Here is a 57,671-nt window from a genome sequence, read left to right on the forward strand (position 1 = left end):
ACCCTGTTGCACGGCCGGGGAAAGCGCTGGCAGCCGCACGCCCGCTACCTCGACGTGGTGCTGCAGGACCCGCTGGGCTGGCTGGAGAGCGAGCACCCGAACCTCTGCGCGGCCGTGGTCCAGGCCGCCGACGCGGGCCTGGACGAGCTCTGCTGGGACCTGGCGATGACGCTGGTGACGTTGTTCGAGACGCGCAGCTGCTTCGACGACTGGCAGCACACCCACGAACGCGCTCTGGAGGCCGTGCGCGAGGCGGGCAACAAGCGCGGCACCGCGGCCCTGCTGTGCTCGCTCGGTTCGCTGCACCACAGCCAACGGCGCATGGACGCCTCGCGCGCCGCGCTGGAACCCGCACTGGACCTCTTCACCGAGCTCGACGACACCCAGGGACTCGCGCTGACGCGCCGCAACCTCGGACTGCTGGAGTACAACGAGGGACGCCCCGAGGTCGCGCTGCCGATCTTCGAGCAGTCGTTGGTCGAGTTCGGACGCGTGGGCGACGTCGTCGGCCAGGCCCACGTCATGTCCCAGCTCGCCCAGCTGTCGATCGACCGCGGCGAGCACGAACTGGCGATCGCTCAGCTCAGCGACGCCCTCGGCATGTGCCGGGAGATCTCCAGCCCGCGCGTGGAGGCCCAGGTGCTGCACCGCCTCGGCGGCGCAATGCTGGTGCAGGGGCGGTACGAGCAGGCGCAGCAGCTCATCACGTCGGTGCTCGCGATGGTGCAGCGCGCCGGTGACACGGTCGGCGAGAGTTACGCCCTGCACTCGCTCGGCCTGATACACGGCCGCATGCGCATGTTCTCCGAAGCCGGAAGACTGCTGCGGCGCGCGATCCGGCTGTGCGAGGAGAACCTCGACCGGGTCGGTGCCGCGCGGATCCAGCTCGACCTCGCCCAGCTCGTGTCGCGGCGCGGCGACACGTTCCACGCGATCGCCATAGTGGAGCAGGCGATGATGACGTTCCAGGCGCTGCGGCTCACGTTCTGGGAGAGCAAGGCGCTGGCCGTGATGGAGAAGATCACGGCCGACAACTGGCTCTCGGCCGCGGGCACGTCGAACGGCGGCGCGGGGTAGCTCTGCCCGCACGAGGTGGCCGGAGGCGGGGCGCCGCCGGCCGGACACGCCGAGGACCACCTCCAATCCTTCCGCGACACCCGCCGTCCAGGAATTCGCAGCACACTCCTGCGATTACCGGACAGTGGGCGTGAAGTGGGGTTTCGTGAAATACCCTGTTTCGCAATAGTCGTTCGGGAGGGGTTGTTCCGATGTCGGCAAAATTGTTCGCCCCGGATGTCACTTTCACTTTTGAGGAGCTCGAGCAGCGCGCCCTTTGCGCCGCTGACGTGCTGCGTGACCTGGGGCTCGGCCTCGGCGACCGCGTGCTGCTGAAGGTCGACAATTCCGTTTCCTACCTCAGCACGCTTTTCGCGCTGATGCACGTGGGCGCATCGGTGGTGCTGGTCGACCACCAGCAGAAGGCCGACGACACGGCACAGGCCTGCGCTCTTTCTTCGGTGAAAATGGTCATCGTCGACGACGACGCCCCCATTTCGAAGGAACAGGAGACCGTTCACTGCTACGAGCTGGCGGTCGGCGCGTGCGGCCGTGAGCCGGCCGACCCGGCGCTCGACTTCTCGGCGTGGTGCGAGCTGCCGGACAGCATCATCATGTGGTCCTCCGGCTCGACCGGCGAACCGAAGGGCGTGGTCAAGAACGGCGGCCGGTTCCTGAAGAACCTGCGGCGCAACGCGGACCTCGTCGGGCACCGGTCCGACGACGTCCTGCTCCCGTTGCTGCCGTTCAACCACCAGTACGGGATCTCGATGATCCTCATCGCGTGGCTCGTGCGGTGCTCGCTGGTCATCGCCCCGTACCGCAGGCTGGACCGCGCGCTGCAGCTCGCCGGGATGGCGGGGACGACCGTGGTCGACGCGACGCCCGCCACCTACAAGAGCATCCTGAACATCGTGGACAGGCGCAGGGCGGCCGTCGGCCTCTTCGGCGAGGTCCGCATGCTGTGCAGTGGCGCCGCACCGCTCGACCCGGCTCTGTCCAGGCGGGCGGTCGAGGTGTACGGCCTGCCGCTGCTCGACTCCTACGGCAGCACCGAGATGGGCAACGTCGCGTTCGCGACGCCGGACAACCCGGTCGGCACCGGACGCCCGGTCGAGGGCATCTCGGTGCGCATCCGCGGGGAAGACGGCGAGGAGCTCCCCGCGGGTGAGATCGGGGAGATCGAGGTGCTCGACCCGGACCTCATGGAGGGCTACCTCGGCCCGGACGGCACGGTGACGCCGGTCGACCGGGACTGGTACGCCACCAACGACTTCGGCCACCTCGACGCCGACGGCAACCTGTTCATCGCCGGCCGCAAGACGGCCGTGCACCGCAACGGGTACACGCTGCACCCGGAGATCATCGAACGCACGCTCGCCGAACACGGCTGCACCACCATGATCGTGGCGTTGCCGTGCGACCGGCGCGGTTCGACGCTGGTGTTCTACGTCGAGGACGAGCAGAACGGCGACCCGGCCCGCTGGCGCGAGCTCATCAACGGCGTCCTGCCGAAGTACGAGCAGCCCAACCGGGTGAGCGTGGTCGACCGGTTCCCGTTGAACCGCAACGGCAAGCCGGACCGCAAGGAGCTGGAACGGCGGGCGCTGTCGGAAGGTGCGTAGGGCTGCGGCCGCAGTCCGCGGGCCGGCCGGTGGAAGCTCGTTCGCCGAGCGAATCGGAAATGCGCGCCCGCACCGCACCGGTGTGCCAGAAAAAGGTGGACGGCTCCACTCAACACGGGACCGGAAGTGCGCAGGGGCATCGAGGTGAAGCCATCCCCGTGCCCCGTCATCTGAAGCGGGCCCGCTTTCCGTTCAGAACTTTACGACCAATCGAGGAATTGCCCGAAGAACGCCGAGGCCGCGGTTCCCACCGCCTGGCCTCGGCGTGTTCCGTCGCAGGTAGCAGAGAATTCTCCCTCGACGACGCATGGTGCTGCCCGAAGTGCGCACGTGCCGGATCCCCTCGAAACGGACAGCGATGTGCTGTGCCGCGCCCTGCCCGTTTCGGCCGAAACCAAAGTTGCATGTGGCCCGTTCGGGCGTGCGCCGAAGCCGGTTTGCCCTCGCCAGGATGCTCCTTCCGGAGCAGAGCGGGCGTCATGAGCCAGGAACCGGGCGCGACTCGGGCAGGATCCGGCGAGGCCGGGGTTCCGGTTGTCACGTTTCACGGGTGTTTCATCAGAAGGTGAGCGAGAACCGGCGATCTCCGCCGTGAGAAGCCCGCACGGCCCAGGCGGTTGCGCCGCGACCACCGGTCTGAATTGAACGCGGCCTCGTTTCCCTGCGAGCCGCGGAACGCCGCCGGCGCCCATCAGATCGGCGTCCTCGAAACCACCCTGCCACGGAACTCGGGAGATTCGAACATGATCAGTCGTCAGGTCCGGGACGCGGAGACCGGAATCGAACCCGCGAAAGCAAGGCTCGAAGACCTGCGCAGCGCGTGCGGGTTCGTACCGGCGGCCGTTGGCCTGATGGTGGACTCCCCCGCGCTGATCAACACGTTCCTGTCCGCGTTCGGCCACTTCCAGGACGAGGGGACCTTCACCGCGGACGAGCGCCAGGTCCTGCTGCTGTCCAACGCGGTCGCGAACCGCAGCGAGTGGGCGGTCGCCTTCTACACCCTGCAGGCTCTCACCGAAGGTGTCGAGCCGTCCGTGGTGGAGGCGATCCGCCAGGGCATGCTGCCGAGGAACCACCGGCTGGCCGCGCTGTCGGCGTTCACGCAGTCGGTGATCGAGCTCCGCGGACAGGTGGACGAGGTGGAGCTCGCGGCCTTCCAGGCGGCGGGCTTCACGAGCGAGCAGGTGCTCGAGGTCATCACCGGGGTGGCCATCTCGGCGATGACGAACTACATCGCCAACATCGCGCGTCCGCCGCTGGAGGACGCGGCGCTGCCGCACTCGTGGAACGCACGGGAGCTGGTCGGCCTCTGAGGCCGCGCGTCCCGGACGAGAACACGGGACGTTCAGCGGCAGGCCGGTCGTGCCCGCGTCGGTGACGGCACCTCGCGTGGTGCGCACGCCGTCACCGACGGGACCTCAGGCCGGCGCGGCCCGTGGCGCCGGGCGACGACCGGCGATCCGCTTCATTCGGCGACGCGGGTACGTCCGGTCCAGTGGAACACCAGCTCGGCGGACCCGTCGAGCGCGGATCCGTCCCGTTCGAAGTGCTCGTGCCCGCCGTAGTGCGGGATCTTGAGCTTGCGCTCCTCGCGGTGCACCCGCTGTGCCCTGGTCTCCGCGGGCAGGTCGGCGGGGCCGCCCTGCAGCACGGCGTCGACCAGGAGGCCGACACCGCTGCCGTTCACGCTGGTGGTCTGCACGCCTTCGGTCATGGTGGATCCCTTCGCTACGGGTCGTGATCGGTGTCTGGCACGTTCCTCACTGCTGCTTGCCGGAACCGGAGGTCTCGATCGGCCGGGCGACGTCGTCGGCGCACGCGACAGCGACCGAGTCCTCGGCGGAGGTGGAACTGGGCTGGGGGAACCGGGCCGGCGGTTCAGCCGGCCATCCTCCGGCGGACGACCTGCATCATCTCCGCCACGCGGTCTTCCAGGTAGAAGTGGCCACCGGGATAGGTGACCAGCGCCGAATCCGTGGAGAGCTCCTGCCACGCGGCCAGTTCGACCGGGTCGGCACGGGGGTCGTCGACCCCGCCGAACACCGTCAGGGGGATCGGCAGCGGCGGTCCGGGGACGTGCCGGTAGGTCTCGTTCACCGCCAGGTCCGCGCGGAGCAGGGGCAGGAACGACTCCAGCAGGGAGCGCTCCCGCAGCAGGAGGTCCGGCAGGCCACCGAGCGCGCGCAGTTCTTCGACGAGGTCGTCGGTGGGCAGTGCGCGCAGTTCCCTGCGCGTGTTCGGCAGTTGCGGTGCTGCCCTGCCGGACACGAACAGGTGCCGGGGCGGCGGCCCGCCGCGCTCGACGATCCGCCGGGCGACCAGGTACGCGGTGAGGGCCCCGACGCTGTGCCCGAACAGGGCGTAGTCGCCGGTGAACTCACGACCCAGGCCGTCGAGCACGTCGTCGGCCAGCGCTTCCGGGTCGTGGTGCGGGACCTCCCTCCCCCGCGCCGCGCGGCCGGGGAGCTGCACCGGGCAGATCACCGGGTCGTCGCCGCCGACGGCACGCCAGCCGGCGTACACCGCGGCGCTCGCTCCCGCGTGCGGGAAGCAGAACAGCCGGGTGCCGGTGCTCGTGACCCCGTACGGCAGCCAGGGGTGGGTGGTGCTCGCGGTGGTCATTCGACGTTCACCTCCAGGTACGCGGGAGGCGGCTGGATCTGCTCGAGGGCCGACTCCAGCACCAGGCGGTTGTCGTCGCGCTCGATCTCGCTGAAGCCCGCGAACGCGTAGGTCACGTACATGACCCGGTTCCGCCCGGTCTCGACGAAGTCGGCCCGCAACCGGGCACCGTCCTCCTTGGCCAGCCGCATCACGTGGTTGAGCAGCACCGTCCCGACGCCACGGGCCATGACCCGGCACGACATCAGCATCATCCGGAGGTGCCAGGCGGGCTGCCCGCGCTCCACGAGCGCGAGCCCGATCTTGCCGTAGCCGCCGTACTTGTCGGTCAGCGACGCGACCAGCAGCAGGTGGTCGGGCGAGGAGCGCAGCGCGTCGAGCTCGTCGTAGGAGTACGTGCGGCCCGTCGAGTTCAGCTGGTTGGTGCGGACGGTCAGCTCCTCCGCGCGCTGCAGGTCCTCCTGCTTGGCGCGGCTGATCGTGAACACCATGTCCAATGTGGACAGGAACGCCTCGTTGGTGCCCGTGTAGTCGAGCTCGGCCTGGTCGCGCACCGCGGCCGCGCGGTAGAGGTCGCGGCGCACGCGGGACTCGTCGGTGACGAACCTCGGCTGGAACTCCTCGGAGGCGAGCTCCTCGGCGATCCGCGCGGTGTCGACGGTCTTCACCGCCGGCAGCGCGTGTGCCACCTCCTCCAGCTCGAACGGCTGGTCGTCGACGAACGCGATCGCGTCCAGCCCGATGTTGATCTCCTTGGCGATCCGCTCGACCGACTGGGACTTGGGGTTCCAGTTGATCTGCGGGTACAGGAAGTACTCGTCGAGTCCTTCCGCCTTCAGCCGCGCCATGGCGGCGTCGTGGTCGTTGCGGCTGGCCACCGAGTGCAGGACGCCGAGGGCGTCGAGGCGCTTGATCTCCTCCACCACCTCGGGGCGCACGCGCACCGAGGCGTCCTCGAGGAGCGTGCCGTCCCACAGGGTGTTGTCCAGGTCCCACACCACGCACTTGATGCGGCCGCGCTTCGGCTTGACCGAAGCGACGACGTCCGTCTGCGTCACTGCGCCACCTCTCGATATGCCTCGGCCGCGATCGTCAGCTCCTGCACCTGGGTGCTGCCCTCGATGACCTCCATGACCTTGCTGTCCCGGTACAGCCGCGCGACCTGGTGGTCGGGGCTGAAACCGTTGGCACCGTGGATCTGCACCGCGTCGCTCGCGGCCTGCGCGGCCGCTTTCGAGGCGTGGTACTTCGCCACCCACGTCGCCATGATCGTCGCCGGGTCGCCCTCGTCGCTGAGCGCGCCCGCCCTCTGGCACAACAGCCTCGCCGCGTCGCGGGCCGTCACCATGCCGCTCATCATCTGGCGCACGTGCGGGAGGTCCCGCAGCGGAACGCCGGCGGCCGTCCGGACCGACGTGTACGCCGCGCACGCCTCGAGCGCGGCCCGGATGATGCCGAGCGAACCGCAGGCCACGCTGTAGCGGCCGAGGTTCAGGGCGTTGGTCATCACCGTGCCCGCTGCCCAGCCCGGCGGGCCGAGCAGGGCGGACGGTTCCAGGCGCACGCCGGTGAACTCGATCTCGGCGAGCATGCTCGCCGTCGTGCCCATGACGTGCGGCAGTGGGGTGACCCGCACGCCCGGCCGGTCGGCCTCGACCAGGAAGGTGCTCATGCCGCTGTCCGTCGTCGCGAACACCATGAGGACGTCCGCGACCTGGCCGCCGGTGATCCACTTCTTGCGGCCGTCGAGGATCCACCCGTCCTGGTCGCGCACCGCCGTGGTGCCCTCCGCGGTGGAGTCGCTGCCGCTGTGGTCGGGTTCGGTGAGGCAAAACGCGCCGAGCTTCTCGCCGGCGGCGAACGCCCGCAGCCACTTCTCCTGCTGCGCCTGATCTCCCCAGCGGTGCACCGACGCGCTCACCATCGAGTGCACGGTCAGGAGGCTGCGCAGGGAGGAACAGCCCCGCCCGACCTCCTCGTGCACGCGGCCGAGCGAGACCATGTCCATGTCCGCGCCACCGGACTCCGAGGGCAGGAACGGCGCCCACAGGCCGAGTTCGGCGACCCGCGACAGGACCTCCCGCGGGATCCGCTCCGCCTTCTCGAAGGCGTTGGCGTGCGGCGCGATCTCCTGGTCGACGAACCGGACGACCTCGGCGAGGTCCGCCGGCGCGCGCCGCGTCTGCGCTGTCATCGCCATCGCGGTCAGCCGACGGTCGCGGCCGACTGGCGCCGCACCAGGTCGGCCATCAGCTCCACGGAACGGAAGTTGCCCAGGTGGAGCTCCTCGTTCGGGATGCGCGTGCCGAACGCCTTCTCGATGAACATCACCAGCTCCATCGCGAACAGCGAGTTCACAAAGCCGAGCGCGAAGATGTCCTCCTCGTCGGAGAACGTCACGTCCGGGAACTTGGTCGTGATGAAGGAACGGATCTCAGTGCGGGCGTCATTCGACATTTCTGGACCTTTCTCGGCTGGAACTTCGTGAACGGGGGCGAGATCAGCCCATGCTCTGGTAGGCGTAGAAACCCTTGCCGCTCTTGCGTCCGTGCAGGCCGGCGTCGGTCATCTTCTTGAGCAGCGGGCAGGGGCGGTACTTGCTGTCGTTGAACTGCTCGTAGAGCACCTCGACGCTGTGCAGGATGGTGTCGACGCCGATGAGGTCGGCCGTCTCCAGCGGTCCCATCGGGTGGCCGAAGCAGCTGCGGAACACCTCGTCGACGGTCTTCGCGTCGGCGACGCCCTCGTGCACCAGGAAGGCCGCCTCGTTGACGGTCAGCATGAGCACGCGGTTGGACACGAACCCCGGGGCGTCGTTGACCGGGATCGACTTCTTGCCGATCGAGTCGAGCAGCGTGCGCACGACGTCCTTGGTCTGGTCACTGGTGTGGTAGCCGGGGATGAACTCGCACGCGGCCTTCATCGGCACCGGGTTCATGAAGTGCACGCCCATCACCTTGTCCGGGCGCGAGGTCAGGGCGGCGAGCTTGGTGATCGGGATCGCCGACGTGTTCGCCACGAAGACGGTGTCCGCCTTGCAGACGACGTCGAGCTGCGCGTACAGCGCGCTCTTGAGGTCCCAGTTCTCGGTGATGTTCTCGATCACCACCTCGGTCTCGGCGAGCAGCTCGAGCGAGGTGGTGGCGGTGATCAGCGCCAGCACCGCCTCGGCGTCGATCGCGGGGCCGCCGAGCATCCGGCTCATCCGGCACTCCAGCTCGATCCGGGCGAGCGCCTCGTCCAGCGCGTCCGGGTTGTTGTCCACCAGGACCACGGTGTGCCCGTGGTGGGCCAGGTCCTGTGCGACACCGGTGCCCATCACTCCGGCGCCGACAACTCCAACGTTCGTCATCGCTACTCCTCGGCTGCACTGCTCATGGGGAAAGGGAAATCGGGTCGGCCGCGGCCGGCTCCGCGCGCAGGAGGGCGCGGAGCCGGTTCGGCTGTGCGGCGTGCGGTCAGCGCGCTCGCGTGCCCCTCGGAACCTCGGTTCCGGACCCCGGGGCGGTCGGCTCGATCCAGTGGCGCTCGCGCTGGAAGGCGTACCCGGGCAGGGTCGTCTTCCTCGCTCCGCGCCCGGACTGGTAGGCGCTCCAGTCGACGTCCACACCGGACAGCCAGAGCCTGCCGAGCGCGTCGGTCACCGACTCGGTGTCCTGCCGGGGATCCGCCTCACCGGGGAGGGTGGACACGAGGAGGGACCACGACTTCTGGGGGAAGTCCGGGTGCCCGCGGAACATCGCGCCCATCGACTGCCCCGCACCGAGTTCGACGAACGCGGTGTCCGGCCGTTCCGCGGCCAGGTGGGCGATCATGGTGGCGAACTGCACCGGGCGGCACATGTGCTCGGCCCAGTAGCCGGGGTCCTTCAGCTGCTTCTCGGTGATCGGCAGCCCGGTGACGTTGGACAGGTACGGCGTCTCGGGAGCGCGGGGACTGAGGTTCAGCCGCGCCCACGCGGTGAGCTCCGCCGCCACGGGCCGCAGCGAACGCGAGTGGAACGCGTGCGTGGTCCGCAGCGACCGGGCGGGCACCCCCTCGGCGGCGAGCTTCTCGGTGAGCTGGACGACGCCCTCGGGCGCACCCGACACGACGATCATGCGGGGACCGTTCACGGCGGCGACGTCGAGGCCGAAGACCCCGAGGTCACCGACCAGCGCGGTCAGTTCGCTCTCCGACAGCGGCACGGCGGCCATCGACCCGGCCGGCAGCCGCGAGATCAGCTTCGCCCTCGTGGCGACCAGGGCGGTGGCCTCCTGCAGCGTCAGAGCGCCCGCGAGCGCCGCCGTGGCGAACTCGCCGACGCTGTACCCGGCGAGGACCGAGGGCTCGACGCCCCAGGCGGTCATGAGCCTGCCCAGCGCGTAGTCGACCGCGAAGACGCCGGGCTGGACGACGACCGTGTCCGCGGGCCCGCCACCGGCGGCGTCGGCCTCCGGAGCGCGACCGAGCAGGGCGGCCAGACCGCCTCCACCGGCCGTCCTGGCGCCGACGAGGCGGGCGACCGGGTCGAAGCCGAGGTGCTCGCGGAACAGCGCGGCGCACTCGTCGATCGCCGCGCGGAACACCGGTTCGGAGGCGTACAGGCCGCCGGCCATGCCGTCGTACTGCTCCCCCACCCCGGCGAGCAGGAAACCCGCTCGTCGGGTGCCCACACCGGTTTCGGCGAGGACGCGGGCCGGGGAGGTCAGCGCCTGCACGGCGTCGGCGCTCGACGAGACGACGGTCATCCGCCTGTCCCCGAACGCCTTGCGGCCGCACTGCAGCGTGTAGGCGGCGTCCGCGGGGTTCGTCCACCGAGCGGCGTCCTCGGCCAGCCTCGTGGTCGCGGCGTCCGCGGCCTCGGCCGTGAGAGCCGACCAGACCAGCAGCTGGTGCGGACGCGCGGGCGGGCGTTCGGCGTCCTCGGCCGGTGCCTCCTCGATGATCACGTGCACGTCCGCGCCGCCGTAGCCGTGCGCGTTGACGCCGGCCAGGCGCGGGCGTTCGCCCCGCGGCCAGTCGGTCAGCTCCGTGACGACCTGGAGCCTGTCGCCGGCGGAGGACAGCCGCGAGTTCGGTTCGGTGAAGTGCACGGCGGGCGGCAGCTTCTCGTGGTGCAGCGCGAGAGCCGCCTTGATCAGGCGGGCGATCCCACCGGCCTGGTTGATGTGGCCGAGGTTGCCGTCGGTCGAGCCGAGCGTGACCCGCTCGACGCCGTCGACGCCGAAGACCTCCTGCAGCGCCATGACCTCCACGGCGTCACCGAAGGGCGTGCCCATCGCGGTCACCTCGACGTGGTCGATCTCGGCGGGGTCGACGCCCGCGACGGCCATCGCCTCGGCCATCACGGCGGTCTGGCCCGGCACACCGGGCACGCCGAACCCCTGGCGGCCGTGGCGGCCCTCGTGCAGCGTCGCCCAGCCGCGGATGACCGCGTAGATCCGGTCGCCGTCGGCCTGCGCGTCCTCGAGCCTGCGCAGCACGACCACGCCGAGGCCGTCACCGGGGATCTTGCCGTTGGCGTCGGCGGCGAGGACGCGGCTGACGCCGTCCGGGGAGAACTCGCCGCCCTCGTGGTAGAGGTAGCCGGGGTGCTGCGGGACGATCACCGACACCGCCCCCGCGACGACCACGTCCGACTCGCCGGCGAGCAGGCTGCCGCACCCGGCGGCGACCGCGGCGAGCGCGGTCGAGCTGCAGCTCTGCACGCTCACCGACGGACCGGTGAGGTCGAGCGCGTAGGACACCCGTGACGGCAGCAGGTCCTTCTCGTTCTGCAGGACTAGGTGGTCGGGCCCGTGGGTGAGCACGGCCTCGTCGTTCTGCAGCAGGTTGGACAGCAGGTAGGTGCTCGGCGCGCCGCCCGCGAACACCCCGACCAGGCCGTCGAAGCGGCCGGGGTCGATGCCCGCGTCCTCGAGTGCGTGCCAGGAGCACTCCAGGAACAGGCGGTGCTGCGGGTCGGCCACCGCGGCGTCACGCGCGCTGAGGCCGAAGAGCTCCGCGTCGAAGCGGTCCACATCGGACAGCAGGCCCGACGCGGCGACGAACGCGGGATCGTCCACCAGCTCCTGCGGCACGCCGGCCGCGAGCAGCTCGGCCGGGCTCATCCTCGTGATCCCGTCCCGCCCCGCGCACAGGTCGGCCCAGAACGTGCCGATGTCAGGAGCGCCGGGGAAGTTCCCGGCCATGCCCACGATCGCGATGTCGTGGCTCGTGTCGCGTTCTCGCGTGGTCACTGGGTCCTCACCTTCGGGTTCCGGTCTGGCGCCTGCGCAGGTTCCCGGCGCGGGCACGGCGGCGCTCACCGCGGGCGGAGGCGTCCCCCGCCACGTCCGCGAGGTCCGGCGACACCGCCTCCGGCTGGGCGAGCAGGGTCGCGAACTCGGCGATGGTCGGCTTCTCGAACAGCGTCGCCGGGGCCAGCTCGACGCCGAGTTCCTTGGCGATGCGGCCGATCACGACCAGGCCGATCAGCGAGGTGCCGCCGAGGTCGAAGAACTTGTCGTGCACGCCCGCCTGCTCGAGCCCCAGGCAGGCCTGCCAGATCTCGGCCACCTGCCGCTCCGCCGGCGTGCTCGGAGCGACGTAGGGGGTGCGCAGCTCCGGACGCGGGTAGCGCTTGCCGTCGGTCAGGTCGACGCCCGCGCCGCCCACCAGGGCTTCGAGGGAGTCGAGCTGGGCCAGCGCCGCCATGGCCTCGGAGACCTCCAGCGGCAGCACCGCCACGTTGGTCTCGCCCGAGGCCACGATGCGGGACAGCAGTTCGGTCCCCTCCTCGGTGGGGATGCCGAACTCCTCGCGGAACCGCTTGGAGCTGTCCTGCATCTCCGCCGATCCAGCAAGGCCGGCCGTCGTCCACGGGTCGAGCTGCCACGGGCCCCACGCCACCGAGACGACGCGCTTGGCGACCCCGCCGGTGTTGGCCTCCACGACCGCGAAGGAGTCGAGGAACGCGTTGGCCGCCGCGTAGTCGGTGGCGCCGACGCCGACGGTCAGGCTCGCCACGGACGAGTAGAGCACCAGCAGTTCCACCGGGTCGGAGCGCAACGCCTCGGCCAGGGCCAGCGTGCCCGCCACCTTCGGCGCGAGCACCGCGGCCGCCTGCTCCTCGGTCTTGGTCTGCAACAGGCCTCCGCCCGCGACACCGGCCGCGTGCACGACGCCGTGCAGCTCACCGAAGTGCGCGCGGACGTCCCGCACCAGCGAGGCGACCTGGTCGGGAACGCTGACGTCGGCCTGGGCGACGAACACCTCGGCGCCCAGGGCGCGCAGTTCCCGCACGGCCATCAGCACGCCGCTGGTCTTGTCGTTGACGCCCTTCTCCGCGATCCAGGCGTCCCAGGTGTCCTCGGGCGGCAGGCCCTTGCGGCCGGCCAGCGCGAGCCTGGTGCCGAGCGGGGCCAGGCGTCGTGCCAGTGCCAGGCCGAGCTCGCCCAGACCGCCGGTGATGAGGTAGACGCCGCCCGGCCGCCACGCCTGCGCGTCGTCGACCTCCGGCAGCGCGACCACCTCGAAGGCGCGGATCCAGCGGCGGCCGTGCCGCCACGCGCCCACCGCGACGCCGTCCGCGGTGTCCGAAGTGGACGCCGCGAGCCCGTCGAGCTCGCGCAGCGCCTGGCGGGCGTGGTCACCGTCGGGTCCGAGGTCGGCGTACTGCGACCGGACCAGCGGGTACTCCGCGGCGATGGCGCTGGTGATGGCCGCGATGGTCGCGGCGTGCGGGTTCTTCGCGTCACCGTCGAGGACTTCGAACCCGGTGGCGGCCAGCGTGATCAGCTCGACGCGGCGGTTTGCGCACTCCGTGCCGATGGCCTTGCCGAGTCGCATCAGGTCGTAGAAGCCGCTCTCCTGACCGGTCTCGGTCAGGCCGCGGGCGTGCACGATCCGCACCGGCTCGCCGGCGGTGCCCGCCAGCAGGGCGCGGTAGGCCTCCTGGTCCAGCGGCCCGGTGGACGCGAGGACGACGTCGTGCCCTGCTTCCGTTGCCAGCGCGGTGAACCTGTCGGCGAACTCGCCGGGAGCGGCGATGAGCACCAGAGGTCCCGCGGTGGCGGGCGCCGGACGGCTGTTGTCACGCCGCCACGTGGGCACGTTGGCCTTCAGGCCGTCGTACGACGGCATCTCGGGGGTCGCCGGACCGGTGGCCGCGATGGGAGCGGCGGACTCCGGCCAGTAGCGGGTGCGCTGGAACCGGTATGCGGGCAGCGTCACGAACACGCGTTCCGCGGCGGCACCGCTCGCCCAGTCGACCGGCACGCCCTGCTCCCACAGCGCACCGAGCGCGGCGAGCCACGACCGGCGGTTCGGTTCCAGCGAGGTCCGGGGTCCGCCCGCGGCGTTCGGGCCCAGCTCGACGAGCACCTCCGCGTGCCGGCCCAGGACCAGCAGACCGTCCTCGGTCCGGTCGGACCCGTCCGCCCAGTGGGCGGCGTCCGTCACCTCGGCCGCGGTCAGCACGGCTCCGGTGCGCGAGGACACGACGGTGACCGCGGGCTCGGTGGCCGTGGCCGGGACGGTCCCGTCCAGGGCCAGCGCGAGACCGTCGGCCGGGGAGAGCATCCCGCTGACGACCGCGGCGACGCACTCGCCGACCCCGGAGCCCAGCACCACGGCGGGAACGAGGTTCCACGCCTCGAGCAACCGGGTCAGGCCGTACTCGACCGCGAACACGACGGACCGCTCGTCGGCCTCCGCCTCGCCGTGCAGCGCGCCCAGCAGGTCCGCCCGCCCGTGGAGCAGCCCGGCGCACTCGTCGATCGCGGTGCTGAACGCCGGTTCGGTGCGGTAGAGCTCCTCCGCGGTGCCGCGCAGGTCGCCGAGGGTCGCGGGGAGGACGAGACCGAAGCGGCGCTTGTCCTCGACCACCGCACCGGTGACCCCGGCCCGCAGCGACGCGATGGCGTCGGCGATGTCGCGCACCGGCAGAGCGGACCGCACCGGAAGCGCGCTGCGGCCGGACTGCGTGGTGTGCGCGACGTCGGCCAGTTCCAGTTCCGGGTGTGCCTCCAGGTGGTCGGCCAGCGCCGCCGCGTTCGCGCGCAGGCTGGACTCGCTGTGCCCGGACAGCGTGAGCAGTTGCCAGGGCGCCCCCGCACGGGACACCGGGCCCTGCGGCGCCTGCTCCAGTACGAAGTGGACGTTCGACCCGGACCAGCCGAACGAGCTGACACCCGCCCGCAGCACGCCGTCGGCATCCGCGGGGAACGGCCGCACGGCCTGCACGGGCCGGACGGGCCCGTCCAGGGTGACGACCGAGTTGGGGTTCGTCATGTTCAGGTTGGCCGGCAGCTCGCCGTGTTCCAGGGCGAGCACGGTCTTGACCAGGCCGGCCATGCCGGCGGCGGCCAGCGTGTGGCCGACGTTGGACTTGACCGCGCCCACGTACAGCGGTTCCGGCGCGGAACGCTCGCCGAAGACCTCCTGCAGCGCGGTGAACTCGATGGCGTCGCCGAGCTGCGTGCCGGAGCCGTGCGCCTCGACGTAGCCGATGTCGTCCGTCCGCACGCCCGCGTCGGCGTGGGCGGCGCGGATGACCGCGATCTGCGCGGCCCGGTTGGGCGCGGTGAGGCCGTTGCTGCGACCGTCCTGGTTGGTCGCCGTGCCGCGGATCAGCGCGCGGACGCGCTGCCCCGGTGCGACGTCCTGGACGCGGCGCAGGACGACCACGCCGCCGCCCTCACCGATGACGTAGCCGTCGGCGGACTCGTCGAAGGTCTTCGTGCGGCCGTCGGCGGCGAGCATGCTCATTTTGCAGGACTGGACGAACACCTCCGGGTTGATCATCGTGGAGGAGGCGCCGACGATCGCGATGTCGCACTCGCCGCGGCGCAGGCTCTGCACGGCCAGGTGCATGGCGCTGAGCGCGGAGGAGCACGCGGTGTCGATGGTGATGCACGGGCCGCGCAGGTCGAGCTGGTGCGCGATCCGGCCGGCGGCCGCGGACAGCGAGCTGCCCAGGCCGAAGTACGGGTCGTCCCCGGCCTCGGCGCCGTCGACCTCCAGCTGCCTCATGCTGTACTGGATGGTGTCGATCAGGCCGGCGAACACTCCGGTGCGGCTGCCGCGCAGTTCCTCTGCCGTCAGCGAGGAGTCCTCGAGCGCCTCCCAGACCAGTTCCATCAGCAGCCGGAAGCTGGGGTCGGTGCGGCGCGCCTCCTGCGGCGAGAGCCCGAAGAACGCGGCGTCCCAGCCCGCGATGTCGGTGACGAAGGCGCCGTGCTGCGTGTAGGCCTTGCCCGGCGCGGTGCGGTCGAGGTCGAGGTAGTCGGCGGCGATCCACCGGTTCTCCGGCGCGAGGCTGACGAGGTCCTTGCCCTCCAGCAGGTTCTGCCAGTACTCGTCGACCGTGTCGCTGCCGCCCGCGAAGCGGCAGGACATGCCGGTCACGGCGATCTCCTGGCCCTGCGGGGTGTTCGCGCGCACGACGGCCTTCGCCGTCGACGGCTGCTCCTGCGGGCCGAGCTCGGCGAGCAGGTGCGCGACGAGGGCGGCCGGGCTCGGGTGGTCGAAGACGACGGTGGGCGGCAGCGCGAGGCCGGTCTCGGCGTTGAGGCGGCCGCGCAGCTCGACCGCGGTGAGCGAGTCGATGCCCAGCTTGGTGAACAGCTGCTGGGCGCTGACCTCGTCCTCGTGGCCCAGCACGGCGGAGGTGTGGGAGACCACGAGGTGCTGCAGCACGCGTTCGCGCTCGGCCTGGGGCATGCCCGCGAGCCGGGTCCGCCACGCGGTGGTGACCTCGGCGCCCTCCTCGGCACGCCGCGCGTCGGCCTCGGCGATCGCCAGGACCTCGGGCAGGTCGGCGAGCAGGGGGCTCGGGCGCAGTGCCGCGAACGGGGGCGCGAACTTCGCCCACTCGAACGCCGCCACCGTGAGCGAGACCTCCTCGCGGCCGAGCGCGCGCCGCAGCGCGGCCACCCCCAGCTCCGGTGCCATGGTCGGCACGCCGAGGTCGCCGAGCAGCTCGTCGGCCTGTCCGGTGACGCCCATGCCGACCTCACCCCAGCGGCCCCAGGCCACCGAGGTGGCGGGCAGGCCGCGGGACCGGCGCTGCTGGGCGACGGCCTCCAGGTGGGCGTTCGCGGCGCCGTACACGCTCTGCGCGGGGTTGCCGACGGAGGCGGCGATCGACGAGAACAGCACGAAGGCGTCCAGGTCGAGCCCGGCGGTGAGCTCCTCGAGGTTCCGCGTTCCGGCGACCTTGGGACGCAGCGCGCCGGTGTAGGACGCCCGGTCGACCGTCTCGATCTGCCCGATCTCGAGGACGCCGGCGAGGTGGAACACGGCGCGCAGGTCGTCGCGGACCGCGTCGACGACCTCCTGGAACGCGGCGCGGTCGGCGACGTCGCAGGCGGCGATGGTCACCTTGGTGCCCAGTTCCTCGCGCAGGGACTGCGCGCCGGGAGCGTTCTCACCGGAGCGGGAGACCAGGACCACGTGGTCCGCGCCCGCCTCGACGAGCCAGCGGGCGACGACCCCGCCGAGGCCGCCGGTACCGCCGGTCACGAGAACGGTGCCGCGCGGCTTCCAGGGGCGCGCCGGTTCGGCGTTGCCCGCGTGGGTGAGGCGACGGCCGAACGCGCCCGCCGCGCGGATCGCGACCTGGTCCTCGCCGCGAGGTCCCGTGACCACGGCGCCGAGAAGCGCGCTGACGCGGTCGGACGGCTCGGCCGGGACGTCGACCAGTCCACCCCACAGGCGCGGGTGTTCCAGTGCGGCGGCCCTGCCGAAGCCCCAGAGCTGGGACTGGACCGCGGAGGCGGGTGCCTCGTGCGGGCCGGTGGCCACCGCCTGCCGGGTCAGCGTCCACAACGGAGCGGTGACCTCGCGGGCCGCCAGCTCCTGCACCAGCGACAGGGTCGCTTCGGCACCGAAGGACAGCCCGTCGTCCTCGTGCTCGTCCAGTGCGACAAGGGAAAGCACACCGTCGAACGCCTGGACACCGTCCAACGCGGCGGCCACGGAGGCCCGGTCGGGTGCGGTGAGCACCACGCGTTCGACGTCGGCTCCGCGCAGTGCCGCCGTGGCGGCCTCGGTCCAGTCGGCGGACCGCGGCGAGGACACCAGCAGCCAGCGTCCGGACGCCACCGCGTTGTTCGGCGTGAACGGCTTCCACTCCACGCGGTACCCCAGAGCGTCCACTTCGGACTCGCTCGCCCGGGAGGCGTGCCAGCGCGCCAGAGCCGGGAGGACGTCTCCGAGGGGCACCTGTGCGTTCGGCAGCTCCAGCTCGGCGGCCAGCTCCTCGGCGTCGCCGCCCGCCACGACCGACCAGAACCGCGCGTCCTCGCCACCGGTGCCGGCCGTGCCGTCGGCGGCGTCCTCGAGCCAGTAGTGCTTGCGCTGGAACGGGTACGTGGGCAGGGAGACGGTGCGGGCACCGGTGCCGCCGAGGTAGGCGGCCCAGTCGACGCTGATCCCGTTGACGTGCAACGAGGCGAGCGCGCGGACGAGCACCTCGACCGGGTCGCGGTCCTTGCGCTGGGCGGCGGCGAACACGGGGCCGTCCCCGAGCGCGGCGCCGCCCATGGCGGTCAGCGGGGCGTCCGGTCCCAGTTCGAGGAACGCGGTCGCGCCGCGCTGGTGCAGGGTGTCGAGGGCGTCGGCGAACCGGACCGCCTCGCGGGCGTGCTCGACCCAGTAGCCGGGGTCGGTCAGCCGGTCGGCGAGCCGCCCGGTGAGCGTGGAGACGACCGGGATGGCGGGCTCGGCGTAGGTGATCGCGCGGGCGATCTCCGCGAACTCCGCGAGCATCGGGTCCATCAGGCTGGAGTGGAAGGCGTGCGAGACCTTCAGCTGCGTGGTGCGGCGGTCGGCGAACCGCTCGGCCACCGCGAGAACGGCCTTCTCGGCGCCGGACAGGACGACCGCGCGGGGTCCGTTGACCGCGGCCAGGCACACGTCGTCGCCGAGGTGGGGACGGACCTCGTCCTCGGTCGCCTCGACGGCCACCATCGCGCCACCGGCCGGCAGCGCCTGCATCAGCCGGCCGCGGGCCAGCACCAGCCGTGCCGCGTCCTGCAGGGACAGCACACCGGCGACGTGGGCGGCGGCGAACTCGCCGATCGAGTGGCCGGCGAGGAGGTCGGGGACGACGCCCCACGAGGTGATCAGGCGGAACAGCGCCACCTCGAAGGCGAACAGCGCGGGCTGGGCGAACTCGGTGCGGTTCAGCCGCTCGGCGTCGGCGCCGAACACGACGTCGCGCACACCCGGCAGGTGCTCGCAGGCCTCGTCGAACGCGGTGGCGAAGACGGGGAAGGCGCCGTGCAGCTCGCGGCCCATGCCGAGGCGCTGCGACCCCTGGCCGCTGAACAGCACGGCCAGCTTCCCGGTGGTGGCGAACCCCGTGATCGTCCCGGCGCCGCCGTCGGCCACCGCGCGCAGTCCGGCGGCCAGCTCCCCGGGGCCGGCGCCGACGACGACCGCGCGGTGGTCCATCGCAGCACGGGTGGTGGCCAGGGACAGGGCGACGTCCACGGGTTCGTGGGCGATCCCGGTCAGCAGCGCGGCGGCCTGGGCGCGGACGGCGGCCGGAGACGCTCCCGACAGGACGTAGGGCACCGCGGCCGGGGCCTGGACCTCCCGCGGCGGCAACAGCTCTTCCGGCGCCTGCTCCAGGATGACGTGGGCGTTGGTGCCGCTGATGCCGAACGACGAGACGCCCGCGCGGCGCGGCCTGTCCGTCTCCGGCCACGGCCGCTGCTCGGCGAGCAGCGAGACGGCTCCGGCCTCCCAGTCGACGTGGTCGGACGGCCGGTCGACGTGCAGGCTCGCCGGCAGGACGCCGTGCCTCATCGCCTCGACCATCTTGATGACGCCGGCGACGCCCGCGGCGCACTGCGTGTGCCCGATGTTGGACTTGACCGACCCGATCCACAGCGGCTCGGTGCGGTTCTGGCCGTAGGTGGCCAGCAGCGCCTGCGCCTCGATGGGGTCGCCGAGCTTGGTGCCGGTGCCGTGCGCCTCGACCGCGTCCACGTCCGAAGTGGACAGCCGCGCGGCGGCCAGCGCCTGGCGGATCACCCGCTGCTGCGACGGGCCGTTCGGGGCGGTCAGGCCGTGGGACGCGCCGTCGGAGTTGACCGCGCTGCCGCGGATGACCGCGAGCACCGGGTGGCCGTGGCGGCGGGCGTCGGACAACCGCTCCAGCACCAGCACGCCGACGCCCTCGGCCCAGTTCGTGCCGTCGGCGCCGTCGGCGAACGGCTTGCAGCGGCCGTTCGCGGCGAGCCCGCGCTGGCGGGAGAACTCGACGAACGGGCCGGGGCCCGACATGACCGTCACACCGCCCGCCAGGGCGAGGGTGGACTCCCCCGTCCGCAGCGAGTGGGCGGCCAGGTGCATCGCCACCAGCGACGACGAGCAGGCCGTGTCGATCGAGACCGACGGCCCCTGCAGGCCCAGCGCGTAGGAGATCCGGCCGGACACCACGCTGCCCAGGGTTCCGGTGGCGAGGTAGCCCTCGTACTCGTCCGGCACCGCGTTCAGCCGCGAGGCGTAGTCGGTGTACGTGACGCCCGCGAAGACACCGGTCGCGCTGCCCACGAGCGAGGTCGGGTCGATGCCCGCGCTCTCGACGGCCTCCCACGCGGTCTCCAGCAGCAGCCGCTGCTGCGGGTCGGTCGCCTCGGCCTCGCGCGGCGAGATGCCGAACAGCTCGGCGTCGAACTCCCCCGCGTCGTGCAGGAACCCGCCCTCGCGGACGTAGCTCGTGCCCGGCCGATCCGGGTCCGGGTCGTAGAGGCCCTCGAGGTCCCAGCCGCGGTTGGTGGGGAACGGCGAGACGGCGTCTCCCCCGCTGCTGACGAGGTCCCACAGCTGTTGCGGGGAGCGGATCTCGCCGGGGTAGCGGCAGCTCATCGCGACGATCGCGATCGGCTCGGCCTGGCGTTCCTCGGACTCCCGCAGCAGCCGACGGCTTTCCCGCAGGTCAGTCGCCATTCGCTTGAGGTAGTCGACGTACTGCTCTTCGGTGGGCATCGGTCATGGCTCCTATGACGGCCGGGCTGGTCAGCGCGTGCCGAACTCGTGGTCGATCAGCGCGAGGATGGTGTCCGGGGTCGCGATGTCGAGATCGGTTCCCGTCGTGTCCGAGCGCTTGGCGGTCCAGTCGGACAGCAGGCGCTGCAGACGCCGGTCGACCTCGGTGTCGTCCGGATCGCTGCCGGCGAGCATCGCCTCCAGCCGGTTGATCTGCTCGATCAGCGCGGTGCCGGGGGGTTCGGCGTCACCGGCCAGTTCGGTGTGCAGGAACGCGGCCAGCGCGGCCGGGCTCGGGTAGTCGAAGACGAGCGTGGAGGGCAGCCGGACGCCGGTGGCGGCGCTCAGGCGGTTGCGGAACTCGACCGACGTCAGCGAGTCGAAGCCGAGGTCGCTGAAACCGCGGGCGGGGTCGACGCTGTCAGCGCCCGTCCTGCCGAGCACCAGCGCGGCCTCCCGCCGGACCAGGTCGAGCAGGAACTCACCCCGCTGGGCCGCGGTCATCCCGGCGATCCTGCGCAGCAGCTCGCCGTCCTGCTGCGCGGACGCCGCCCTGGCCCTGGCGCGGCCGGTGGCGCCGACCAGACCGCGCAGCAACGGCGACATCGACGTCTCCGAGGCGTGGGCGCGGACGGTGGCGCGGTCGACCTTCAGCGCGAGCAGGACCGGGTGGTCGGTGCCGACGGCGATGTCGAACATCTTCATGCCCTCGGCAGAGGTGATGGGCGGGAAACCGCTGCGGCGCAGGCGTTCCTCGCCGTCCTCACCGAGCCGGCCGCCCATGCCGCCCGACCACAGGCCCCACGCGATCGAGTGCGCGGCCAGGCCGTCGGCGCGACGGCGGGCGGCCAGCGCGTCGAGGAAGCTGTTGGCCGCGGCGTAGTTGGCCTGTCCCGCGTTGCCGAGCACGCCGGCGGCCGAGGAGAACAGGACGAACCAGCGCAGCGGCAGGTGCCGGGTCAGCTCGTGCAGGTGCCAGGCGGCGGCGACCTTGGGGCCGAAGACGCGGTCCACCCGCTGCGGGGTGAGCGCGTCGACCAGACCGTCGTCCAGAACGCCCGCCGCGTGCACGACACCGGTCAGCGGGTGCTCCGCCGGGACGGCGGCGAGCAGGTCCGCCACGGCGTCGCGGGAGGCGGCGTCGCAGGCGACGACCGTGACGTCGGCGCCCAGGCCGGTCAGGTCCGCGACCAGCTCGGCCGCACCCGGTGCGTCCGGGCCGCGCCTGCTGGTCAGCAGCAGGTGGCGGACGCCGTGCTCGGTCACCAGGTGCCGGGCGAGCGCCTCGCCGAGGTCACCGGTGCCACCGGTGATCAGCACGGTGCCGTCCGGCTCGGGGCCGGCGGGGATCGTGAGCACCAGCTTGCCGATGTGCTTGGCCTGGCTGAAGAAGCGGAACGCCTCGGGGGCGCGCCGCACGTCCCAGACGCGGGTCGGCAGAGGGGTGAGGACGCCGCTGTCGAACAGCTCGACGACCTCGGCCCACATCCGGGTGACGAGCTCCAGCTCGGCCTCGACCAGGTCGAAGGGCTGGTAGACGACTCCCTCGTGGCGCGCGGCGACCTCCCGCGGGTCGCGCAGGCCCGCCTTGCCCATCTCCATGAACCGCCCGCCGCGCGGGAGCAGCCGCAGCGAGGCGTCGACGAAGTCGCCGGTCAGCGCGTCCAGCACGACGTCGACACCCCGACCGCCGGTGGTGGCCGTGAAGTGCTGCTCGAAGTCGAGCGTGCGGGAGTCGGCGATGTGGTCGTCGTCGAGCCCCGCGTCCCGCAGGACGTGCTGCTTGCCGGTGCTCGCGGTGGCGTAGACCTCCGCGCCGAGGTGCTTCGCGATCTGCAGGGCGGCCATGCCGACGCCACCGGCACCGGCGTGGACCAGCACCGACTCGCCCGCGCGGAGCCCGGCCAGTTCCTTGAGCCCGTAGTAGGCGGTCAGGAACACGAGCGGGACCGAGGCCGCGGTCTCGAACGACCAGCCGTCGGGAATCCGCGTCACGTAGGCGCGGGGCGCGGTGGCGATCGTGCCCAGGCCGCCGTCCACCACGCCCATCACGGCCTCGCCGACGGCCAGGTCCGTCACCCCGGACCCGACCTCGAGCACCACGCCCGCCACCTCCTTGCCGAGGTGGCCGGGCTCGCCCTCGAACATGCCGAGCACGTTCAGCACGTCGCGGAAGTTGAGGCCCGCCGCCGCGACGGCGATCCGGACGTCGTGCGGTGCCAACGGTTCCAGCACCTGCGGGTACGGCTCCAGGCACAGGTTGTCCAGGGTGCCGCGACCGGTCATGCCCAGTCCCCAGGCCGCCGCGGCCGGCGGCACGAGCTCGTCGGTGCCCGGCAGCGAGGCCAGGCGCGGCACGGCGAACCCGCCGCCGCGGGAGAGCAGCTGCGGCTCCCCGGTCGCGAGGGCGGCCCCGAGCTCAGCGGAGGTCGGTGCGCCGGCGTCGGTGTCGATCAGCACGTACCGGCCGGGGTGCTCGGACTGGGCCGAGCGCACGAGGCCCCAGACGGCGGCGGCCGCCGGGTCGATCCGGTCCGTGCCGGCCGCGTCCCGGGTCAGCACGACCAGTGTGGTGCCGTCCAGGCGCTCGTCCGTGCCCCACCGCTGGAGCACGGAGAGGACCCGGTTGGTCTCCGCCAGTGCGGTGCCCGCCACGTCCGCGGCTCCGGTGCGCACCGGGAGCACGACGACCGGCGGGGGCGGGACGTCGTCGGCCAGGTCGTCGAGGAAGATCCACTCGACCTCGTTCCCGTCAGCGGCGGTAAGCGCTTTCCACTCGATGCGGTACAGGGAGTCCGGGCCCTCGGATTCGGCCGTCCTGAACTGGTCGGCGCTGATCTGGCGCAGCAGGAGCGCGCCGATGGTGGCCACCGGAGCGCCGACGCCGTCCGCGACCCGGAGCGTGACGGCGTCCGACTGGCCGGGGCTCAGCCGCAACCGCAGCGTGGTGGCGCCGACGGCGTGCAGGGCGACGTCCTGCCACAGGTAGGGGATCCGGGGACCGGAGTCCTCGTCGGCGGTGAGACCCATGGCGTGCAGGCAGGAGTCGAGCAGTGCCGGGTGCAGGCCGAACCTCTCCGCGTCCTTCTGCGCGTCGCCCTCCTCGGGCAGGCGCAGTTCCGCGTAGACCTCGTCGCCGAGGCGCCAGGCCGCTCGCAGGCCGCGGAACACCGTCCCGTACTCCAGGCCGTTGCGGGCGAAGGCTTCGTAGACGTCGCCGAGGTCGACCGCTTCGGCACCGCGCGGGGGCCACTCGGCGAGGTCGAAGTCGGGTGCCTCGACGGAGGGGGTCAGCGTGCCGGAGGCGTGCTGGGTCCAGGCGCCCTCGCCGGTGCGGGAGTGTAGGGACACCGGCCGGCGGCCCGCCTCGTCCGGCGCGGCCAGCACGACCTGGAGGTCACGCGGACCGTCCAGGAACACCGGTTCGAACAGGGTGAGCTCTTCCAGGTGAGGGCAGCCGGCCTCGTCGCCCGCGCGCAGCGCCAGCTCGACCAGCGCCGTGCCCGGCAGGAGCGCGGTGCCCGCGACGACGTGGTCCGCGAGCCACGGGTGCGTCGACAGCGAGACCTTGCCGGTGAGGACGAGCCCGGAGTCGTCGGCCAGTGCCACCGAGGCACCGAGCAGCGGGTGGCGGGCGTCGGTCAGGCCCAGCCCGGCCGGGTCTCCCGCGCCGCCCGCGGACTGCAGCCAGTAGCTGTCGTGCTGGAACGCGTAGGTGGGCAGCTCCGCCGCGCGGGCCCCGGTGCCCTCGTAGAACCTCCGCCAGTCCACGCGGCCGCCGCGCACGTGTAGTGCGGCGAGGGCGGTCGTCGCGGTCACCGGTTCCGGACGGCCGGCGCGCAGCATCGGCACGGCGAGCACGTCCTCGTCGGGCAGGACGCGCGCGACCAGGGCGGTCAGCACCGAGTCGGGTCCCAGCTCGACGAACCGCGAGACGCCCTCGGAGCGCAGCCAGGTGATCGCGTCGGAGAACCGGACGGCCTGGCGGACGTGCCGCGGCCAGTACCCCGGCGCGGTGACCTCGTCGGTGCCGGCCAGTTTGCCGGACACGTTCGACACCACCGGAATGGTCGCGGCGCCGTAGGAGACGCTCTCCGCGACCGCGGCGAACTCGGCGAGCATGCCGTCCATCCGCGCCGAGTGGCACGCGTGCGTCATGCGCAGCCGCTTGGTCTTGCGGCCCCGCGCGGCGAACGACTCCGCCACCGCGAGGACCGCGTCCTCGTCGCCGGACAGCACCACGGCGTCCGGGCCGTTGACGGCACCGATCTCGACGCCGCGGGTGAGCACGGCGCGCACCTCGTCCTCGGCGGCCTGGACGCTGACCATCGCGCCGCCTGCGGGCAGCGACTCCATGAGCCTGCCGCGGGCGGCGACCATCTTCGCGGCGTCCGCCAGCGTCCAGACACCGGCCACGTGCGCGGCGGTGAGCTCACCGATGGAGTGGCCGCCGACGAAGTCCGGACGGGCGCCCCAGGACTCCAGCAGCCGGAACAACGCCACCTCGACGGCGAACAGCGCCGGCTGCAGGTAGGTCATCCGGTCCAGCAGGTCCTGGTCATCGCCGAACACCACGCCGGCCAGCGGCCGGTCGAGGTGCTCGTCCAGTGCCGCCACCACCGCGTCGAACGCCGCGGCGTAGGCGGGGAAGGCCTGGTACAGCTCGCGGCCCATGCCGCAGCGCTGGCTGCTCTGCCCGGTGAACAGGAACGCCGTGCGCCCGATCAGCGGGGTGCCCTCGACCACGGCGGGCGAGGGCGTGCCCTGCGCCAGCGCGGTGAGCCCGGCGACCAGGTCGTCGCGGGTCGAGCCGACGACCGCGGCACGCCGGTCGAGCGCGGCCCGGCCGGTCGCCAGGGAGTAGGAGAAGTCGAGCGGAGCGATCCCGCCCACGGCGTCGAGGGCGCGGGAGGCCTGTGCCCGCAGGGCGTTCCCGGTCTTGGCCGAGAGCACCCACGGCAGCACCGCGGGAGACGTCCGTTCGACGTCCTCCTGCTCCTCCACGACCTGCTCGAGGATGACGTGGGCGTTGGTGCCGCTCAGGCCGAACGACGACACCGCGCCGCGGCGGGGCCGGTCGACGGCCGGCCAGGGGCGCTGCTCGGTGAGCAGTTCCACCGCGCCCGCCGACCAGTCGACGTGGGGCGACGGCTCGTCGACGTGGAGCGTGCGCGGCAGCACCCCGTGCCTCATGGCCTCGACGACCTTGATGATCCCGGCGACACCCGCGGCCGCCTGAGAGTGGCCGATGTTGGACTTGATGGATCCGAGGTACAGCGGCTCGTCGCGGTCCTGGCCGTAGGTCGCGAGCACCGCCTGCGCCTCGATCGGGTCGCCGAGACGGGTGCCCGTGCCGTGCGCCTCCACGAAGTCGACGTCCGAAGTGGACAGACGGGCGTTCGTCAGCGCCTGGCGGATCACCCGCTGCTGGGACGGGCCGCTGGGAGCGGTCAGGCCGTTGGAGGCCCCGTCCTGGTTGACCGCCGAACCGCGGACGACCGCCAGGACGCGGTGCCCGTTGCGGCGGGCGTCCGACAACTTCTCCAGCAGGAGCACACCGGCGCCCTCGGCCCACCCGGTGCCGTCCGCCGCGGCGGCGAAGGCCTTGCACCGCCCGTCGACGGCCAGCCCGCGCTGGCGGGAGAACTCGACGAACGTCTCCGGCGTCGACATCACGGTGACGCCGCCGACCAGGGCGAGCGAGCACTCCCCGGTGCGCAGGGCGTGCCCGGCCAGGTGCAGTGCGACCAAAGAGGACGAACACGCGGTGTCGATGGTGACCGCGGGCCCTTCCAGGCCGAAGGTGTAGGAGACCCGGCCGGACAGCACGCTGTTGGACGAGCCCGTGCCCACGAAGCCTTCGATGTCCTCGGACACCGACGTCAGTCCGGACACGTACTCCGTGCGCATCGCGCCGGCGAACACACCGGTGGCACTCCCCCGCAGCGAGGCGGGGGTGATCCCGGCCCGTTCCAGCGCCTCCCACGTGACCTCCAGCAGCAGGCGCTGCTGCGGGTCCATGGCCAGCGCCTCGCGGGGCGAGATCCCGAACAGCTCCGCGTCGAACCTGTCGGCGTCGTGCAGGAACCCGCCCGCGGTGGTGTACGTGGTGCCGCGGTGGTCGGGGTCGGGGTGGTAGAGCGAGGCGGCGTCCCAGCCCCGGTTGTCCGGGAAGGTGGTCACGCCGTCCTCGCCCTGCTCCACCAGTCGCCAGAGGTCCTCCGGCGAGTTCACCCCGCCGGGGTACCGGCAGGCCATCCCGATGACGGCCAGCGGCTCGGACGCGCTCTCCTGCACCGCGTCCAGGCGGCGCCTGGTGTCGCGGAGCTCGGTCGTCAACCGCTTCAAGTAGTCGAGCGTCCGGTCGTCGCTGGTCATGCCGATTCCTCCTCGTGGCAGCGTCCAGTGCGGACGCCGCCACCAACGCAAAAGGTGGAAGTGGGTCAGAGTTCGTTGTCGAGCAGGGAGAACATGTCGTCCAAAGTGGCCGACTCGAGGTCCGCCCGGTCGTCCGAGCCCGCGCCGGTCTTGTCCCGCCACAGCGCGACCAACCGGCGCAGCCTCGTTTCCACGCGTGCCCCGTCGGTGGTCGCCGGGTCCAGCGCCGACAGCGCCGCCTCCAGCCGGCCGATCTCGCCGTCCACACCGGACGACTCGGCGGCGGCCGCGGGGACCACCTCGGCCTGGAGGAACTCCGACATGGCGTCCGGAGTCGGGTAGTCGAAGATCAGCGTCGCCGGCAGGCGCAGGCCGGTGGCCTCGCCGAGCCGGTTGCGCAGCTCGACCGCGGTCAGCGAGTCGAATCCCAGGTCGGTGAACGCCCGGTCGGGCTCGACCACGCCCGGTCCGGAGTGACCGAGCACCGCCGCCGCCTGCGTGCGCACCACGTCGAGCAGCGCCTGCCGGGCGTCGGCCTGGGACAGCCCGGCCAGCCGCCGCTTCAGCTCCTCCGCCTGTCCCGCGGCGTCGGCCGAGGCCGAACGGCGGGCCCGCTGCGGCGGCACGAGCGCCCGCAGCAGCGGTGGCACGGAAGAGGTCTGGGCGTGCGCCCTCAGCCCGGCCAGGTCCAGCTTCACCGGCACCGTCACCGGTGCCGCCATGGACGTCGCCAGGTCGAAGAGCGCCAGCCCCTCGTCCGGGGTGAGCGCACCGACGCCGTCGCGTGCCATCCGGCCGCCGTCCGTCGCCTCGCCCATGCCGTCGGCCCAGAGACCGTAGGCGAGGGACGAGGCGGGCAGACCCAGTGACCGCCGGTGTTCCGCGAGTGCGTCGAGGAACGTGTTCGCCGCGGCGTAGTTCGCCTGGCCCGGTGCGCCCAGGACGCCCGCGGCCGAGGAGAACAGGACGAACATCGCCAGGTCTCGTCCTCGCGTGAGCTCGTGCAGGTTCCAGGCCGCGTCCACCTTGGGGCGCAGCACCTTCTCGAGCCGCTGCGGGGTGAGCGAGGTGAACACGCCGTCGTCGAGCACGCCGGCGGCGTGCACGACACCGGTGAGCACCGGGATGCTCTCCAGCAGCTCCTGCAGGGCGGACCGGTCGGCCACGTCGCACGCGGCGACGCGGACCTCGGCGCCCAGCCCGGTCAGTTCGGCGGCCAGTTCCCGCGCACCCGGCGCGTTCACACCGCGCCGGCCCACGAGGACGAGGTCCCGCACGCCGCGGGTGGTGACGAGGTGCCGGGCCACGACGGCGCCGAGACCACCGGTACCGCCGGTCACGAGGACCGTGCCGCGCACGTCCAGTGCCCTCGGCACGGTCAGGACGACCTTGCCGGTGTGCCGGGCCTCGGAGAGGTGGCGGAGCGCCTCGGGAGCCTCGCGGACGTCCCAGGAGCGGACCGGCAGCGGGGTGAGCGCACCCGACTGGAACATCGTGATCAGCTCCTCCCACATCGTAGCGATCCGGTCGGCGCCCGCGTCGTCCAGATCGAGCGCCCGGTAAGTCACACCTGGATACTGCCCTGCGAAATCGCTGATTTGGCGAAGATCGGCGTTCCCCATTTCCACGAACCGCCCACCGCGCGGCAACAGCCGCGTCGACGCGTCGGTGAACTCGCCGGGCAGACCGCCGAGGACGACGTCGACGCCACGGCCGTTGGTGGAGGCCAGGAACTCCTCCGCGAAGCCGGGGGTGCGCGAGGACGCGATGCGGCTGTCGGGCAGGCCCGCCGCTCGCAGGACGTCCCGCTCGTCCTCACCGGCCGTGCCGTAGATCTCCGCACCGAGGTGGCGGGCGATCTGGGTGGCGGCCATGCCCACGCCGCCGGCCGCGGCGTGGATGAGCACCGACTCCCCGGCGGACACCCCCGCCAGGTCCTTCAGCGCGTACCAGGCGGTCAGGAACGCCAGCGGCACGGAGGCCGCCTGTTCGAACGTCCACTGGTGGGGCATCTTGGTGACGAGCGCGCGCTCAGCGCGGACGACCGGCCCGACACCGCCGGACACCAGGCCCATCACCGGATCGCCGACGCGGAGGTCCGTGACGCCGTCCCCCAGCTCCAGCACGACGCCCGCGACTTCGCGGCTGAGCAGCCCGGCGTCGCCGGAGCGGCCGCCCGGGGCGGTGAGCACGTCGTGGGAGCTCGCCCCCGCGGCGCGGACGCCGATCCGCACCTCGTGTGCGGCCAGGGGCGCGGCGGCCTCGGGGAAGGGCAGGAGCGTGCACCGGTCCGGGCTTTCTCCTCCCGGGGAGTCCACCCGCCAGGTGTCCTCGCCGGGCGGGGGGACCAGTTCCGGCGCACTGCTCGCGGGCAGCAACCGGCAGGCGTGCACGACGCCGTCGCGCACCGCCAGTTGCGTCTCCTCCCCGAGGTTCGCGAGTGCCAGGTCCACGTCGTCCCCGGAGGCGTCGAGCAGCACCAGCCGGCCCGGGTTCTCCGCCTGGGCACTGCGGACGAGGCCCCAGAGCGAGGCCGTGACCGGGTCGACGTCGTCGGAACGGCGTGCCCGCACCGCGTCGCGGGTCAGCACGACGAGCCTGCCGTCCGCGTTGCGCTCGTCCGCCAGCCAGTCCTGGACGGTGGCGAGCGTGCTCACCAGCACGGCGTGCACGGCCTGCGGAACCGGCTGCTCGGGCACGCGCACCCTGAGCACCGCCACCGGCGGCGCGGTCTCGCCGGCCTCGTCGAGGTACGACCAGGCGACCGGGTCGCCGCCGCCCGCCACCGGGACCCACTCCGTCCGGAACAGACAGTCCGAAGTAGACGGACTGGTGTCGAGCTGCTCCGCCGAGACCTCGCGCAGCACCAGGGATCCGACGGTGAGCACCGGCGCACCCGCGGTGTCGGTGAGCTCCAGCCGGACCGTGTTGGCGTCGGTCGGGGTCACCGTCACGCGCACGGCCGTCGCGTTCGTGGCGTGCAGCGAGACGTCGCGCCACAGGAACGGCAGGAGCGCGGTCGTGTCACCGGCGAACCCGAGCAGCCCGATGGGGTGCAGGGCCGCGTCGAGCATCGCCGGGTGGATGCCGAACCGCGCCACGTCGCCGTGCGCCGCCTCCGGCAGCACCACGTCGGCGAAGATCTGCTCGTCGTGCAGCCAGGCGGAGGTCACGCCCTGGAACACCGGGCCGTAGCCCAGGCCCGTGGCCGCCAGGTCGGCGTAGAGGCCCTCCAGGTCGAGGACTTCCGCCCCCGCGGGCGGCCATGCGCCGGCCGCCACCGGAAGGGGTTCCTCGTCGGGCATGAGCACGCCTGCCGCGTGCTGCGTCCACGGTTCCCCGACGGAGGCGTCCGCCCGCCTCGAGTACACCGCGACCTCGCGCCCGCCGTCCGCGGCCGCGGCGCCGACCACGACCTGCACGGCCAGCCCGCCGTGGTCGGGCAGCACCATCGGCGCCGCGAGGGTCAGTTCGGCCACCCTCGCGCAGCCGAGCTCGTCGCCCGCGCGGACGGCCATCTCGACCAGGGCCGCGCCGGGGACCAGCACGGTGCCGAGCACGGTGTGGTCCAGCAGCCACGGCTGGCCGGAGCGCGACAGCCTGCCGAAGCAGATCAGCCCGTCCCCGTTCGGCGTCGTCGCGGTCGCGCCGAGCAACGGGTGCTCGGTCGTCGACAGCCCGAGTCCGGCGGCGTCACCGGTCGCCTGACCGCTTTCGAGCCAGTAGCGCTCGCGCTGGAACGCGTAGGTCGGGAGCTCGGTGCGTCGCGCTCCGGTACCGGCGAAGAACGCCTCCCAGTCCACGGCCACGCCCGCCGCCACCAGACGGCTGAAGGCGCTCGCGGCGGACTGCGGCTCGCCGCGGTCCTTGCGCAGCAACGGGACGAACACCGCGCCGTCGCCCACACAACCGTGTCCCATCGCGGACAGCACGCCGTCCGGACCCAGCTCGGCGAACTTGGTGACGCCCGCCGCCTCCAGCGCGCGCATCCCGTCGGCGAACCGGACGGTGTCGCGGACGTGCCGGACCCAGTACCCCGGGTCGGTCAGCTCGGTCGCGAGCTCGCCGGTCACGTTCGACACCACCGGCAGCACGGGCTCCCGGTAGTCGAGCGATCGCGCCACTTCGGCGAACTCGGCGAGCATCGGTTCCATCAACGCCGAGTGGAAGGCGTGCGAGACCTCCAGCCGCCTGGTCCGGCGGCCGCGTGCGCGGAACACCTCGGCCACGGCCAGCGCCGGGGCCTCCGCACCGGACAGCACGACGGCCGACGGACCGTTGACGGCGGCCAGGCCCACCTCGGCGGTGAGGTGCTCGCGCACCTCGTCCTCGGTGGCCTCGACGGCCACCATCGCGCCGCCGGCGGGCAGAGCCTGCATCAGCCGCCCGCGCGCCTCGACCAGCGTGACCGCGTCCCGCAGGGACAGCACCCCGGCGACGTGTGCCGCGCTCAGCTCGCCGATGGAGTGGCCGGCCAGGAAGTCCGGCCGCACACCCCACGACTCGATCAGCCGGTACAGCGCGACCTCCAGCGCGAAGAGCGCCGGTTGCGCGGTGCCCGTGCGGTTCAGGACCTCCGCGTCGGCGATGTCCCGGATCCCCGGCAGCAGCGCCGCGATCTCGTCGTAGGCCTCGGCGAACACGGGGAACGCCGCGTGCAGCTCACGTCCCATGCCCAGCCGCTGGGAACCCTGCCCCGTGAACAGCACGGCGAGCTTGCCCGGGACGGCACGGCCGGTCGTCACGTTCGCCGCCGTCACGCCGTCCGCCAGGGCGGCGAGTCCGGCGCGCACGTCGGCGGGGCTGCCGGTCACGACCGCGCTGCGCTCGTGCGCGGCACGCGTGGTGACCAAGGAGTACGCGACGTCCACCGGTTCGGCGAGCTCCGCGTTGAGCAGACGCGCCGCCTGCTCGCGCAGGGCGTTCTCGGTCCGTCCGGAGAGGACGTACGGCAGCAGCGCCGGCGTCCTGACCTCCCGCGGGGCCACCGGGACGTCCGGTCCCTGTTCGAGGATCACGTGGGCGTTGGTGCCGCTGATGCCGAACGCCGAGACGGCCGCCCGGCGCGGACGGTCGCGCTTCACCCACAGCCGGGCCTCGGTCGCCAGCTCGACCGCGCCCCCGGCCCAGTCCACGTGCGGGGACGGCGAGTCGATGTGCAGGCTCGCCGGGACGACGCCGTGCCGCATCGCCTCGACCATCTTGATGATCCCGGCGACGCCGGCCGCGGCCTGGGTGTGGCCGATGTTGGACTTCACCGAGCCGAGCACCAGCGGCACGTCCCGGTCCTGGCCGTAGGTGGCCAGCAGGGCCTGCGCCTCGATCGGGTCGCCGAGCGCGGTGCCGGTGCCGTGCGCCTCGACCGCGTCCACGTCCGAAGTGGACAGATGCGCGGCGGCGAGCGCCTGGCGGATCACCCGGACCTGGGACGGGCCGTTCGGCGCGGTGAGGCCGTTGGACGCGCCGTCCTGGTTCACCGCGGAACCCCGGACCACCGCGAGGACGCGGTGACCGTGGCGCTGGGCGTCGGACAACCGCTCCAGGAGCAGGAAGCCCGCGCCCTCCGACCAGCCGGTGCCGTCCGCCGCCGCGGCGAACGGCTTGCACCGGCCGTCGGCGGCCAGACCGCGCTGCCGCGAGAACTCGATGAACGGGTTCGGCGTGGCCATCACCGTCGCACCGCCCGCCAGCGCCAGGTCGCAGTCGCCCGACCGCAGCGCCTGTGCCGCGAGGTGCAACGCGACCAGCGACGACGAGCACGCCGTGTCGACCGAGACGGCGGGACCCTCCAGCCCGAAGGTGTAGGACACCCGGCCGGACAGCACGCTGTTCGCGCTGCCGGTGCCGAGCAGGCCCTCGAACCCGTCGGGAGTGCTCGTCAGACGGGACGCGTAGTCGTTGTACATCACGCCCGCGAACACACCGGTGGGGCTGCCCTTGAGCGTCGCCGGGTCGATCCCGGCGCGCTCGAAGGCCTCCTGCGCGGTCTCGAGCAGGAGGCGCTGCTGCGGGTCGACGGTCATCGCCTCGCGCGGCGAGATGCCGAAGAACTCGGCGTCGAAGTCCGCCGCGTCGAGCAGGAACCCGCCCTCGCGGGCGTAGCTCGTCCCGGTGTGGTCGGGGTCCGGGTGGTACAGGCCGTCGAGGTCCCAGCCGCGGTCGGCGGGGAACGGCGTGATGGCGTCGGTGCCCTCCGCGACCAACCGCCAGAGGTCCTCCGGCGAGCGGACGCCTCCGGGGTAGCGGCAGCTCATCGCGATGATCGCGATCGGCTCGTCCGGGGCGGCGGACCGCACCGGCACCACCGCGGCGGTCTCCGTCGCGCCCAGGAGCTCGGTGCGGACGTAGTCGGCCAGCGCCCGGGGCGTCGGGTAGTCGAAGATCAGCGTCGCCGGCAGGCGCAGGCCGGTGGCCTCGCCGAGCCGGTTGCGCAGTTCGACCGCCGTGAGCGAGTCGAAGCCCAGCTCGGTGAACGCGCGCCCCACCTCCACCGCGGCCGTGCCGCTGTGGCCCAGCACCTCGGCGACGCGCACCCGGACGAGGTCCGTCACGTGCGCCTGCTGGTCGGCGTCGGAGAGCCTCGACAGGGTCTCCAGCAGCGCCGACACCGCCTGGGCGTTCACGGCGCTGCGCAGGCGCGGGACTCGGACCAGGCCGCGCAGCACGGCCGGGATCGGCGACGTGCGGGCGTGCACCTGCAACGTCGCGAGGTCCAGTTTCACCGGCACCGGCACCGCCGTCTCCGCGGCGAGCGCGGAGTCGAACAGCGCGAGACCCTCCTCTTCGGACAGTGCGCCGAAACCGTCACGGCCCAACCGGTCCACATCGGACCCGTCGCCCATGCCGTCGGCCCACAGGCCGTAGGCCAGGGAGCGGGCCGGCAATCCCGCGGCGACCCGCTGCCCGGCCAGGGCGTCGAGGACCGCGTTCGCCGCGGCGTAGTTGGCCTGCCCGGGACCGCCGAGGATGCCGGAGACCGAGGAGAGCAGGACGAACTGGCTCAGCGGACGATCCCGCGTCAGCTCGTGCAGCGTCACGGCCGCGTCGGCCTTGGGGCGCAGCACGGTGTCGACCCGTTCCGGTGTCAAAGCCGTGACCACGCCGTCGTCGAGCACACCGGCGGCGTGCACGACCCCGGTCAGGTCGGGGATCGAGTCCAGCAACGCCGCCAGGGCGTCCCCGTCCGCGACGTCGCACGCCTCGACCCGCGCGCCCAGTTCGGCGGCGAGGTCGGCCGCTCCGGGCGCTTCGAGGCCACGACGGCTGGTCAGCACCAGCTTCGTGACGCCGTGCGCCCGCGCGAGGTGCCGGGCGACGGCGGCGCCGATCCCACCCGTGCCACCGGTGACGAGGACGGTGCCCTCGCCCCACGCGGCCGGGTCGGCGGTGCGCGCCCGGACGAGCCGGGGTGCCAGCGCCTGTCCCTCGTGGACGCGGACCTGCGGCTCGCCCGTGGCCAATGCCGCGTCCACGTCGTCGCCTTCGACGATGACGAACCGGCCGGGGTTCTCGGACTCCGCGCTGCGGACCAGGCCGCGCACCGCCGCACCGGCCAGCGAGTCGTCGGTCACGACGACCAGCCGTGCGTCGGAGAACCGCTCCTCGGCGAGGAATCCCTGGATCGCCGTCAGGGTGCTGTGCAGCACCTCCCGGTAGTCGCCCGCGGGGACGTCCAGGACCAGCGCCGCGGGAACGTCGTCGCCGACCTCCCACAGCGGCAGGTGCTCGACGGGGGTCTCCTGTGCGGGCACGGGAACCCACGTCAGCTCGTACAACGGCTCGTCGGTCGTGCGCAGCTGCTCCGCCGAGGCGGCGCGGACGACCAGGGAGCCGATCGTGGCGACGGGGACGCCGGTGCTGTCGGCGACGAGCACCGACACCCGGTCGGCGCCGGTCGAGGTGACCCGGACGCGCAGGGTGGTCGCACCGGTCGCGTGCAGGGTCACCGAGCCGAACGAGAACGGCAGGCGGGTCCCCTCCCCCGCGATCAGCCCGATCGTGTGCAGCGCCGCGTCGAGCAGCGCGGGGTGCAGGCCGAACCGGCCGGCCTGGTCGTGCTCCGCCTCGGGCAGCGCGACCTCGGCCCAGACGTCGTCGCCGGCGCGCCAGGCGGCCCGCAGGCCCTGGAAGACCGGCCCGTAGCTCAGCCCGGCGGCCTCGAAGTCCTCGTAGAGGCCGTCGAGCTTCACCGCCTCGCCCGCGGGCGGCCAGGCCGCCAGGTCGAACGCCGGCGCGGACGTCGCGGGCGACAACGTGCCCGCCGCGTGCTCGGTCCACGATCCGTGCGCCCCGCGGGTGTGCACCGACACCGGTCGCCGGCCGGAGCCGTCGGCCGCGCCGACGAGCACCTGGACGTCCAGCGAGCCGGACGCCGGCAGCAGCAGCGGCGCCTGCACCGTCAGCTCCTCGACCGTGGCACAGCCGGCTTCCTCGCCGGCGCGCACGACCAGTTCCAGGAGCCCGGTCCCGGGCAGGAGCACGGTGCCCAGCGCGGCGTGGTCCGCGAGCCACGGGTGCGTGGCCAGGGACAGCCTGCCGGTGAGCGCCCAGCCGTCGCCGTCGGCGAACGGCACGGCGGCACCGAGCAGCGGGTGCTCGGTGGGCACGAGACCGACGGACGAGACGTCCGCGCCCGCGCCGGACGAGGCGAGCCAGAACCGCTGGTGCTGGAACGCCGAGGTCGGCAGGTCGACGACCCGCGCGCCGGTCCCGGCGAACACCGCGGACCAGTCGACCTGCTCCCCGCTCGTGTACGCGGCGGCCAGCCCGGTCAGCGCGGACGTCGCCTCGTCGCGGTCCTTGCGCAGGAACGAGGTGAAGAGACCGTCGGCGCTGTCGGCACCCATCGCCGAGAGCACGCCGTCCGGACCGACTTCGAGGAACCGCGTGACGCCCTTGTCGCCGAGCCAGGACACGGCGTCGGCGAAGCGCACGGTCGCCCGGACGTGCTCGACCCAGTAGCCGGGGTCGGTCAGCCGGTCGGTGACGAGCTGCCCGGTCACCGTGGAGACGACCGGGATCGACGGTGCCGTGAAGGTCAGCGATCGCGCGACCTCGCCGAACTCGGCGAGCATCGGCTCCATGAGCGCCGAGTGGAAGGCGTGCGAGACCGCCAGCCGCTTGGTGCGGCGGCCGAGCTCCTCGAACCTCGCGGCGACCTCGAGGGCCGGCGAGGCGGCACCTGAGAGCACCACGGCGTTCGGGCCGTTCACCGCCGCCAGGGACACCTCGGGCGACAGGAACTCCTGGACCTCGGCCTCGGTCGCCTGGACGGCGACCATCGCGCCGCCCTCGGGCAGCGCCTGCATCAGCCGGCCCCGCGCCGACACCAGCTTCGCCGCGTCCTCCAGCGACAGGACACCGGCGACGTGCGCCGCCGCGATCTCACCGATCGAATGCCCGGCAAGGAAGTCCGGCGTGACACCCCACGAACTCACCAATCGGAACAACGCCACTTCCAGCGCGAAGATCGCGGGTTGCGCGTTGCTCGTCCGAGCGAGCACGTCGGCGTCGGTGATGTCCCTGATGCCGGGCAGGAGTGCGCACACCTCGTCGTAGGCCTGGGCGAAGACCGGGAAGGCCTCGTACAGCCCGGAACCCATGCCCGGCCGCTGCGAGCCCTGGCCGGTGAACAGCACGGCCGTCCGTCCGGAGAGGACCCGGCCGGTCGTGACCGACGCCGTGGTCCCGCCCGCCGACAGCGCCGTCAGACCGGCGCGCAGCTCCTCCGCGCTGGAACCGACCACGACGGCCCGGTGGTCGTGCGAGGTGCGCGTGGTGGCAAGGGAAAGCCCGAGGTCGGCGTGCAGGCCGTCGACCGCCAGCAGCCGGGCCGCCTGCTCGTGCAGTGCCTGCTCGGTGCGCCCGGAGACGACCCAGGGCACGACGGGGAGCTCGACGTCCTCGCGCGGCGCCGCAGGCTCGTCCTGCACCTGCTCCAGGATCACGTGCGCGTTGGTACCGCTGATGCCGAAGGACGACACGGCGGCGCGACGCGGCCGGTCGACCTCGGGCCAGGCGCGCTGCTCGGTGAGCAGGCTGACGTCACCGGACGCCCAGTCGACGTGCGGGGTCGGCTCGTTCAGGTGCAGCGTCGCGGGAAGCACGCCGTGGCGCAGCGCCTGCACCATCTTGATCACGCCGGCGACACCGGCCGAGGCCTGGGTGTGGCCGATGTTCGACTTGATCGAGCCGAGGTAGAGCGGCTCCTCCTCGCGCTCCTGGCCGTAGGTGGCGAGCAGCGCCTGGGCCTCGATCGGGTCGCCCAGCGGGGTGCCGGTCCCGTGCGCCTCGACGACGTCCACCGTGGACGACGCGATGCCCGCGCTGGCCAGCGCCTGCCGGATCACCCGCTGCTGCGAAGGCCCGTTCGGGGCGGTCAGGCCGTTCGACGCGCCGTCCTGGTTCACCGCGGAACCCTTGACCACGGCCAGGACCCGGTGACCGTGGCGCCGGGCGTCGGACAACCGCTCCAGCACCAGCACGCCGACGCCCTCCGACCAGCCGGTGCCGTCGGCGTCGACCGAGAAGGACTTGCACCTGCCGTCGACCGCGAGACCGCGCTGGCGGGAGAAGCCGATGAACGTGTCCGGCGAGGCCATGACGGTGACACCACCGGCCAACGCCATCGAGCACTCACCCGAGCGCAGTGCCTGCATCGCCCAGTGCATGGCGACCAGCGACGACGAGCACGCCGTGTCGACCGTGACGGCCGGTCCCTCCAAACCGAGCGTGTAGGCCACGCGCCCGGACAGCACGCTGCCGGACGTGCCGGTGCCGATGAAACCCTCGACGCCGTCGGGCAGCACGCCGAGGCGCGCGCCGTAGTCGTGGTACATCAACCCGGCGAACACACCGGTCCGCGAGCCCTTGAGCCCGGACGGGTCGATCCGCGCGTGCTCCAACGCCTCCCAAGAGACCTCCAGCAGCAACCGCTGCTGCGGGTCCATCGCCAGCGCCTCGCGCGGCGAGATGCCGAAGAACTCCGGGTCGAAGTCGCCGGCGTCGTGCAGGAACCCGCCCTCGCGCGTGTAGGTCTTGCCCTGCGCGTCGGGGTCGGGGTGGTAGATGCCGTCGACGTCCCACCCGCGGTCCTCGGGGAAGCGGGTGACCCCGTCGCGGCCGTGGGTGACCAGGTCCCACAGGTCGTCGGGCGAGGCGATGCCACCGGGGTAGCGGCAGGCCATGCCGACGATGGCGATCGGGTCGTCGCCCAGTGCCACGGAGGTGAACTCCGGCGTCACCGGGCCGGCCAACTCGTCGACGAACTCGGCCTGGACGAACTCGGCGAGCGCGAGCGGCGTCGGGTAGTCGAACGTGAGCGTGGCGGGCAGCCGCAGACCCGTGGCCGCGTCGAGGCGGTTGCGGAGCTCGACCGCGGTGAGCGAGTCGAAGCCCAGGTCGCCGAACGCGCGGTCGGTCTCGACGGCGTCCGGGCTGGTGTGGCCCAGCACCAGCGCGACCTCGGTGCGGATCAGCTCGAGCAGCTGCCGCAGCCGCTCGGCCGGGGGAAGCGCGCCCAGCCGCTGGCGCAGGCCGGTGCCTTCCTCCGCTCGCGCGGTGCGGCGCGGGCGGACCCTGACCAGGTTCCGCAGCACGTGCGGGACCACGCCGGTGGCCTTCGCGCTCTCCCTGGCCGCGGCGACGTCGAGCCGCAGCGCGACCGGGTTCGCGTCGTCGCCCAGCGCGACGAGGTCGAACAGCGCCAGGCCGTCCTCGGCCGACAGGGCCGCGAAGCCCGCGGCACCGGCCGTCTGGCCGTGGCCCATGCCCTCGTCCCACAGGCCGTAGGCGATCGACGTCGCCGGCAGCCCCTGCGCGCGGCGGTGGGCCGCCAGCCCGTCGAGGTAACCGTTCGCCGCCGCGTAGTTAGCCTGGCCGGGCGCGCCGAGCGTGCCCGCGATCGACGAGAACGTGACGAACAGGTCGAGGCCGGTGGTCAGCTCGTGCAGGTGCCGGGCGGCCTCGGCTTTGGGGCGCAGCACGGCTTCGACGCGTTCCCGCGTCATCGCGTCGAGCACGCCGTCGTCCAGGACGCCGGCCGCGTGCACGACGCCGCGCAACGGCCGGTCGGCGGGGACGAGGGCGAGCGCGGTCTCGACCTGGCCGCGGTCGGAGACGTCGCACGCGGCGACCTCCACCTCCGCGCCGAGGTCGGTCAACTCCCGCACCAGCGCGGGTGCGCCGGGGCTGTCGCCACCGGAACGGCTGACCAGCAGCAGGTTCCGCACGCCGTGGCGTTCGACGAGGCGACGGGCGACCAGCGCGCCGAGGCCTCCGGTACCGCCGGTGACGAGGACCGTGCCGTCGAGCGACCAGTCGTCGCGGCCGGTCGCCTTGGCGCGGACCAGGCGCGGGGCCTTCAGCTCGCCGTCGGCGAGCAGGACCTCCGGTTCGCCGGTGCCCACTGCGGCGGCGACGTCACCGTCGCCGTGCACCAGCACGAACCGGTCGGGGTGCTCGGCCTGCGCGCTGCGCACCAGACCGCTCACCGCGGCGTGCGCGGGAACGTCCGGGGTCGTGCGCACGACCAGCTTCGCCTCGCGGTCCTCCGCCAGCCACGACTTCAGCAGATCCAGGACCTCGGCGGTCAGGTCTGCCACCGCGCCCTCGGCGACGACGTGCTCGACGAACGCGTCCGCGTCCGCCGCCGCACCGGGTGCGACCGGCACCCAGTCGATGGTGAACAGGGCGTCCCGTTCCGCCTGGTCGGCCGATCGGAGCTGCTCCTCGCTGATCTCCCGCAGCGCGAGCCGGGCGACCGAGAGCACGGGGGCGCCGGTGGCGTCGGCGACCCGCAGCGACAGCGCGCCCGAGCCCGCCGGGGCGAGCCGGACCCGCAGCGCGGTCGCACCGGCCGCGTGCAGCGTCAGGCCGGCCAGCGAGAACGGCAGCCTGGCCCCGCCACCGGACAGCCCGACGGCGTGCAGCGCGGCGTCCAGCAGGGCCGGGTGCAGGCCGAACCGGCTGACGTCGGTGTCCTCGGGCAGTTCGACCTCGGCGAACGTCTCCTCGCCCCGGCTCCAGGCGGCGCGCAGGCCGCGGAACACCCCGCCGTAGTCGAGTCCCGCCTCGGTGAGGGTCGCGTAGAAGCCGTCGAGGTCGACCGGTGCGGCGTTCTCCGGCGGCCACACGGTCTCCGGTTCGCCCGGCTGCTCACCGCGGGCGAGCGTGCCGGTGGCGTGCAGGGTCCATTCGTCGTCGGTGTCGGCCGCCTCGGGACGCGAGTGGACCGTCACCGTGCGACGACCGTCCACTTCGGAGTCCGAGACGGAGACCCGGAGCTGCACCGCCGCGCTGCCGAGCACCAGTGGCGTCTGGAGGACGAGCTCCTCGACCGTGCCGCAGCCGACCTCGTCGCCCGCCCGGACGGCCAGTTCGGCGAACGCGGTGCCGGGGAGCAGGACAGCGCCCATGACCTTGTGCCCGGCGAGCCACGGCTGCGCGTCGAGCGACAGCCGGCCCGTGAGCACGAGTCCCCCGTTGTCCGGGAGTGCCACGGAGGCGCCCAGCAGCGGGTGGTCCAGCGCGCCGAGACCGAGGCTCGGGGCGTCTCCCGCGCCCGGCGTGGAGTGCAGCCAGAACCGCTGCCGCCGGAACGGGTAGGTGGGCAGGTCGACGACCGCCGCGGCACTGCCGGCGAAGTACTCCCGCCAGCCGACCCCGGCGCCGTGGCCGTACAGCGTGCCCAGCGCGGTGACCAGCGAGGTCGTCTCGTCGCGGTCCTTGCGCAGGGACGGGACGAACGCCGCCTCCACGGTGCCCTGCCCGAGCCCGGACAGGGCTGCGTCGGGGCCGATCTCCAGGAACCGGGTGACGTCCAGGGCGGCGAGCGCGGTCAGCCCGTCGGCGAACCGCACCGGCTTGCGCACGTGCTCGACCCAGTACTCCGGCGACGTCAGCGTGCCCGGTTCCACCAGCGCACCGGTCACGGTGGACACGATCGGCACCTTCGGTTCGCGGTACTCGATCGACTCCGCCACCGCGCGGAACTCGTCCAGCATCGGCTCCATGAGCACCGAGTGGAACGCGTGCGAGACCGCCAGCCGCTTGATGCGGCGGCCGAGCTTCTCGAACTTCTTGGCGGCCTTGAGGGTCGGCGACGCCGCACCCGACAGCACCACGGCGTTCGGGCCGTTCACCGCCGCGAGGGACACCTTGGGAGACAGGAACTCCGCGACTTCTTCTTCCGTCGCCTCGACGGCGACCATCGCGCCACCGTCGGGCAACGCCTGCATGAGACGGCCTCGCGCGGAGACCAGCTTCGCCGCGTCCTCCAGCGACAGGACGCCGGCGGCGTGTGCCGCCGCGATCTCACCGATCGAGTGCCCCGCGAGGAAGTCCGGCGTGACGCCCCAGGAACTCACCAGGCGGAACAACGCCACTTCCAGGGCGAAGATCGCGGGCTGCGCGTTGCTCGTCTGGGCGAGCACGTCGGCGTCGGTGATGTCCTTGACACCGGGCAGGAGTTCGCAGACCTCGTCGTAGGCCCGGGTGAAGACCGGGAACTCCTCGTACAGCCCGGAACCCATGCCCAGCCGCTGGGTGCCCTGACCGGCGAACAGGAACGCCAGCCTGCCGGGAGCGGCCAGACCGGTGACCACGCCGGCGGCCTGGCCGGTGGTGGCGAACGCCGACAGCGCGGCGAGCGCGCTCTCGTGGTCGGTGCCGACCACGACGGCACGCCGTTCGTGGGACTGGCGGGTCGTCGCCAGCGAGAAACCGAGGTCCAGCAAGGACTTCGAGCCCATGTCCGCGGCGAGGCGGCCCGCCTGTTCGCGCAGGGCCTCCTCGGACCGGGCGGACAGCACCAGCGGCACCACCGCGGGCGGGGTGCTCCGCGTCTCGGTCGCGACGGGTGCCGGGACGTGCTCGAGCACGACGTGCGCGTTGGTCCCGCTGAAGCCGAACGACGACACGCTCGCGCGGCGCGGCGCACCGGTCTCCGGCCAGTCGACCTGTTCGGTGAGCAGGCGGATCGAGCCCCGGTCCCAGTCGACCTGGCCGGACGGCGAGTCGATGTGGAGGGTGCGCGGCAGCACGCCCTTGTGCATCGCCTGCACCATCTTGATGACACCGGCGATGCCCGCCGCGGCCTGGGTGTGGCCGATGTTCGACTTCACCGACCCCAGCCACAACGGCTGCTGCCGGTCCTGGCCGTAGGTCGCGAGCAGTGCCTGCGCCTCGATGGGGTCGCCGAGGCGGGTGCCCGTGCCGTGCGCCTCCACCGCGTCGACGTCCGAAGTGGACAGACCGGCGTTGGCCAGCGCCTGCCGGATCACCCGCTGCTGCGACGGGCCGTTCGGCGCGGTCAGCCCGCTGGACGCGCCGTCCTGGTTCACCGCGGAACCCTTGAGCAGCGCGAGCACCGGGTGGCCGTTGCGCCGCGCGTCCGACAGCCGCTCCAGCAGCACCATGCCGACGCCCTCGCCCCAGCTGACGCCGTCGGCGCCGTCGGCGAAGGCCTTGCAGCGGCCGTCGAGCGCCATGGCCTGCTGCTTGCTGAAGTCGATGAACGGGCCGGGCGTGGACATCACGGTCACACCACCGGCGAGGGCCAGCTCGCACTCACCGGAACGCAGCGAGTGGGCGGCCATGTGCAACGCGACCAGCGACGACGAGCAGGCGGTGTCGACGGACACGGCCGGACCCTCGAAGCCGAAGGTGTAGGCGATCCGCCCGGACATCATCGAGCCCGAGGTGCCGGTGCCGAGGAACCCCTCGACGTCGTCGGGGATCGTCTTCAGCTGCGAGGCGTAGTCGTGGTAGATCGCGCCGGCGAACACGCCGGTCGTGCTGCCGCGCAGGTCCGCGGGCTTGAGCCCGGCGCGTTCGAACGCCTCCCAGGAGACCTCCAGCAGCAACCGCTGCTGCGGGTCCATGGCCAGCGCCTCGCGCGGCGAGATCCGGAAGAACTCCGGGTCGAAGTCGCCCGCGTCCTCCAGGAAGGCGCCGACCCGCGTGTTCGAGACACCCTGCTTGCCGGGTGTCGTGTCGAACAGCGCCGCCAGGTCCCACCCGCGGTCGTCGGGGAACGGGGAGATCCCCTCGCGGCCCTCGGAAACCAACGACCAGAGGTCCTCCGGAGAACGCACGCCGCCGGGGAATCGGCAGCTCATGGCGACGATCGCGATGGGGTCGTCGTCGGCGGCGACCTGAGCGCGCACCTGGGGCGCACCCGCCACGCCCAGCTCGCCCAGCAGCTCAGAGCGCAGGAAACCCGCCAGCGCGACGGGGGTCGGGTGGTCGAACGTCACCGTCGACGGCAGGCGCAGGCCGGTCGCGGAGCTGAGGCGGTTGCGCAGCTCGACGGAGGTGAGCGAGTCGAAGCCCAGGTCCAGGAACCCGCGGCCGGGCTCGATGCCACCGGGGGTCACGTGGCCGAGCACCAGCCCGACCTCGGTGCGGACCAGGTCCAGCAGCTCGTGGTCCTGCTCGGCCTCGGTGAGCGAGGCGAGGCGGCGCGCGAGCGAGGAGTCCCGTCCGGCGCCGGACTGCGCGACGCGCCTGGCCGGCGTGCGGACGAGACCGCCGAGCACGGCCGGCAGCGCGGTGCCGCGTGCGGAGGCGCGCAGCGCGGGCAGGTCCAGTTTGACCGGGACGGCCACGGGCGCGTCGGCCGCGAGCGCGGCGTCGAACAGAGCCAGGCCCTCCGGCACGGTGAGCGCGGGCGTGCCGCCGTTGCGCAACCGGGCGAGGTCGGCCTCACCGAGCGCCTCGCCCATGCCGGCGGCCCACAGGCCCCACGCCATCGACTGGCCGGGCAGGCCGAGGGCCCGCCGGTGCTCGGCGAGCGCGTCGAGGTAGGCGTTCGCGGCGGCGTAGCTGCCCTGCCCCGGCGCGCCCAGCACACCGGCGGCCGAGGAGAAGGTGACGAACAGGGTCAGGTCGTGGTGCGCGGTCAGCTCGTGCAGGTGGCGGGCGGCGTGGGCCTTCGGCCCGAGAACGCCCGCCACCCGCCGCGGGGTCAGCGAGTCGATCGTGCCGTCGTCGAGCACACCGGCCGCGTGCACCACGCCGGTCAGCGCGACGCCGTCGAGCAGTGCGGCCAGCGCGTCGCGGTCCGCCACGTCGCAGGCCGCGGCCGACACCTCGGCGCCCAGCGCGGTGAGCTCGTCGACGAGCGCCTGCGCGCCGGGGGCGGCGAGTCCGCGGCGGCTGGTGAGCAGCAGCTTGCGCACGCCGTGGTCGGTGACGAGGTGCCTGGCCACGACGGCGCCCAGGCCGCCGGTGCCGCCGGTCACGAGCACCGTCCTGTCCGGGTCCGCCGACCTCGGCATGGACAGCGCGACCTTGCCGATGTGCTTGGCCTGGCTCAGGAAGCGGAACGCGGCGCGTGCCTGGCGCACGTCCCACACCTTCACCGGGAGGGGTTCGAGCACGCCCTGGTCGAACAGCTCGACGAGGGCGGTCCACATCTGCGCCGTGCGCTCGGGTCCCGCCTCGCTCAGGTCGAACGCCTGGTAGCGCACGTCCTGGTCGATGGTGTCCACGTCGCGGACGTCGGCCTTGCCCATCTCGAGGAACCGGCCTCCCGGCGCCATGGTCCGCAGCGAGGCGTCCACGAAGTCGCCCGCCAGCGCGTTGAGCACGACGTCGACCTGGCCGAACCGCTGCTCGAAGTCGAGCGTGCGGGACGAGGCGATGTGCTCGTCGGCGATGCCCGCCTCCCGCAGCACGTGCTGCTTGCTCTCGCTCGCCGTGCCGTACACGACGGCACCCAGGTGGTGCGCGAGCTGGGTCGCGGCCATGCCCACGCCGCCGGCGGCGGAGTGGATCAGGATCGACTCCCCCGCCTTCAGCTCGCCCAGGTCGCACAACGCGTAGTACGCGGTGAGGAACACCAGCGGCACCGTCGCGGCCTGCTCGAACGTCCACCCAGCGGGCTTGCGGGTGATCATCTGGCGTTCCACGACCGCCGACGGGCCACCGCCACCGGCGACCAGGCCCATCACCTCGTCACCGGGCGCGAGGTCGGTCACGGACGAGCCGACCTCGGTCACGACACCGGCGAACTCGCTGACGAGCAGTCCGGCCTCGCCGCGGTACATGCCGAGGACGTTCAGCACGTCCCGGAAGTTCAGGCCCGCCGCGCGCACGGCGACGCGGACCCCGGTCGGGTCGAGCGGCTGTGCCTGCACCGGCTCCAGCACCAGGTGGTCGACCGTGCCCTGGCCCGTCATGCCCAGGCGCCAGTCGCCCGCGGGCGGGACCAGGCGGCCGGTGGTCTCGGTGGCGACCAGGCGCGGGACCAGGAGCTCGCCGTCGCGCACGGCCAGTTGCGGCTCGTCGGACGCGATGGCGGCGTCGGTGATCTCGGTGGCGTCGACCAGCGCGAAGCGGTCGGGGTGCTCGGACTGCGCGGAGCGCACCAGGCCCCAGACCGCCGCCACGACCGGGTCGATGCCGGTGTCGTCGGGGCTCGTCGAGACGCCACCGACGGTGTGGACGACCAGCTTCGCGGTCTCGAACCGCTCCTCGGCCAGCCACCGCTGGAGCACGTCCAGCGTCGCGGCGAGCGTGCTCTCGACGTCCTCGCCACCGGCGCGGTGGACGACGACCGGCGGAACGTCCTCGCCCAGGTCCTCCCAGCGCACCCAGCCGACCGGGTCGCCCGCGGGGGCGGTGACCGGCTTCCAGGCGAGTTCGTAGAGCCCGTTCTGGTCGGCGGCCGTGCGGATCTGCTCGGCCGACACCGGTCGCACCGCCAGGGAACCGACGGTGGCGATCGGCGCGCCCTGGCCGTCCGCGACCTCCAGGGTGATCGCGTCGGTGCCCGCCGGGGACAGCCGGACCCTGAGGTCGGCGGCACCGGAGGCGTGCAGGGCCACGTCGGTCCAGGCGAACGGCAGCCGGGCCTGGCCGTCGCCGAGCGCGAGGGCGTGCAGGGCGGCGTCGAGCAGCGCGGGGTGCAGGCCGAACCGGCCCGCCTGGTCGCGGACGCGGTCGGGCAGCGCGACCTCGGCGAAGGTGTCCTCGCCCCGCGTCCACACCGCGCGCAGGCCCTGGAACGTGTCGCCGTACTCCAGTCCGAGTGCGGCGAGCTCCTGGTAGTGGCCGTCCAGCGGGACGGCCTCGGCGCCGGGCGGCGGCCACTCGGCGAGGTCCCAGGGCGTGTCCTGGCGCGCCGTGGTCAGCGAACCGGAGGCGTGCAGCGTCCACGCGCCGTCGACGGCGGCTTTGCTGGCACGCGAGTGCAGGGTCAGCGGACGGCGGCCCGCCTCGTCCGGCGCGCCCACCCACAGCTGGACGTGCACGCCCCCGTCCTCGGGCAGGACCAGCGGAGCCTGGAGGGTGAGCTCCTCGATGCCGGTGAGACCCGTCTCGTCGGCCGCGCGCACGGCCAGTTCGACCAGCGCCGTACCGGGCACGACCACCGCGCCCATGACGACGTGGTCGGCCAGCCACGGGTGGGTCCTCGTGGACAGGATGCCGGTGAACAGGAACCCGTCGGCGTCGGCGACCGACACGGCGGCACCGAGCAGCGGGTGGTCGAGCGAGCTGAGGCCGAGCCCCGACGCGTCGCCCGCGGGGGCGGTGACGGGCAGCCAGTAGCGGTCCCGCTGGAACGGGTAGGTGGGCAGGTCGACGACGCGGGCACCGGAGAGGTACGCGGCCCAGTCGACCCGGCCGCCGTGCACGTGCAGGTCGGCGAGGCCCGCCAGCAGCGTCGTGACCTCGTCGCGGTCGCGGCGCAGCGCGGGGACGAACCGGCCGTCCGCGCTGTCCTGGCCGGCGGCGGACAGCACGCCGTCCGGGCCGAGCTCCAGGTACCGCGTGACACCGGCCGCGGCCAGGGTCCTGACGCCGTCGGCGAACCGGACGGCCTCGCGGACGTGCCGGACCCAGTAGCCGGGGTCGCAGATCTCCTCGGTGCGGGCGAGCTCGCCGCTGACGTTGGAGACCAGCGCGATCTTCGGGGTCTGGTAGGTGATCCCGCGCGCGACCTCGGCGAACTCGGCGAGCATGCCGTCCATCAGCGAGGAGTGGAACGCGTGCGAGACCTGGAGCGACTTGGTCTTGCGGCCGGAGGCGGCGAAGCCCGCGGTGACCGCGGCCACGGCGTCCGCGTCGCCCGAGATCACGACCGCCTGGGGACCGTTGACCGCGGCGATGTCGACGCCGTCGCGCAGCGCGGCCCTGACCTCCTCCTCGGAGGCCTGGATCGCGGCCATGGCGCCGCCGGTGGGCAGCGCCTGCATGAGCCGGCCGCGGGCCTGCACCAGCTTCGCCGCGTCCTGCAGCGACCAGACGCCCGCGACGTGCGCCGCGGCCAGTTCGCCGACCGAGTGCCCGATCAGGAAGTCCGGACGCACACCCCACGACTCGACCAGCCGGTAGAGCGCGACTTCGAGCGCGAACAGCGCGGGCTGGGCGTTGCCCGTCTGGTCGAGCACCTCGGCGTCGTCGATGTCGCGGATGCCGGGCAGCAGCGCCGCGATCTCGTCGTAGGCCTCGGCGAAGGCCGGGAACGCCGCGTACAGCTCGCGGCCCATGCCCAGCCGCTGGGAACCCTGCCCGGTGAACATGACGGCGAGCTGGCCGCCGACGGCCTCGCCGGTGGTGACGCCGGGCGCGCCGGACCCCTCGGCCACGGCGCGCAGACCCGCGCGCAGGGAGTCGAGGTCGGTGCCGGTGACGACGGCGCGGCGCTGGCCGGCCGCCCGCGTCGCGGCGAGCGAGTAGCCGATGTCGGCCGGGTCCTCGTCGACCGACAGCAGCGCCTCGGCCTGCGCCCGCAGGGCGGCCTCGGTCCTGCCGGACAGCACCCACGGGATCACGGCGGGCGCCGGTCCGCGGTCGGGCAGCTCCGCGGGCTCCGGTGCCTGCTCCAGGACGACGTGGGCGTTGGTGCCGCTGATGCCGAACGACGACACGCCCGCGCGGCGGACGCGGTCGGCGGGCCACGCGCGGTTCTCGGTGAGCAGCGAGATCGTGCCGGACGACCAGTCGACCTGCGGGGTGGGGGCGTCGACGTGCAGCGTCGCGGGCAGCACGCCGTGGCGCAGCGCGAGGATCATCTTGATCACGCTCGCCACACCGGCGGCGGCCTGCGTGTGCCCGATGTTCGACTTGACCGAGCCGAGGTGCAGGGGGCGGTCCGCCTCCCGGCCGCGGCCGTAGACGGCCTGCAGCGCCTGCACCTCGATCGGGTCACCGAGGGTGGTGCCGGTGCCGTGCGCCTCGATGGCGTCGACGTCCTTCGCGGACAGGCGGGCGTCGGCGAGCGCGGCGCGGATGACGCGTTGCTGCGACGGCCCGTTCGGCGCGGTGAGGCCGTTGGACGCGCCGTCGGAGTTGACCGCCGTGCCGCGGATGACGGCGAGGACCTGGTGGCCGTTGCGCTGGGCGTCGGACAGCCGCTCGAGCACGACCACACCCGCGCCCTCGCCCCAGCCGGTGCCGTCGGAGGCCGCGGCGAACGCCTTGACCAGGCCGTCGCGGGACAGCCCGCGCTGGCGGGAGAACTCGACGAACGCGCCGGGGTCGGACATGACCGTGGCGCCGCCGGACAGCGCCAGGTCGGACTCCCCCGCGCGCAGCGAGCGCACCGCGAGGTGCAGGGTCACCAGCGACGCCGAACACGCCGTGTCGACGGTGACCGACGGGCCCTCCAGCCCCAGCACGTAGGAGATGCGGCCGGACAGGACGCTGCCCGCGGTGCCGGTGCCCAGGTAGCCCTCGACGCCTTCGACGCCCCTGGCGATGTCGCGGGCGTAGTCCACGCCGTTCGTGCCCATGAACACCCCGGCGCGGCCGCCCCTGAGCGAGGTGGGGTCGATCCCCGCCCGCTCCAGCGCCTCCCACGAGGTCTCCAGCAGCAGGCGCTGCTGCGGGTCCATCGACACGGCCTCGCGCGGCGAGACGCCGAAGAACTCCGGGTCGAACTCGTCGGCGTCGTGCACGAAGCCGCCGAGCCGGACGTAGCTCGTGCCCAGGTGGTCGGGATCGGGATCGAACAGGCCGTCGACGTCCCAGCCCCGGTTGACCGGGAACTCGGTGATCCCGTGCCGGCCGCTGACCAGCAGGTCCCAGAACTGCTCGGGTGTGCGCACGCCGCCGGGGAAGCGGCAGCCCACGCCCACGACGGCGATCGGCTCGGCTTCCCGGTCCTCGACCTCGGCCAGGCGGTTTCGGGTGCGCTGCAGCTCACCGGTGACCCGGGTCAGGTAGTCGCGCAGCTTGGCGTTCTCATCCACGGTTGCCCCACTCATTGGTCAAGATCACGAGCGCCGGCTCAGGTGCCGAGCTGTTGGTCGATGAAGGCGAAGAGCTCGTCGTCGGACGCCTCGGTGAGGTCGGTCCGCGCCACAGCTCCGCGCGAGTGCGTTGGTGCGGAGCCGAACTCCGCGACGAGCGCGTGCAGGCGCTCCAGGACGGCGGCGCGCGCCTCGTTGCCGTCGTCGAGTCCACCGAGCACGTCGGCGGCCCTGTCGAGGTCGCGCAGCAGGGCCTCCGCCGCGTGCTCGGGGCCCGCGACCTCCACCCACAGGTAGTTCGCCAGCGCGAGCGGTGTCGGGTGGTCGAAGACCAGCGTCGACGGGACCGACAGCGACGTCGCGGCGTCGAGGCGGTTGCGCAGTTCGACGGCGGTCAGCGAGTCGAACCCGAGCTCGCTGAACGCGCGGTCCGGTTCGATCGTCGTGGTGCTCGGGTGTCCCAGCACCTTCGCGACGACGTCGCGGACCAGGTCGAGCAGCAGGCGGCGCTGCTCGGGCTCGATGAGTCCGGCGAGCCGTTCGCGCAGCGCGGGACCCGCCGCCGCGGCGGGAGCCCCGGCCTGCGGCCGCGGGATCTCCGCCAGGACCGGTGCCTGCCGCGAGGTCTCGAAGTAGGCGGGCCAGTCGAAGTCCGCCACGGTCACCGTGACGTCGTCCGCGGCGAGCGACTCGAACAGGGCCTCGACGGCGGCTTGCGGTGCCATCGGACGCAGACCCATCCGGCGCACGCCGTCGTCGTGCGAACCGGCCATGCCGCCCTCGGCCCACGGGCCCCACGCCACCGCCGTGGCGGGAAGCCCGTCGAAGCGCCGTTGCTCGGCCAGCGCGTCGAGGTGCGCGTTCGCCGCGGCGTAGGCCGCCTGGCCCCCGTTGCCGAGCACGCCGGCCAGCGACGAGTACAGGACGAACGCGTCCAGTTCCAGGTGCTTGGTCAGGTCGCCGAGGTGGTGCGCGGCGTCGGTCTTGGGCCTCGCGACGGCGTCGAACCGCTCCGGCGTGAGGCCCGTGATCAGGCCGTCGTCCAGGACTCCCGCCGTGTGCACGACGACCCGGAGGTCGTCCAGCTCCGCCACGACCTGGGCCAGGGCGTCGCGGTCGGCCGCGTCGCACGCGCGGATGCTCACCTGAGCGCCGAGGCCGGTGAGCTCCGCGGCGAGCTCGCGCGCTCCGGGCGCGTCCTGTCCGCGGCGCGACAGCAGGACCAGGCGCTGCGTGCCCGCCTCGACCAGCCGCCGGGCGACCTGCGCGCCGAGCGCACCCGTGCCGCCGGTGACCAGCGCGGTACCGCTCGTCGTCCACGACCCCTTGACGGGCTCGGCGGGCACGAGGCGCCGGGCGTGCACGCCGGAGCCGCGGATCGCGACCTCGTCCTCGGCGCCGGACAGGACCTCCCGCAGCCGGGCGACGGACCGGGCGTCCGGCGCCTCCGGCAGGTCGACGCAGCCGCCCCAGGAACGGGGCTGCTCGATCGCCGCGACCCGGCCGACGGCCCAGACCTCGGCCTGCCGGGGCGAGCTGACCCGCTCGTGCGCGCCGACCGCGACCGCGCCCCGCGTGGCGCACCACAGCCTGGTGCCCTCCCGGAGCAGCGCGGCGGCCGCCATGCCGTCGCCGGCGAAGGCGAGGACGTTGCCCTCGCGGACGTCGTCGGCGGTGACGACCTTCGTTCCCAACGCCTCCGCCGCCGCCTGCGCCCACGCGTCGTCCCGGTCCCCCACGACCGTCCACGGTCCGGCCGGTGAGCCCCCGGTCGGCACGGGCGTCCAGCGGACGTGGTGACGCCAGCCGGTCGCGCGCTTGACCGGCTCGGCCGCGAGCCAGAACCGCTCCCGCTCGAACGCATAGGTCGGGAGGTCGACCAGTTCGGCGCCGGTGCCCGCGAAGATGCCGGGCCAGTCGAGCTTGACGCCGTGGGTGAACAGGGTGGCCTGCGCGTGCGCGGCGGTGGTGACCTCGTCGCGGTTCTTGCGCTGCACGGGCAGGAACAGCCCGTCGGGCACGCAGTCGGCGCCCTGCGCGGACAGTGCCGCGTCCGGGCCGATCTCCACGAAGCGTCGGACGCCCGCGGCGTGCAGCGCGGCCACGCCCTCGGCGAAGCGCACGGTGCCGCGGACGTGCCGCACCCAGTACTCCGGGTCGGTGACCTGCTCGGCGGTGGCGACCGCGCCGGTGAGGTTCGAGATCAGCGGGATGCGCGGCGCCGAGTGCTCGACGTCGCGGGCGATCTCCCGGAACTCGGCGAGCATGCCGTCCATGTGGTGCGAGTGGAAGGCGTGGCTCACCGCGAGCCGCTTGGAGCGCTCGAACCGGGCGGCCATCTCGGCGACGGCCTCCTCGTCACCCGACAGCACGAGCGACTCCGGGCCGTTGACCGCGGCGATGCTCACGCCCGGCAGTAGTTCGACGTCGGCCTCGGCGGCCCTGACGGCGATCATCGCGCCACCCGCCGGCGATGCCTGCATGAGCCTGCCGCGGGCGGCGACCAGCCTCGCGGCGTCCGGGAGCGACCACACCCCCGCGAGGTGCGCGGCCGTCAGCTCGCCGATGGAGTGGCCGAGCAGGTAGTCCGGCCGGACGCCCCACGACGTCACGAGTTCCGCGAGCGCCACCTCGAACGCGAACAGCGCGGGCTGGGTCACCGCCGTCTGGTCGAGTGCCTCCGGGATGTCGCCGTGCATGACGTCGAGGAGCGAGAACCCGGTGTGCTCGTCCAGGTGTGCGGCGACCTCGGCGAGCTTCTCCGCGAACACCGGGTAGGCGGACAGCTCGCGGCCCATGCCGAGCCGCTGCGCGCCCTGACCGGTGCACAGGAAGGCGATCTTGCCGGTGGACTGCGTGCCGGTGACGACGTCCGGAGACTGGTCACCGGACGCCAGGGCGGCCAACGCCTCCTCGCCGAACACCACCGCGCGGTGCGCACGCGCGGCGCGCCCGGTGGCGAGGGTGAGGGCGACGTCCACGGGGTCGAGCCCGGACACCCGGCCCACCAGGCGCTCGGCCTGCCGGCGCACCGCCTGCTCGGTGTTCCCCGAGAGCACCCAGGGGACACGGGCCGGCGGGGTGGTCTCGCGGACGGCGGCCGCGCGCGCCGGTGCCTCGCGCAGGATGACGTGGGCGTTGGTGCCGCTGATGCCGAACGACGACACCGCCGCGGTGCGCGGGTGTGCGGCCGCCGGCCAGTCGAGGTGCTCGGTGAGCAGGCGCCCGTTGCCCGAGTCCCACGAGATGGCCGACGAGGGCTCGGTGACGTGCAGCGTGCGCGGCAGCTCGCCGCGGCGCAGCGCCTCGACCATCTTGATGATCCCGGCGGCGCCCGCGGCGGACTGCGTGTGCCCGATGTTGGACTTGATCGAGCCGAGCCAGAACGGTTCCTCGCGGTCCTGGCCGTAGGTGGCCAGCAGGGCGTCGGCCTCGATCGGGTCGCCCAGCTTCGTGCCGGTGCCGTGCGCCTCGATCACGTCCACCTCCCCCGCGGGCAGGCGGGCGTCGGCGAGCGCGGCGCGGATGACGCGCTGCTGCGACGGCCCGTTGGGCGCGGTGAGGCCGTTGGACGCGCCGTCCTGGTTGACCGCGGAGCCCTGGATGACCGCCAGCACGCGGTGGCCGTTGCGCTCGGCGTCCTCGAGCTTCTCCAGCAGCAGGATCCCCGCGCCCTCACCGAAGCCGGTGCCGTCGGCGGAGGCCGAGAACGACTTGCAGCGACCGTCCGGGGCGAGCGCGCGTTGCCGGGAGAACTCGACGTAGGTGTCGGCGATGGCCATGACGCACACGCCGCCCGCGAGAGCCATCGAGCACTCGCCCGAGCGCAGCGCCTGGACGGCGAGGTGGACGGCGACCAGTGACGACGAGCAGGCGGTGTCGACCGACAGCGCCGGACCCTCCAGCCCGAGCGTGTAGGCCACGCGGCCGGAGAGGACGCTGCCCTGGGTCCCGTTGCCCAGGAAGCCCTCGACCCCTTCCGGCAGCGTTTCCACGCCGACGCCGTAGTCGCCGTACATGAGCCCGGCGAACACGCCGGTCGCGCTGCCCTTGAGCGTCGTCGGGTCGATCCGCGCGTGCTCCACGGCCTCCCAGCTGACCTGGAGCATCAGCCGTTGCTGCGGGTCCATGGCCAGCGCCTCGCGCGGCGAGATCCCGAAGAAGTCCGGGTCGAAGTCGGCGGCGTCGTGCAGGAAGCTCCCCTCGCGGGAGTACGACGTGCCGCGGTGGTCGGGGTCGGGGTGGAACAGCTCGCCGAGGTTCCAGCCCCGGTCCGCCGGGAACTCCGACACCGCGTCGGTGCCGGTCGCCACGAGGTCCCACAGGGCCTCGGGCGAGTCGACGCCGCCGGGGTACCGGCAGGCCATGCCGATGATCGCGACCGGCGCGTGGGCGTCGTCGACCAGCTTCCGGTTGCGCGCGGCCAGCCTGGAGCTCTCCTTGACCGACTCCCGCAGTGCTGCGACAAGTTCCTCGTTGGAGGGCATCAGAAGTTCTCCGAACCAGAGGTGAGTGACACGGTGTTGTCCTCGGCGGCCGCCATGACGCGCTTCACCAGTTCGTCGGCGTCCATCTCGTCGACCAGGTCGTCCGCGGGAGCCGCCGCGCCGGCGGTGTCGGCTGCCGGGTCGTTGGCCAGCCGGACCAGTGCGTCCAGGACCCCGGCCGTGCGGAGCCGGTCGAACGGGACGGTGGCGAGGACACGGCGGATCTGCTGTTCGTCCACCTCGCCGGCGTTGATCGGCTCGTCCAGTCCGGGGAGCAGTGAGAGGACGAAGGCGGCGATCGCGCGCGGTGACGGGTGGTCGAACACGACGGTGGCGGCCAGGCGCAGCTCGAACATCGCGTTGAGCCGGTTGCGCAGGTTCACGGAGCTGAGCGAGTCGAAGCCCAGTTCGGTGAACGCGCGTTCCGGGTCGATCACCGCGCCGGAGCTGTGCCCCAGCACGTCGGCGACCTGCTCGAGCACGGCGTCCTGAACGGCGTCCGGCCGTTCGGCCGCGGGCAGGGCGGCCAGTCGTTCGACGAGCGACAGCTCCCTCTTCTCGCTCGTCGTCGCGGTCCGCCGGCCGGCCGTGCGGACCAGGCCGCGGAGGACGGCCGGGACCTCGGTGCTGCGCGCCACGCGGTTCAGGGCGGTCAGGTCGATCTTGACCGGGACCGCCAGCGCCTCGTCCAAAGCCAGCGCCGCGTCGAACGCGCGCATGCCCTCCGCGCGGTCCAGCGAGGCGAACCCGTCGCGGCCGAGGCGGTCGGTCTGGGCGCCGTCCAGGTGGGCGGTCAGGCCCTGGTCCTGCTGCCACGGACCCCAGGCCAGCGACCGCGCGGCGAGACCGCGGGCACGGCGCAGGCCCGCCAGCGCGTCCAGGAAGCTGTTGGCGGCGGCGTAACCGCCCTGACCCGGGGAGCCGAGGACGCCGGCCGCCGACGAGTACAGGACGAAGTGCTCCAGCCCCTTGTCCTGGGTGAGCTCGTGCAGGTGCCAGGCGGCGTCGACCTTCGGGGCGAGCACCCCGGCGAGCCGTTCGGGGGTGATCGCGGTGACCAGGCCGTCGTCGAGCACCCCGGCGACGTGGACCACGCCGGTCAGCGGGTGCTCGGCCGGGATGCGGCCGAGCACGGCGGCGAGAGCCTGCCGGTCGGCGGCGTCGCAGCGCTCCACGACGACCTCGGCGCCCAGGGCGGTCAGCTCGTCGCGCAGGGCCGCCGCTCCCGGCGCGTCGATCCCGCGCCTGCTGGTCAGGACCAGGTGCCGGACGCCGTGCCCGGTCACCAGGTGCCGGGCGGCCAGCGCCCCGAGGTCCCCGGTGCCACCGCTGATCAGCACGGTGCCGTTCGGGTCCCACGCAGCCGGGTCACCGGTGACCACCGCGGGCACCAGCCGCGGCACGACCAGCTCACCACCGCGTGCGGCGACCTGCGGCTCACCGGTCGCGATGGCCTCGCCGACCGCGTCGGCCGGGCCGTCGAAGAGGACGACCCTGCCGGGGTGCTCCGACTGGGCGGAGCGGACCAGGCCGTGCACCGCGGCGGAAGCGGGGCAGGATTCGCCGGCGTCGGTCCGCACGACCAGCGTCGCCGCGGCGAACCGGTCGTCCTCCAGCCAGGTGCGCAGGACGCCCAGCACACTCGTGGTGAGCCGGTGGGCGTCGGCCACCGGGTCGTCGCCGGCCAGCGCCGGGTACACGACGTGCCCTTCGACGGCTCCGTCGGCGGGCAGGTCGGCGTGGTCGGTCCAGGGCTCGGCGAGCCCGGCCTGCGTGGCGGTCCACTCGACCGCGTAGAGGTTCTCCGGCGCGTCCGCGGCGCGCAGCTGGTCCGCGGTGACGGGCCGGACGGCGATCGACTTGACGGAGAGCACCGGCTGACCGGCGTCGTCCACGGCGGCGAGCGATCCGGAGTTCCCGCCGCCGGTCAAGCGCACCCTCAGCGAGCGCGCACCGGTCGCGTGCAACGAGACACCGCTCCAGGAGAACGGCAGGGCGGCGGACTCGTCCGCGCCGGGGGCCAGGAACAGGGTGTGCAGCGCGGCGTCGAGCAGGGCCGGGTGGATCGTGAAGCCGTCGGTGCCGGCATCCGGCAGGGCGACCTCGGCGAAGACCTCGTCGCCGCGCCGCCACGCCGCCCGCAGGCCCTGGAACACCGGTCCGTAACCGAACCCGGAGTCGGCCAAGCGGTCGTAGAAGCCGTCGAGGGCGACGGCGTCCGCGCCCGCGGGCGGCCACTCCCCCTGCACCCAGTCCTGCGCGGCGGTGGCAGGCCGCAACCAGCCGTCGGCGTTGCGGGTCCACGCCTGACCCGCGGGGGCGTTCCGGGGCCGGCTGTGGACCGAGACCGGCCTGCGGCCGTCCTCGTCGGCGTCCCCGACGACCACCTGCAGCGCCAGGGAACCTTCGGAACCCGGCAGCACCGGCGCGTGCAGGGTCAGTTCCTCGACGGTTCCGCAGCCGACCTCGTCACCGGCGCGGATCGCCAGTTCGACGAGGCCCGCCCCCGGCACGATCACCGTGCCCAGGACGGCGTGATCGGCGAGCCACGTGTGGGAGGAGAGCGACACCCGCCCGGCGAACAGCGCCCCGTCCCCATCTGCGGGCACGATCGCCGCCTGGAGCACCGGGTGCTCCGCCGAGGCGAGCCCGATGGAGCTCAGGTCGGCGGGACCGTCGTCGTTCGCGAGCCAGTACGGGCTGTTCTGGAACGCATAGGTGGGCAGACCGACGCGACGGGCACCGGTGTCGCCGAAGAACGCCGTCCAGTCGATCGGCGCCCCGCTGATGTGCAGGCGCGCGACCATGCCGGCCACGTCCAGGTCCTCGGCGCCGTTCTTGCGCAGCGACGAGACGAACTCGGCGGCGTCCGGCCGTTCCACGATCTCCATCGCGGCCGCGGTGAGCACGCCGTTGGGTCCCACCTCGACGTAGCGGGTGACGCCCTCGCGTTCGAGCACGCTCACGGCGTCGGTGAACCGGACGGGCCGGCGGATGTGGCGGACCCAGTACTGCGGGTCGCCCACCTCGTCCGCGCCGGCCTGCTTGCCCGTGAGGGTGGACATGATCGGGATGCGCGGCGCGGAGTACGTGAGCTCCGCGGTGGCGCGGCCGAACTCGTCGAGGATGCCGTCCATCAGCGCCGAGTGCGACGCCTGGCTGACGACGAGCTTCTTGGCCTTGCGCCCCTTGTCCTTGAACCGCTGGGCGATGGCCATCGCGGTCTCCTCGTCGCCGGAGATCACGACCGACGTCGGCCCGTTGAGCGCCGCGAACCCGACCAGTCCGGTCAGCTCGGGCGCGACCTCCTCCTCGGAGGCCTGGATCGCCACCATCGCGCCGCCCGGCGGCAACGAGTTCATCAACCGGCCGCGGATCGCGACGATGCGCGCGGCGTCGGCCAGCGACCAGACGCCCGCGATGTGCGCGGCGGCGAACTCGCCGATCGAGTGCCCCGCGACGAAGTCGGGGACCACGCCCCAGGACTCCAGCAGCCGCGCCACCGAGACCTCGATGGCGAACAACGCGGGCAGCATGTAGTCGATCCGGTCGAGCAGGGCGGAGTCCTCCGCGAACATCACCTCGCGCAACGGCCGCGGCAGATGGGCGTCGAACTCCGCCGTCACCGCGTCGAAGATGGCGGCGAACGCGGGGTGGGCCTCGCACAGCTCGCGGCCCATGGCGAGGTACTGCGCCCCTCCGCCGGTGAACAGGAAGGCGGTCTTGCCGGTGCGCACCCCGCCCTGCAGGACCTGGTCGCTCCTGCCCCCGTCGGCGAGGACGGCCAGGCCGTCGAGGAGGCCGTCGCGGTCGGTGGCGAGGACGACACCGCGCTCGGCGAGCGCGGTACGGCCGGTGGCGAGCGAGTACGCGACGTCGAGCGGGGTCGCGGCGGGGTCGGCTTCCAGGTGCGACCGCAGCCGCCGGGCCTGGGCCGCGAGCGCCTCGCGGTTCGTGCCGGACAGCACGACGGGAACGGCACCGTGGCCGCGGCCGCCGGGCTCGTCCCCGGTGACCACCTCCGCGGGGGCCTCTTCGATGATCAGGTGGGCGTTGGTCCCCGAGATGCCGAAGGACGACACGCCGGCGCGGCGCGGCTGGTCCTGCCGGGGCCACTCCTGGGCACTCGTCAGCAACTCGACGGAACCCGACTCCCAGTCCACGAACGGGGTCGGGGTGTCGACGTGCAGGGTCTTGGGCAGCGTGTCGTTCCGCAACGCCATCACCATCTTGATGACGCTGCCGACCCCCGCGGCGCACTGGGTGTGGCCGATGTTGGACTTCAGCGAACCGAGCCACAGCGGCCGGTCGCCGGGGCGGTCCTGCCCGTAGGTCGCGAG

The 57,671-nt window shown here is 73.4% G+C and carries 15 protein-coding genes and 1 pseudogene (2 of these 16 only partly in view); 3 read left to right on the plus strand and 13 right to left on the minus strand.

Features of this window, described 5'->3' with window-relative positions; all coding sequences use genetic code 11:
- From BMY74_RS33780 to BMY74_RS33790, 3 genes are all read left to right on the plus strand, one after another.
- Window positions 1–1,077, plus strand: partial view of an AfsR/SARP family transcriptional regulator gene (locus tag BMY74_RS33780; protein WP_089922634.1) — the end only. It extends 1,908 nt beyond the left edge of the window; the window shows 1,077 of its 2,985 coding nt (coding positions 1,909–2,985); its start codon lies beyond the left edge, outside the window; the stop codon is at window positions 1,075–1,077.
- A gap of 191 nt (window positions 1,078–1,268) precedes the next feature.
- Window positions 1,269–2,681, plus strand: a complete 1,413-nt coding sequence (locus BMY74_RS33785; RefSeq protein WP_089922636.1) for a class I adenylate-forming enzyme family protein — start codon at window positions 1,269–1,271, stop codon at window positions 2,679–2,681.
- A 743-nt stretch (window positions 2,682–3,424) separates the two neighbouring features.
- Window positions 3,425–3,994: a carboxymuconolactone decarboxylase family protein gene (locus BMY74_RS33790; RefSeq protein WP_089922638.1), complete on the plus strand. Its 570-nt coding sequence runs from the start codon at window positions 3,425–3,427 to the stop codon at window positions 3,992–3,994.
- A 152-nt stretch (window positions 3,995–4,146) separates the two neighbouring features.
- Here BMY74_RS33790 and BMY74_RS33795 read toward each other — a convergent pair whose 3' ends face one another.
- The 13 genes and pseudogenes from BMY74_RS33795 to BMY74_RS33850 form a co-directional block, all read right to left on the minus strand.
- A complete protein-coding gene (locus tag BMY74_RS33795; protein ID WP_089922640.1) occupies window positions 4,147–4,395 on the minus strand; it encodes a DUF5988 family protein in 249 nt (82 codons plus the stop codon).
- Between the two features lie 164 nt (window positions 4,396–4,559).
- Window positions 4,560–5,303, minus strand: coding sequence for a thioesterase II family protein (locus BMY74_RS33800; RefSeq protein ID WP_089922643.1), 744 nt, complete (start codon window positions 5,301–5,303; stop codon window positions 4,560–4,562).
- A complete protein-coding gene (locus tag BMY74_RS33805; protein WP_089922645.1) occupies window positions 5,300–6,361 on the minus strand; it encodes an HAD-IIIC family phosphatase in 1,062 nt (353 codons plus the stop codon). Before BMY74_RS33805 ends, BMY74_RS33800 begins: the two co-directional genes overlap by 4 nt.
- On the minus strand, window positions 6,358–7,497 hold the full coding sequence (locus tag BMY74_RS33810) for an acyl-CoA dehydrogenase family protein (RefSeq protein WP_089922842.1): 1,140 nt from the start codon (window positions 7,495–7,497) through the stop codon (window positions 6,358–6,360). Before BMY74_RS33810 ends, BMY74_RS33805 begins: the two co-directional genes overlap by 4 nt.
- Window positions 7,498–7,508: 11 nt before the next feature.
- The gene (locus BMY74_RS33815) at window positions 7,509–7,760 is read right to left on the minus strand and encodes an acyl carrier protein (protein WP_089922647.1); all 252 of its coding nucleotides are present in this window, start codon (window positions 7,758–7,760) and stop codon (window positions 7,509–7,511) included.
- Between the two features lie 43 nt (window positions 7,761–7,803).
- Complete coding sequence (locus tag BMY74_RS33820; RefSeq protein ID WP_089922650.1) at window positions 7,804–8,655, minus strand: 3-hydroxyacyl-CoA dehydrogenase family protein; 852 nt, start codon at window positions 8,653–8,655, stop codon at window positions 7,804–7,806.
- A 106-nt stretch (window positions 8,656–8,761) separates the two neighbouring features.
- Window positions 8,762–11,524 carry a type I polyketide synthase gene (locus BMY74_RS33825; RefSeq protein ID WP_089922844.1) on the minus strand — a complete coding sequence of 921 codons (2,763 nt, stop codon included), beginning with the start codon at window positions 11,522–11,524 and terminating at the stop codon, window positions 8,762–8,764.
- Between the two features lie 7 nt (window positions 11,525–11,531).
- Complete coding sequence (locus tag BMY74_RS33830) at window positions 11,532–20,267, minus strand: type I polyketide synthase (RefSeq protein ID WP_089922652.1); 8,736 nt, start codon at window positions 20,265–20,267, stop codon at window positions 11,532–11,534.
- Window positions 20,268–20,297: 30 nt separating this feature from the next.
- Window positions 20,298–26,645, minus strand: coding sequence for a type I polyketide synthase (locus tag BMY74_RS33835; protein WP_089922654.1), 6,348 nt, complete (start codon window positions 26,643–26,645; stop codon window positions 20,298–20,300).
- A 65-nt stretch (window positions 26,646–26,710) separates the two neighbouring features.
- On the minus strand, window positions 26,711–48,844 hold the full coding sequence (locus BMY74_RS33840; protein ID WP_177230052.1) for a type I polyketide synthase: 22,134 nt from the start codon (window positions 48,842–48,844) through the stop codon (window positions 26,711–26,713).
- A 38-nt stretch (window positions 48,845–48,882) separates the two neighbouring features.
- Complete coding sequence (locus BMY74_RS47035) at window positions 48,883–49,617, minus strand: acyl carrier protein (protein ID WP_425434883.1); 735 nt, start codon at window positions 49,615–49,617, stop codon at window positions 48,883–48,885.
- A pseudogene (locus BMY74_RS33845) lies at window positions 49,606–53,334 on the minus strand (type I polyketide synthase); the annotation flags it as partial. The pseudogene BMY74_RS33845 and the gene BMY74_RS47035, both read right to left, overlap by 12 nt.
- Window positions 53,331–57,671: the 3' portion of a type I polyketide synthase gene (locus BMY74_RS33850; RefSeq protein WP_089922662.1), read on the minus strand. It continues 1,068 nt past the right edge of the window; the window shows 4,341 of its 5,409 coding nt (coding positions 1,069–5,409); the start codon falls outside the window, past its right edge; its stop codon occupies window positions 53,331–53,333. The gene BMY74_RS33850 and the pseudogene BMY74_RS33845, both read right to left, overlap by 4 nt.

The organism is Lentzea albida (assembly GCF_900111005.1).
In the GTDB taxonomy this organism is placed as follows: Bacteria; Actinomycetota; Actinomycetes; order Mycobacteriales; family Pseudonocardiaceae; genus Lentzea; species Lentzea albida.

What these genes read in the sequence shown, in the direction of transcription:
- BMY74_RS33810 (WP_089922842.1), bottom strand. Translation starts at nt 7,497, where the DNA reads ATGACAGCGCAGACGCGGCGCGCGCCGGCGGACCTCGCCGAGGTCGTC.
- BMY74_RS33795 (WP_089922640.1), bottom strand. Translation starts at nt 4,395, where the DNA reads ATGACCGAAGGCGTGCAGACCACCAGCGTGAACGGCAGCGGTGTCGGC.
- BMY74_RS33815 (WP_089922647.1), bottom strand. Translation starts at nt 7,760, where the DNA reads ATGTCGAATGACGCCCGCACTGAGATCCGTTCCTTCATCACGACCAAG.
- BMY74_RS33800 (WP_089922643.1), bottom strand. Translation starts at nt 5,303, where the DNA reads ATGACCACCGCGAGCACCACCCACCCCTGGCTGCCGTACGGGGTCACG.
- BMY74_RS33835 (WP_089922654.1), bottom strand. Translation starts at nt 26,645, where the DNA reads ATGACCAGCGACGACCGGACGCTCGACTACTTGAAGCGGTTGACGACC.
- BMY74_RS47035 (WP_425434883.1), bottom strand. Translation starts at nt 49,617, where the DNA reads ATGGCCGGTTCGCACGACGACGGCGTGCGCCGGATGGGTCTGCGTCCG.
- BMY74_RS33790 (WP_089922638.1), top strand. Translation starts at nt 3,425, where the DNA reads ATGATCAGTCGTCAGGTCCGGGACGCGGAGACCGGAATCGAACCCGCG.
- BMY74_RS33785 (WP_089922636.1), top strand. Translation starts at nt 1,269, where the DNA reads ATGTCGGCAAAATTGTTCGCCCCGGATGTCACTTTCACTTTTGAGGAG.
- BMY74_RS33820 (WP_089922650.1), bottom strand. Translation starts at nt 8,655, where the DNA reads ATGACGAACGTTGGAGTTGTCGGCGCCGGAGTGATGGGCACCGGTGTC.
- BMY74_RS33830 (WP_089922652.1), bottom strand. Translation starts at nt 20,267, where the DNA reads ATGCCCACCGAAGAGCAGTACGTCGACTACCTCAAGCGAATGGCGACT.